The 54,549-nt window shown below is 65.4% G+C and carries 60 protein-coding genes and 1 tRNA gene (1 of these 61 only partly in view); 32 read left to right on the plus strand and 29 right to left on the minus strand.

Translation table 11 applies throughout. The annotated features are described in order from the left end of the window. Window positions 1-185: 185 nt before the first annotated feature. From QX128_RS13345 to QX128_RS13380, 8 genes are all read right to left on the minus strand, one after another. Complete coding sequence (locus QX128_RS13345) at window positions 186-1,076, minus strand: crotonase/enoyl-CoA hydratase family protein (RefSeq protein ID WP_316237662.1); 891 nt, start codon at window positions 1,074-1,076, stop codon at window positions 186-188. A gap of 437 nt (window positions 1,077-1,513) precedes the next feature. Continuing rightward, a complete protein-coding gene (locus QX128_RS13350; RefSeq protein WP_316237663.1) occupies window positions 1,514-2,950 on the minus strand; it encodes an amidase in 1,437 nt (478 codons plus the stop codon). 65 nt (window positions 2,951-3,015) lie between these two features. Then, a complete protein-coding gene (locus tag QX128_RS13355) occupies window positions 3,016-4,179 on the minus strand; it encodes a M20 aminoacylase family protein (RefSeq protein ID WP_316237664.1) in 1,164 nt (387 codons plus the stop codon). 22 nt (window positions 4,180-4,201) lie between these two features. Further along, window positions 4,202-5,701 carry a M81 family metallopeptidase gene (locus QX128_RS13360; protein ID WP_316237665.1) on the minus strand — a complete coding sequence of 500 codons (1,500 nt, stop codon included), beginning with the start codon at window positions 5,699-5,701 and terminating at the stop codon, window positions 4,202-4,204. Between the two features lie 248 nt (window positions 5,702-5,949). After that, window positions 5,950-7,596: an ABC transporter ATP-binding protein gene (locus QX128_RS13365; RefSeq protein ID WP_315801089.1), complete on the minus strand. Its 1,647-nt coding sequence runs from the start codon at window positions 7,594-7,596 to the stop codon at window positions 5,950-5,952. Between the two features lie 133 nt (window positions 7,597-7,729). Continuing rightward, a complete protein-coding gene (locus QX128_RS13370; protein ID WP_315801088.1) occupies window positions 7,730-8,620 on the minus strand; it encodes an ABC transporter permease in 891 nt (296 codons plus the stop codon). Window positions 8,621-8,632: 12 nt separating this feature from the next. Continuing rightward, window positions 8,633-9,574 (minus strand): ABC transporter permease, encoded by a 942-nt coding sequence (locus QX128_RS13375; protein WP_315801087.1) that lies wholly within the window; start codon window positions 9,572-9,574, stop codon window positions 8,633-8,635. 391 nt (window positions 9,575-9,965) lie between these two features. Then, a complete protein-coding gene (locus QX128_RS13380) occupies window positions 9,966-11,096 on the minus strand; it encodes a M20/M25/M40 family metallo-hydrolase (protein ID WP_316215986.1) in 1,131 nt (376 codons plus the stop codon). A 269-nt stretch (window positions 11,097-11,365) separates the two neighbouring features. Between QX128_RS13380 and QX128_RS13385 the strand changes: the two genes are divergently transcribed. Continuing rightward, window positions 11,366-12,979, plus strand: a complete 1,614-nt coding sequence (locus QX128_RS13385; protein ID WP_315801085.1) for an ABC transporter substrate-binding protein — start codon at window positions 11,366-11,368, stop codon at window positions 12,977-12,979. A 98-nt stretch (window positions 12,980-13,077) separates the two neighbouring features. Here the strand turns inward: QX128_RS13385 and QX128_RS13390 are convergent, their stop codons facing one another. Further along, window positions 13,078-13,218: a hypothetical protein gene (locus QX128_RS13390; RefSeq protein ID WP_315801084.1), complete on the minus strand. Its 141-nt coding sequence runs from the start codon at window positions 13,216-13,218 to the stop codon at window positions 13,078-13,080. 263 nt (window positions 13,219-13,481) lie between these two features. Here QX128_RS13390 and QX128_RS13395 point away from each other — a divergent pair, with 263 nt between their 5' ends. Beyond that, window positions 13,482-15,092: an ABC transporter substrate-binding protein gene (locus tag QX128_RS13395; protein WP_316176968.1), complete on the plus strand. Its 1,611-nt coding sequence runs from the start codon at window positions 13,482-13,484 to the stop codon at window positions 15,090-15,092. A gap of 127 nt (window positions 15,093-15,219) precedes the next feature. Here the strand turns inward: QX128_RS13395 and QX128_RS13400 are convergent, their stop codons facing one another. Then, the gene (locus tag QX128_RS13400; RefSeq protein WP_316237666.1) at window positions 15,220-16,623 is read right to left on the minus strand and encodes a methyl-accepting chemotaxis protein; all 1,404 of its coding nucleotides are present in this window, start codon (window positions 16,621-16,623) and stop codon (window positions 15,220-15,222) included. Window positions 16,624-16,845: 222 nt separating this feature from the next. Between QX128_RS13400 and QX128_RS13405 the strand changes: the two genes are divergently transcribed. The 4 genes from QX128_RS13405 (at window position 16,846) to QX128_RS13420 (ending at window position 19,300) form a co-directional block, all read left to right on the plus strand. Then, window positions 16,846-17,175 (plus strand): metalloregulator ArsR/SmtB family transcription factor, encoded by a 330-nt coding sequence (locus QX128_RS13405; RefSeq protein ID WP_315801081.1) that lies wholly within the window; start codon window positions 16,846-16,848, stop codon window positions 17,173-17,175. After that, complete coding sequence (locus QX128_RS13410) at window positions 17,168-17,653, plus strand: SRPBCC family protein (protein WP_315801080.1); 486 nt, start codon at window positions 17,168-17,170, stop codon at window positions 17,651-17,653. Before QX128_RS13405 ends, QX128_RS13410 begins: the two co-directional genes overlap by 8 nt. A 30-nt stretch (window positions 17,654-17,683) precedes the next feature. Next, on the plus strand, window positions 17,684-18,343 hold the full coding sequence (locus QX128_RS13415; RefSeq protein ID WP_315801079.1) for a glutathione S-transferase family protein: 660 nt from the start codon (window positions 17,684-17,686) through the stop codon (window positions 18,341-18,343). Window positions 18,344-18,574: 231 nt separating this feature from the next. Next, on the plus strand, window positions 18,575-19,300 hold the full coding sequence (locus tag QX128_RS13420; protein WP_315801078.1) for a Crp/Fnr family transcriptional regulator: 726 nt from the start codon (window positions 18,575-18,577) through the stop codon (window positions 19,298-19,300). Window positions 19,301-19,336: 36 nt separating this feature from the next. Here the strand turns inward: QX128_RS13420 and QX128_RS13425 are convergent. Beyond that, window positions 19,337-19,423 (minus strand) — tRNA-Leu (locus tag QX128_RS13425). Window positions 19,424-19,835: 412 nt separating this feature from the next. Here QX128_RS13425 and QX128_RS13430 point away from each other — a divergent pair. Beyond that, on the plus strand, window positions 19,836-20,291 hold the full coding sequence (locus tag QX128_RS13430; protein ID WP_315801077.1) for a hypothetical protein: 456 nt from the start codon (window positions 19,836-19,838) through the stop codon (window positions 20,289-20,291). A gap of 15 nt (window positions 20,292-20,306) precedes the next feature. Here the strand turns inward: QX128_RS13430 and QX128_RS13435 are convergent, their stop codons facing one another. Beyond that, complete coding sequence (locus QX128_RS13435) at window positions 20,307-21,506, minus strand: FAD-dependent monooxygenase (RefSeq protein WP_316237667.1); 1,200 nt, start codon at window positions 21,504-21,506, stop codon at window positions 20,307-20,309. A gap of 10 nt (window positions 21,507-21,516) precedes the next feature. After that, window positions 21,517-21,759: a zinc-finger domain-containing protein gene (locus QX128_RS13440; RefSeq protein WP_315714692.1), complete on the minus strand. Its 243-nt coding sequence runs from the start codon at window positions 21,757-21,759 to the stop codon at window positions 21,517-21,519. Window positions 21,760-22,051: 292 nt separating this feature from the next. Between QX128_RS13440 and QX128_RS13445 the strand changes: the two genes are divergently transcribed. Continuing rightward, window positions 22,052-23,203, plus strand: coding sequence for a hypothetical protein (locus tag QX128_RS13445; protein WP_410053149.1), 1,152 nt, complete (start codon window positions 22,052-22,054; stop codon window positions 23,201-23,203). Between the two features lie 147 nt (window positions 23,204-23,350). After that, window positions 23,351-24,100, plus strand: coding sequence for an alpha/beta hydrolase (locus QX128_RS13450; protein WP_315801075.1), 750 nt, complete (start codon window positions 23,351-23,353; stop codon window positions 24,098-24,100). Between the two features lie 109 nt (window positions 24,101-24,209). On the opposite strand, the gene QX128_RS13455 is transcribed toward QX128_RS13450, so the two are convergent. Next, a complete protein-coding gene (locus tag QX128_RS13455) occupies window positions 24,210-25,538 on the minus strand; it encodes a hypothetical protein (RefSeq protein ID WP_410053150.1) in 1,329 nt (442 codons plus the stop codon). 493 nt (window positions 25,539-26,031) lie between these two features. Here QX128_RS13455 and cysE point away from each other — a divergent pair, with 493 nt between their 5' ends. After that, window positions 26,032-26,862 (plus strand): serine O-acetyltransferase, encoded by an 831-nt coding sequence (gene cysE, locus QX128_RS13460; protein ID WP_316237668.1) that lies wholly within the window; start codon window positions 26,032-26,034, stop codon window positions 26,860-26,862. Window positions 26,863-27,139: 277 nt separating this feature from the next. Beyond that, window positions 27,140-27,352 carry a DUF3126 family protein gene (locus QX128_RS13465; protein ID WP_006611186.1) on the plus strand — a complete coding sequence of 71 codons (213 nt, stop codon included), beginning with the start codon at window positions 27,140-27,142 and terminating at the stop codon, window positions 27,350-27,352. 391 nt (window positions 27,353-27,743) lie between these two features. Here QX128_RS13465 and QX128_RS13470 read toward each other — a convergent pair whose 3' ends face one another. Continuing rightward, window positions 27,744-28,442, minus strand: coding sequence for a hypothetical protein (locus QX128_RS13470; protein ID WP_316237669.1), 699 nt, complete (start codon window positions 28,440-28,442; stop codon window positions 27,744-27,746). Window positions 28,443-28,638: 196 nt separating this feature from the next. Between QX128_RS13470 and QX128_RS13475 the strand changes: the two genes are divergently transcribed. Continuing rightward, window positions 28,639-28,968, plus strand: coding sequence for a DUF6949 family protein (locus QX128_RS13475; RefSeq protein ID WP_009027540.1), 330 nt, complete (start codon window positions 28,639-28,641; stop codon window positions 28,966-28,968). A gap of 83 nt (window positions 28,969-29,051) precedes the next feature. Then, window positions 29,052-29,582, plus strand: a complete 531-nt coding sequence (locus tag QX128_RS13480) for a gamma carbonic anhydrase family protein (RefSeq protein WP_315801072.1) — start codon at window positions 29,052-29,054, stop codon at window positions 29,580-29,582. A 33-nt stretch (window positions 29,583-29,615) separates the two neighbouring features. On the opposite strand, the gene QX128_RS13485 is transcribed toward QX128_RS13480, so the two are convergent. After that, window positions 29,616-29,783 carry a hypothetical protein gene (locus tag QX128_RS13485; RefSeq protein WP_315801071.1) on the minus strand — a complete coding sequence of 56 codons (168 nt, stop codon included), beginning with the start codon at window positions 29,781-29,783 and terminating at the stop codon, window positions 29,616-29,618. After that, entirely contained in the window at window positions 29,780-30,085 is a 306-nt protein-coding gene (locus tag QX128_RS13490) for a hypothetical protein (protein ID WP_315801070.1), read from the minus strand. Before QX128_RS13490 ends, QX128_RS13485 begins: the two co-directional genes overlap by 4 nt. A 75-nt stretch (window positions 30,086-30,160) precedes the next feature. Here QX128_RS13490 and QX128_RS13495 point away from each other — a divergent pair, with 75 nt between their 5' ends. From QX128_RS13495 to QX128_RS13505, 3 genes are all read left to right on the plus strand, one after another. Next, the gene (locus QX128_RS13495; protein ID WP_316237670.1) at window positions 30,161-30,598 is read left to right on the plus strand and encodes a hypothetical protein; all 438 of its coding nucleotides are present in this window, start codon (window positions 30,161-30,163) and stop codon (window positions 30,596-30,598) included. A gap of 158 nt (window positions 30,599-30,756) precedes the next feature. Then, window positions 30,757-31,056, plus strand: coding sequence for a hypothetical protein (locus tag QX128_RS13500; RefSeq protein ID WP_315801068.1), 300 nt, complete (start codon window positions 30,757-30,759; stop codon window positions 31,054-31,056). 130 nt (window positions 31,057-31,186) lie between these two features. Continuing rightward, window positions 31,187-31,339 carry a hypothetical protein gene (locus tag QX128_RS13505; RefSeq protein ID WP_315801393.1) on the plus strand — a complete coding sequence of 51 codons (153 nt, stop codon included), beginning with the start codon at window positions 31,187-31,189 and terminating at the stop codon, window positions 31,337-31,339. A 103-nt stretch (window positions 31,340-31,442) separates the two neighbouring features. Here the strand turns inward: QX128_RS13505 and QX128_RS13510 are convergent, their stop codons facing one another. The 4 genes from QX128_RS13510 to QX128_RS13525 all read right to left on the minus strand — a co-directional run bounded on the left by QX128_RS13510 (window position 31,443) and on the right by QX128_RS13525 (window position 34,060). Beyond that, the gene (locus QX128_RS13510; RefSeq protein WP_410053152.1) at window positions 31,443-32,255 is read right to left on the minus strand and encodes a dienelactone hydrolase family protein; all 813 of its coding nucleotides are present in this window, start codon (window positions 32,253-32,255) and stop codon (window positions 31,443-31,445) included. Between the two features lie 396 nt (window positions 32,256-32,651). Then, the gene (locus tag QX128_RS13515) at window positions 32,652-33,167 is read right to left on the minus strand and encodes a hypothetical protein (RefSeq protein WP_316176991.1); all 516 of its coding nucleotides are present in this window, start codon (window positions 33,165-33,167) and stop codon (window positions 32,652-32,654) included. A 242-nt stretch (window positions 33,168-33,409) separates the two neighbouring features. Further along, a complete protein-coding gene (locus QX128_RS13520) occupies window positions 33,410-33,832 on the minus strand; it encodes a hypothetical protein (protein WP_315801065.1) in 423 nt (140 codons plus the stop codon). A gap of 9 nt (window positions 33,833-33,841) precedes the next feature. After that, window positions 33,842-34,060 carry a hypothetical protein gene (locus QX128_RS13525; protein WP_316237672.1) on the minus strand — a complete coding sequence of 73 codons (219 nt, stop codon included), beginning with the start codon at window positions 34,058-34,060 and terminating at the stop codon, window positions 33,842-33,844. 53 nt (window positions 34,061-34,113) lie between these two features. On the opposite strand from QX128_RS13525, the gene QX128_RS13530 reads away from it, so the two are divergent. After that, the gene (locus QX128_RS13530) at window positions 34,114-35,112 is read left to right on the plus strand and encodes a hypothetical protein (RefSeq protein WP_315801064.1); all 999 of its coding nucleotides are present in this window, start codon (window positions 34,114-34,116) and stop codon (window positions 35,110-35,112) included. Window positions 35,113-35,603: 491 nt separating this feature from the next. On the opposite strand, the gene QX128_RS13535 is transcribed toward QX128_RS13530, so the two are convergent. The 3 genes from QX128_RS13535 to QX128_RS13545 form a co-directional block, all read right to left on the minus strand. Next, window positions 35,604-36,230, minus strand: coding sequence for a transglutaminase-like cysteine peptidase (locus QX128_RS13535; protein WP_316176994.1), 627 nt, complete (start codon window positions 36,228-36,230; stop codon window positions 35,604-35,606). A gap of 332 nt (window positions 36,231-36,562) precedes the next feature. Continuing rightward, entirely contained in the window at window positions 36,563-37,177 is a 615-nt protein-coding gene (locus tag QX128_RS13540; RefSeq protein ID WP_315801062.1) for a PilZ domain-containing protein, read from the minus strand. 241 nt (window positions 37,178-37,418) lie between these two features. Beyond that, a complete protein-coding gene (locus tag QX128_RS13545) occupies window positions 37,419-37,976 on the minus strand; it encodes a PAS domain-containing protein (protein ID WP_316237673.1) in 558 nt (185 codons plus the stop codon). 326 nt (window positions 37,977-38,302) lie between these two features. Between QX128_RS13545 and QX128_RS13550 the strand changes: the two genes are divergently transcribed. From QX128_RS13550 to QX128_RS13600, 11 genes are all read left to right on the plus strand, one after another. Then, window positions 38,303-39,520: an integrase family protein gene (locus tag QX128_RS13550; RefSeq protein ID WP_316237674.1), complete on the plus strand. Its 1,218-nt coding sequence runs from the start codon at window positions 38,303-38,305 to the stop codon at window positions 39,518-39,520. A gap of 324 nt (window positions 39,521-39,844) precedes the next feature. Next, the gene (locus QX128_RS13555; RefSeq protein ID WP_316237675.1) at window positions 39,845-40,096 is read left to right on the plus strand and encodes a helix-turn-helix transcriptional regulator; all 252 of its coding nucleotides are present in this window, start codon (window positions 39,845-39,847) and stop codon (window positions 40,094-40,096) included. Window position 40,097: 1 nt separating this feature from the next. Next, window positions 40,098-40,547 carry a hypothetical protein gene (locus QX128_RS13560; protein ID WP_316237676.1) on the plus strand — a complete coding sequence of 150 codons (450 nt, stop codon included), beginning with the start codon at window positions 40,098-40,100 and terminating at the stop codon, window positions 40,545-40,547. Next, the gene (locus QX128_RS13565) at window positions 40,544-42,793 is read left to right on the plus strand and encodes a phage/plasmid primase, P4 family (RefSeq protein WP_316237677.1); all 2,250 of its coding nucleotides are present in this window, start codon (window positions 40,544-40,546) and stop codon (window positions 42,791-42,793) included. The genes QX128_RS13560 and QX128_RS13565 overlap by 4 nt, the downstream gene beginning before the upstream one ends. A gap of 496 nt (window positions 42,794-43,289) precedes the next feature. After that, window positions 43,290-43,442: a hypothetical protein gene (locus QX128_RS13570; protein ID WP_316237678.1), complete on the plus strand. Its 153-nt coding sequence runs from the start codon at window positions 43,290-43,292 to the stop codon at window positions 43,440-43,442. A 187-nt stretch (window positions 43,443-43,629) separates the two neighbouring features. Then, window positions 43,630-44,124: a hypothetical protein gene (locus QX128_RS13575; RefSeq protein ID WP_316237679.1), complete on the plus strand. Its 495-nt coding sequence runs from the start codon at window positions 43,630-43,632 to the stop codon at window positions 44,122-44,124. Then, complete coding sequence (locus tag QX128_RS13580) at window positions 44,111-44,377, plus strand: hypothetical protein (RefSeq protein WP_316237680.1); 267 nt, start codon at window positions 44,111-44,113, stop codon at window positions 44,375-44,377. Before QX128_RS13575 ends, QX128_RS13580 begins: the two co-directional genes overlap by 14 nt. 61 nt (window positions 44,378-44,438) lie before the next feature. Then, on the plus strand, window positions 44,439-44,813 hold the full coding sequence (locus QX128_RS13585) for an excisionase family DNA-binding protein (RefSeq protein WP_316237681.1): 375 nt from the start codon (window positions 44,439-44,441) through the stop codon (window positions 44,811-44,813). Between the two features lie 7 nt (window positions 44,814-44,820). Continuing rightward, window positions 44,821-45,249, plus strand: coding sequence for a hypothetical protein (locus QX128_RS13590; protein ID WP_316237682.1), 429 nt, complete (start codon window positions 44,821-44,823; stop codon window positions 45,247-45,249). After that, a complete protein-coding gene (locus QX128_RS13595; protein WP_316237683.1) occupies window positions 45,249-45,536 on the plus strand; it encodes a hypothetical protein in 288 nt (95 codons plus the stop codon). Before QX128_RS13590 ends, QX128_RS13595 begins: the two co-directional genes overlap by 1 nt. 10 nt (window positions 45,537-45,546) lie before the next feature. Further along, window positions 45,547-46,077, plus strand: coding sequence for a hypothetical protein (locus QX128_RS13600; protein ID WP_316237684.1), 531 nt, complete (start codon window positions 45,547-45,549; stop codon window positions 46,075-46,077). A gap of 553 nt (window positions 46,078-46,630) precedes the next feature. Here QX128_RS13600 and QX128_RS13605 read toward each other — a convergent pair. From QX128_RS13605 to QX128_RS13620, 4 genes are all read right to left on the minus strand, one after another. After that, window positions 46,631-47,179, minus strand: coding sequence for a hypothetical protein (locus tag QX128_RS13605; RefSeq protein ID WP_316237685.1), 549 nt, complete (start codon window positions 47,177-47,179; stop codon window positions 46,631-46,633). Window positions 47,180-47,765: 586 nt separating this feature from the next. After that, window positions 47,766-48,797 (minus strand): methylamine utilization protein MauJ, encoded by a 1,032-nt coding sequence (mauJ, locus tag QX128_RS13610; RefSeq protein WP_316237686.1) that lies wholly within the window; start codon window positions 48,795-48,797, stop codon window positions 47,766-47,768. Window positions 48,798-48,994: 197 nt separating this feature from the next. Next, window positions 48,995-49,408 carry a GIY-YIG nuclease family protein gene (locus QX128_RS13615; RefSeq protein WP_316237687.1) on the minus strand — a complete coding sequence of 138 codons (414 nt, stop codon included), beginning with the start codon at window positions 49,406-49,408 and terminating at the stop codon, window positions 48,995-48,997. 125 nt (window positions 49,409-49,533) lie between these two features. Next, complete coding sequence (locus QX128_RS13620; protein ID WP_316237688.1) at window positions 49,534-49,716, minus strand: hypothetical protein; 183 nt, start codon at window positions 49,714-49,716, stop codon at window positions 49,534-49,536. An 822-nt stretch (window positions 49,717-50,538) separates the two neighbouring features. Here QX128_RS13620 and QX128_RS13625 point away from each other — a divergent pair. Continuing rightward, complete coding sequence (locus tag QX128_RS13625; RefSeq protein ID WP_316176998.1) at window positions 50,539-51,336, plus strand: rhomboid family intramembrane serine protease; 798 nt, start codon at window positions 50,539-50,541, stop codon at window positions 51,334-51,336. 304 nt (window positions 51,337-51,640) lie between these two features. Further along, a complete protein-coding gene (locus QX128_RS13630) occupies window positions 51,641-52,069 on the plus strand; it encodes a CBS domain-containing protein (RefSeq protein WP_315801059.1) in 429 nt (142 codons plus the stop codon). Here the strand turns inward: QX128_RS13630 and QX128_RS13635 are convergent. After that, window positions 52,056-53,075 carry a patatin-like phospholipase family protein gene (locus QX128_RS13635; RefSeq protein WP_316215996.1) on the minus strand — a complete coding sequence of 340 codons (1,020 nt, stop codon included), beginning with the start codon at window positions 53,073-53,075 and terminating at the stop codon, window positions 52,056-52,058. The genes QX128_RS13630 and QX128_RS13635 overlap by 14 nt on opposite strands. Before the next feature lie 273 nt (window positions 53,076-53,348). Between QX128_RS13635 and QX128_RS13640 the strand changes: the two genes are divergently transcribed. Both QX128_RS13640 and QX128_RS13645 read left to right on the plus strand, forming a co-directional pair. Next, window positions 53,349-54,425, plus strand: coding sequence for a hypothetical protein (locus QX128_RS13640; RefSeq protein ID WP_316215997.1), 1,077 nt, complete (start codon window positions 53,349-53,351; stop codon window positions 54,423-54,425). A 73-nt stretch (window positions 54,426-54,498) separates the two neighbouring features. Beyond that, window positions 54,499-54,549: the beginning of an RNA polymerase sigma factor region1.1 domain-containing protein gene (locus tag QX128_RS13645; RefSeq protein ID WP_315801056.1), read on the plus strand. Its footprint extends 120 nt past the window's final position; the window shows 51 of its 171 coding nt (coding positions 1-51); its start codon is at window positions 54,499-54,501; its stop codon lies off the right edge, out of view.

Consider the following 54,549-nt stretch of genomic DNA (forward strand, 5'->3'; position numbering starts at 1 on the left):
GCTTGACGAATCGAGCCAATTTTGAGGTGTCAACCATGTCTCCGAACACCTGTCAGCCATGTCCCCGGGCTGAACAGAAGCGAAGCAATCCAGGGCTAAGACGGGACTCTGGATTGTTTCGTCGTGGAGCCTGTCATCGGGCCGCGCTTTGCGCGGACCCGTTTGCTCCTCGCAATGACGGACGACTACTTGTACTCCCGCTCGTCCCACCACGGAAAATAGTTCGGCATATCGGCCGTCACCGTGTTCTTGAACTGCGCCGGGCGCTTCTCCAGGAACGACACCACGCCTTCCTTGACGTCGTCGGAGCGGCCGCGCGCGTAGATGCCGCGGCTGTCGACCTTGTGCGCCTCCATCGGATCGTCGGCGCCCATCATGCGCCACATCATCTGGCGGATCAGCGCGATCGACACCGGCGCGGTCTTCTCCGCGATCTCGCGCGCAAGCGCTCGGGCGGTCGGCAGCAGATCATCCGGCGGCACGACCTTGCTGACGAGGCGGCCGGCGAGCGCCTCCTGCGCCGGAAACACGCGGCCGGTGTAGCACCATTCCAGCGCCTGCGAGATGCCGACGATGCGTGGCAGGAACCAGCTCGACGCCGCCTCTGGCACGATGCCGCGCTGGGAGAACACGAAGCCGAACCGTGCAGCGTCCGAGGCAATGCGGATGTCCATCGCAAGCTGCATGGTGACGCCGATGCCGACGGCGGGACCGTTCACTGCGGCAATCACCGGCTTCAGCGACTTGAAGATCCGCAACGTCACCTGGCCGCCGCCGTCGCGCACCTGCGGATCGGAATAGTCGACGCGACCGTCGGCATGGCGCTTCACCGGACCGCGCTTGGCATCGCGGTCGAAGGTGTCGGCACCAGACGAAAGGTCTGCACCGGCGCAGAACGCGCGGCCCGACCCGGTGACGATGATCGCCCGGACGCCGTCGTCCTTGTCGGCGCGATCGAAGGCGTCGATCAGCTCCTCCATCATGGTGCCGGTGAAGGCGTTGAGCTTCTCCGGCCGGTTGAGCGTGATGGTGAGGATCTTGTCGACGACGTCATAGAGAATGGTCTGGTAGGCCATGGGGTTTCCTGGTCCGCTGTTGTTATTAGTTAGGCGAGCCAAAAATCCCGCCGTCATTCCGGGGCACGCCCGAAGGGCGTGAGCCCGGAATCCATAACCACGATCGTGAGTATGGATTCCGAGTGCGTGCTTCGCACGCCCCGGAATGACGACACAAACTATGACCCGCGACGTGACCACAATAGTTCAGCGTTGCGCGGCGGCAAAGACCCGATAAATCATTCCGCAGCATGGAAAGGCGTAAGGCAACTTGCCCATCCCTGCACCCAAGACTCGCTGATAACGCAGCGTCATCTTGTTTCAATGGGCGACGTCGCAGTGATAATCCGCTCCCTCCCCGTCATTGCGAGCGCAGCGAAGCAATCCAGAGTCCCGCTGCGGAAAGTTCCTGGATTGCTTCGCTGCGCTCGCAATGACGCGTGGGGATACCTCGTCGTCTAATGGGCGGATGGTTGTGAAGCCGGAGCCTTCGGCCATGGCCGCTGCTCGCCGCGTAATCCCTCGAACGTCTTGGCCATCCCGAGCACGCCGACATCGTCGAAGCGGCGGCCGACGATCTGCAGGCCGATCGGGAAGCCGTCGGAGTCGTAGCCGGCATTGACGGAGATCGCCGGGTTCTCCGACATGTTCCACGGTACGGTGTAGGTGATGTGCTCGAACGGTGCCTGCGGATCGTTGACCGGCGAGGCGAACTCGGCGGGGAATTTCACGCCGGGCGAGACCGGCGAGATGATGTAGTCGTAGTCGCAGAACAGTCTTGCTGCGGCGGCGCGTAGCGCCATCGTGACGTTGAAGCCTCTGACGACTTCGACGCCGGAGAGCGCGGCGCCGCGCTCGGCCCATTGCAGGATGTAGGGCAGGGTCTTGGCGCGCACCTCGGGCGCCAGCCGCGCCAGATCGTCCCACAGCCGCGCACGCCAGAAATTGTCGAGACCGTCGAGCATCTCGCGCGTCAGGAAGCCCTTGACCTCGCTGATTACGGCGCCGGCGTCCTCGAACGCTCTGGCGGCCGCCAGCGTCGTCGCGCGCACCGGCTCCTCGAGCGGCTGGCCGACGCCGCCGAGATCGAGCATCAGGCCGATGCGCAGCTTGCGTACCGGCTTCTCCGCGACCTTCCAGTGCAGGTCCGATGGCGGCAGGCTGGTGCCGTCGCGGCGATCGGGCTTGGACAGCACGCTCATCATCAGCGCGGCATCGTCGACGATCCGCGTCATCGGGCCGGCGACGCGGCCGACATAGGGCGGATCGATCGGCACGCGGCCGAAGCTCGGCTTGAGGCCGACAAGGCCGCACCACGACGCCGGCAGCCGGATCGAGCCGCCGATGTCGGTGCCGACATGCAGCGGACCGTAGCCCGCCGCAGCGGCAGCACCCGCACCGGCGCTGGACCCGCCGGGATTCATGCGGAGGTCCCACGGATTACGCGTCAGCGGATGGAAGCTCGACAGCCCCGACGACAGCATGCCGTAGTCGGGCATCGTCGTCTTGGCGAAGATGATCGCGCCGGCCTCGCGCATCCGGGCCACCGGCGGCGCATCGGCGGCGAGCGGCGTGCGCGTGACGCTGGCGGCGCCGAGCGGCATCGGCTGGCCCTTGGTCGCGAGATTGTCCTTCACCGTCGCCGGCACGCCGTCGAGGGAGCCTGCCGGCTCGTCCTTGGCCCAGCGCTCGGTCGATGCCTTGGCCGCGGCTCGCGCGGCGTCGGCGTCGAGCAGATAGAGCGCCTTGATGTGCGGCTCCCACGCCGCGACCTGCGCCAGGACCTCATCCATCACCTCGGACGGCGAGAACTGGCGCGCGCGATAGCCGGCGATCAGGTCGACGGCGGAGAGGTCGTGAAGCGAGGTGATGTCATCGGAGACGGGCTTGTGCATGCTGGTACCTCCACGCCGAAGTTCATCTCGATCTCACGCCCGCTCATTGACGTATGTCAGGCGCGCTAGGCTGCCTTGAGGCGCGTTTCGATGATGCGCGCGAACATGCTGGCGCCGATCGGCAGGATCTTGTCGTCGAGCACGTAGCCGGGATTGTGCACCGGCACCGAGCCGTCATGGCCGACCCAGAAATAGGCGCCCGGGATGGTCTGCAGCATGTCGGCGAAATCCTCGCTGCCCATCTTCGGCGTCGAGCGGGTCAGCACCTTGGACGGCTCGACCACCGTGCGCGCGACCTCCTCGACGATCTTGGACTGCTCCTCCTGGTTCACAAGGACGCTGAACGTGTCACGGATGTCGACATCGATCTCGCAATTGAACGCCGCCGCCATGCCGGCGCAGATCGCGCGCATGCGCTCGCGCACCAGCGCGCGCACGGGGTCGGAGAACGCACGCACGGTGCCGCACAGCCAGGCATCGCCGGGAATGACGTTGTAGGCCGAGCCGGCATGGATCTGGGTGATCGAGACCACGGCGGCCTGCAGCGGCTCGACGTTGCGGCTGACGATGGTCTGGATCGCCTGGGCCACGCTGGTGGCAATCACCACCGCGTCCTTGGAGCGCTCGGGCATCGCGCCGTGGGCGCCGTAGCCGGAGATCCGGATGTCGAAGAAGTCGGCGCCGGCCATGGCAGGGCCGGGCAGGATCGCGATCTCGCCGTGCTCCAGGTCCGGCGCATTGTGCAGGCCGTAGAGTTCGTCGCAGGGAAACTTCTGGAACAGGCCGTCCTTGATCATCGCGCGTGCGCCGCCGAGTCCTTCCTCCGCCGGCTGGAAGATGAAGTGCACGGTGCCGTCGAAGTTGCGGGTCTCGGCGAGATAGCGCGCCGTGCCGAGCAGCATCGTGGTGTGGCCGTCATGGCCGCAGCCGTGGAAGCGGCCGGGGATGGTCGAGCGCCACGGCAGGTTGGTGTTCTCCTCCATCGGCAGCGCATCCATGTCGGCGCGCAGGCCGATCTTCCTGCCGCTGTCGTTCTTGCCCTTGAGGACGCCGATCACCCCGGTGCCGCCGAGGCCGCGATGCACCTCGATGCCCCATTGCGCGAGCTTCTCGGCGACGATGCCGGAGGTGCGCGTCTCCTCGAAGCCGATCTCGGGATGCGCGTGCAGGTCGCGGCGGATGGCGGTGAGCTCGTCGGCGTAACCTTGGATGCGATCGATGGTCGGCATGGGTGCGTTTCCGTTGAGAGGTTTATGCTTTGAACGCCGGGCCGTTCGGCTTGAGGCGGATGCCCGGACGCAAGCTGGTCCAGGGCAGGGTGGAGGGATCGGCGGGCATCGCGCCGGGCGCGGCGCAGATCAGGAGATGTTCGGCGATCGGTTCGAAATCGGCGCGGAAATGCACCGAGCTCTTGTTGACGAGAATGGCCTGTTCGGTCGGCTCGATGCCGACGAAGCGATACATTTCCTGGTCGGCGAGCTGGGACTTGTGCGAGGCCACCACGACCCTGACGTCGCCGATGCGCAGTGCCGCGGACGGTCCCATCTCCATCTTGCGGCCGCCATAGAACGGGCCGGGCGCGACGAAGCGGCCGTCGGAGATCTTCTCGACGATGAAGCTCTCCTCGAACGGCGCATCGCCGGGAATGCCGCTCTTGCCGCCGAGCGACAGCGTCACGGTGGCGCCCTCGCCGGCGGCATGGGCGGCCAGCGCCGCCTGCGGATCGTAGATCATGCCGATCGCGGCACGGCTGGCGCGGTTGCGCACCAGCGCGCGCAGCATGCCGGTGGTGTCGGAGTCGCCGCCGGCGCCGGGATTGTCCTGGGTGTCGGCGATCACGATCGGGCGTGTCGCCGTCTTCGCCAGCGTCATGGCATGGCGCACGCCGTCGTCGGGCGCATAGATGCGGCCGTCGAAATCATTCTCGTGGCCCGCGACGATCGCCGCGATCGCATCCGCCGCGGCATCCGCGTCGGCCTGCGTACGGCCGTAGGCGAACACGCTCGGGCCGCAATGGGCGAAATCGGCGGCGGGAAAGCCGGGCGCGAACGACAGCGTCGGCACCGCCTCGCTCTGCAGCGCCGCGAGCTTCTCGTAGATGCCCTTGGTCGGCTGGTCGTTGGTGCACTGCCAGCTGATCGGGATCAGGAACGGCAACTGCCGGAATGCCTTGGCAAGCGGCTCTTTCGACCGCAGCAGCAGCGCGAGATGCTCCGCCGACGCGCGTCCGGTGTCGGCCATGTCGGTGTGTGGATATTTGCGATAGGCGATCAGCGCATCCGCATGCGCCATCATCTCGGGCGTGACGTTGGCGTGCAGGTCGAGGCTCGCGACCAGCGGCACGTGCGGGCCGATCACCTTGCGGATACGGGCGAGGATCTCGCCTTCGCCGTCGTCGAGATGCTCGGTCACCATCGCGCCGTGCAGATCGAGATAGACGCCGTCGAGCGGCCCGGCAGCCCTGATGCGATCGACCATCGTGGTCGTGATGCGCTCGAACGCATCCCGGGTGACATGTGCGGAGGGGCTCGCCGCACAGGCGATGGTGGGAACGATCTCCCAGCCGTTCGCTTCCGCGACCGCGATGAAGCCGGCCTGGCCGGCATTGATGCCGCGCATCGTCGTGAGCACGGAGGTCGCATCAACGATCGAGCCGCGGCCGCCGCCATGCATGAACGCGTCGTAGTCCGCTTTCGTCGGAGCGAATGTATTGGTCTCGTGCAGGAAGCCGCCGATCGCGACGCGCGTCATTACTTCGCCTCAGGCCGTTGAACGTATGATGACGTTAGACCCGGGTTCGCGGCCCACGCAAGCGATGGAGCGATGCCGTTTTGCATGCCGCTAACGCGTAGCCCGGATGAGCGGACGCCTGCGCCCGAAGGGCGAAGGCGGGAGCGACATCCGGGTTCATCGCCGCAGTTCGTGAGATCCCGCATGTCGCTGGCACCGCCGCGCGTTCCGCGCGCCGGCTTTCGCTCATGCGGGCTACGGCAGCGCTGCTACGCCACCGCTTCCGCCACCGGCCGGAAGTTGGCAAAGTCCCAGTTCCGTCCGGGGGCCGCTTCGAGCAGGGACCTGGTATAGGCCTCCTTCGGATGCGTCAGGATCTCGCCGGCCGGGCCCTGTTCGACGATGCGGCCCTTCTGCATCACGACGACGTCGTCGCAGATCTGCGCGGCAACGCGCAGATCATGCGTGATGAACAGGATCGCGATCCCGAGCCGGCGCTGGATCTCGTCGAGCAGCTCCAGCACCTGCGCCTGCACCGACACGTCCAGTGCAGAGACGGCTTCGTCCGCCACCAGCACGTCCGGATCGAGCGCGAGTGCGCGGGCGATCGCGATGCGCTGGCGCTGGCCGCCGGAGAACTGGTGCGGATAGCGCGAAATCGCGTCCGCGGGCAGCCCGACCAGCTCGAGAAGCTCGCGCGCCCGCGCCATCGCCTTGTCGTGCGACGTGCCGTAGTTGACGGGCCCCTCGGCGATGCTCTCGCCGACGGTGAGGCGCGGGTTGAGTGAGCGGTAGGGATCCTGGAACACGATCTGGATGCGCTTGCGGTGCGGCTGCAGCAGCCGCCGGGTCAGGATCGAGATCTCGTGGCCGGCAAGGCGGACGCCGCCGGAGGTCGGATCGATCAGCCGGACGATGCAGCGGGCCACCGTCGACTTGCCGGAGCCGCTTTCGCCGACGATGCCGAGCGTGCGGCCCTTGCGCAGGGTGAGCGTGACGTTCTGCGCAGCGACGACCTCGCGCGCTTTGCCGAGGAACGAGCGCTCGCGATAGACCTTGCCGAGCTCGTTGGTCTCCAGCACCACCGGCTCGGTGCTCTCAGGGCGGGGCGGGCGCGGGATCAGGCTGGGCACGGAGGCCAGCAGGTTGCGCGTGTAGTCCATCTCGGGCGCGCGCAGGATCTTGTCGAGCGCGCCGGTCTCGACCAGGCGCCCCTGGCGCATCACCGCGACGCGGTCGGCGATCTCGGCGACCACGCCCATGTCGTGGGTGATGAACAGCACCGCCGTGCCGTGATCGCGCTGCAGCTCGCGGATCAGCGACAGGATCTGCTTCTGCGTGGTGACGTCGAGCGCGGTGGTCGGCTCGTCGGCGATCAGCAGCTTCGGCTCGAGCACCAGCGCCATCGCGATCATGATGCGCTGGCGCTGGCCGCCGGACAGGCGATGGGGATAGGAGCCGAAGATTCGCTCGACGTCGGGCAGGTGGACCTGCTCCATCATGTCGAGGATGCGCTTGCGCCGCGCCCGTGCATCGAGCGACGTATGTGCGCGCAGCACCTCGTCGATCTGGCGGCCGACCGGCACGACCGGATTGAGCGCGGTCATCGGCTCCTGAAAGATCATCGCCATCCGGGTGGCACGCAGCTCACGCAGCCGGCGATCGGTCGCGGTGAGCAGCTCTTCGCCGACCAGCTTGACGCTGCCGCCGACGGCATGCAGCGCGTTCTTCGGCAGAAGGCCCATCGTGGTCAGCGAGGTCACGGACTTGCCCGAGCCGCTCTCGCCGACGACGCAGAGCGTCTCGCCTTTCTCGACCTTGATCGAGACGCCGTCGATGATGCGCGGGCCGTTCGGGTTCTTCGTCTTGCCGACGGTGACGACGAGATTGTCGATGTCGAGGATGGTGTCGGTCATTAGGTCAGGTCTCCGCCGTCATTGCGAGGAGCGAAGCGACGAAGCAATCCAGAGTCGCGGGCGTGGCCCTGGATTGCTTCGCTTCGCTCGCAATGACGAAAAGTGAGATGATCATCTGGGCTAAGCGGTGCCGTCACTTGCCGGCCTCGCGCTGCTTCATGCGCGGGTCGAGCGCGTCGCGGGCGGCGTCGCCGATCAGGTTGATCGACAGGATGGCGATCGACAGCAGCAGGCCGGGCCAGAAGATCAGCGACGGCTTGATCTGGAAGTAGGAGCGGCCCTCGGCCATGATGTTGCCCCAGGTCGGCGTCTCCGGGCTGATGCCGGCGCCGAGGAACGACAGGATCGCCTCGGTGAGAATCGCGGCGGCGCAGATGTAGGTGCCCTGGACGATCAGCGGCGCGATCGTGTTCGGCATCAGGTGCCGCCACATGATCTTGGGCATCGACGTGCCCAATGAAATCGCGGCCTCGACATAGGGCTCCTCGCGCGCGGTCAGCACGACGGAGCGGACGAGGCGAGCGACGCGCGGGATCTCGACGATGGTGATCGCGATCATCACGGTGCCGACGCTGGCGCCGGACAGCGACACCACGGCGATGGCGAGCAGGATGCTTGGGATCGCCATCAGGCCGTCCATCACCCGCATCATGATGGCGTCGACCCAGCGGAAGAAGCCGGAGACGAGGCCGATCACCAGGCCGATCGCGATCGAGATGATCGCCGCGCCGACGCCGACCAGAAGCGAGATGCGGCCGCCATAGATCGTGCGCGACAACAGGTCGCGGCCGTAGGCGTCGGTGCCGAGCAGATATTGCGCGCTCGACGGCTTGAGCCGCTGCGCCGGCGCGAGCAGCACCGGGTCGTGCGGCGCCAGCAGCGGCGCCAGGATCGAGATGATCACGATCAGCGACAGGCACACCGTGGCCACGGCGATGATCGGGGTCGAGGTCAGAAAGCCGAACCGGGGCCCGAGTCGCGTGGTGACCGGGATCGACGGCTCAGGAGTGGTGACGATTGCCATCGGAACAGGGCCTCAGTAGCGGATGCGGGGATCGAGCAGGGTGTAGGCGAGGTCGATCAGCAGATTGACCGCGAGATAGATGAAGGAGGTCAGAAGGATCATGCCCTGGATGACCGGATAGTCGCGCGCCAGCACGGCGTCGACGGTGAGGCGGCCGATGCCCGGCAGGTTGAACACGCTCTCGGTGACCACGACGCCGGAGATCAGCAGCGCGAAGCCGGAGCCGATCACGGTGATGACGGGCACCGCCGCATTGCGTAGCGCGTGCCGCAGCAGCACCGCGATCTCGCTGACGCCCTTGGCGCGGGCGGTGCGCACGAAGTCCTCGCCGAGCACATCGAGCATCGCGGCGCGCGTCATGCGCGCGATCAGTGCGACATAGATGAAGGACAAGGCGCAGGTCGGCAGGATGATGCGCTCGAAGAACGGGCCGAAGCCAGCGCTGAGACTCTTGAAGCCCTGAACGGGGACCCAGCGCAGGTTGATCGCGAACACCTGGATCAGGATGTAGCCGATGACGAACACCGGCACCGAGAAGCCGATCACCGAGAGCGCCATCACGAAACGATCGATCCAGGTGCCGTGCTTCCAGGCCGCGATGACGCCGAGCGGGACGGCGACGAGGATCGACAGGATGATGGTCGAGATCGCGACCGAGATCGACGGCTCGATGCGCTGGCCGATCATCTGCAGCACCGGCACCTTCGAGATCAGCGAGACGCCGAGATCGCCATGCAGCAGCTGATTGATCCAGGTGAAGAACTGGATGTAGAGCGGCTCGTGCAAGCCGAGCGTGATGCGGATGCGCTCGAGCTGCTCCGGAGTCGCGTTGTCGCCGGCGAGAATCGCGGCGGGATCGCCCGGCGTCAGCCGCAGCAGGAGAAAGACGAACAGCGCCACCACGCCCATCACGGGGATGGACGCGAGGATGCGGCGAAGCAGATAACCGATCATCTTGAGAGAACCGCCTTCATGGTGCTGGGGCGACGCGCGCAACGTCGTGAGAGAGTGTGCATGTCACCGATGTCCATCGCTTTCAAGGTCTCCGATGTGCGCTCGCCCGCTCCTGCGCGCAGGATGACACGGTGTTCGTGATCCGCGCGAACCATCGCATTTGCGAACAATGTCGCAGCACTTTTGCGGCGAACCTTCTCGGAAACTTTGCAAGCCGCATGCCATCATGCGCGCGCTGCGGAGTGATTGTCCACTCGCCCCGTGCAGGTCCCGGAAAATGAAACCGTGCTGCTGCGCAGCGTAGCCCGGGCGAGCGCAGCGACCGCGCCGACGAGCGGGACCCGCATGTCGCTGACGCTCATGCGGGCTGCGCGCCGTCGCGTGCCGCGATCTAGTCGAGCGTCGCGAGCAGTCCCGCCATCAGGCGGCCGCGCTCGGCGAGGCTGTCGATCTCGATGTGCTCGTTCAGAGTGTGCATGTCGGTGCCGCGCACCCCTAGGCCGTCGAGGGTTGGAATGCCGAGCGCGCCGGTGAAATTGCCATCCGAGCCGCCGCCTGCCGAGCCGTGCGGCAGCGACAGGCCGAGCTGCTCGGCGATTCCGCGCGCCTTGTCGTACAGCGCCATGGTTCCGGAATCCGGCTCCCACACCGGCCGCGTCACGCCGCGCGTCACCTTGAAGGTCACGTCGTCGGTGGTGCCGGACAGGGCGAGCATGCGCTCCACGCCGCGATCGAGATCGGCCTGCCGTTTCGCCATGCTGAGCGCTTCGCCGGTGGCGGTGGTGGCGACGCAATTGACCCACTGGCCGCCATGCACGATGCCCACCGAGAAGGTGCAGTCCTCGGTCGTCATGCCGTCGATGGCGAGGATCTGTCGCGCCATTTCCCGGATCGCGGAACGGCCCGCGCCGAGCCGTGCGCCGGCATGGCTCGGACGTCCGATCGCCTCGAGATTGAAGCGGGCGATGGCATAGCGGCCGGTCACCACGCCATTGTCCTGACGGCCCGGCTCGGGCACCAGCACGTATTTGTTGCGCTGCGCCTCGGCTTCGATGATGTCGCGGGTCGAGGGCGTGCCGACCTCCTCGTCAGGCGTGAACAGGACGGTGATCGGCAGCGGCGTCGCGATGGACGCCTTGCTCAACTGGCGGATCGCTTCCAGCGAGAGATAGTTGCCGCCTTTCATGTCGCAGATGCCGGGCCCGTAGCATCTGTTGCCCTCGCGGCGCCACGGCAGCTTGGCCAGCGTGCCGACGGGGTGAACGGTATCCATGTGGCCGGCGATCAGGATGCCCGGCTCACCCTGCCGCGGGTGCGGGAAGCGGGCGCGCACGCAGCCGGCGAAGCCCTGGCGTCCGGCGATGCGCTCGATCGTCGCACCCATGATCGCCATGTCGCGCGCGGCAAGATCCAGCATGCGCTCCACCGCGGCGGCGTCCCAGGTCGGACTTTCGCATTCGACCCAGCCGCGCAAGCCCTGCAGCATGATGTCGGTATCGAAGGGAAGATGGGCTGGATTCATTTGTGCTCTCTCAAGGCTTTGTCGCGATCTCATGACACGAGACGGAGTTGCGCACGCCTTGTAAAGCGAAAGCTATGCGGACGTTAACGGCATTCTCAGCCCAGGGCCGCATGCGCTGAATGCGGATTGACGCGAAAGGCGACCTCTGCAACTGTCGAAAGCTCGCGACTTACAGCATGTTAGTTCGCACAAGGATTGATCTGCACGCACAACGAATGGTCTGGATCTGATCAGTTTCAGGTCAAACCATCCACTCAGGAGACCTCGTAATGTTCCACAGCCCGCGCTGGAAACGTCTGACGCTCGCGACGAGCCTCGCCGTTTCCATGCTTTCGCTCTCGACGGCGCTGAGCACCCAGGCCATCGCAGCCGGCAAGAAGACGATCACGGCGGTGATGCATTCGGATCTGCGCGTCATCGATCCCGGATTCACGACGGCCTACATCACCCGTGACCATGGCTACATGGTCTACGACACGCTGCTGGCGACCGATTCGAATTTCAAGGTCCAGCCGCAGATGGCGGATTGGAAGATCTCCGACGACAAGCTGACCTACACCTTCACCCTGCGCGACGGCCTGAAATGGCATGACGGCACGCCGGTGACCGCCGAGGACTGCGTCGCCTCGCTGAAGCGCTGGGGCCGCAACGACGGCATGGGCCAGAAGCTGATGGACTTCACGGCGAGCCTCGAGGCTGCGGATGCCAAGACCATCGTGCTCAAGTTGAAGGAGCCCTATGGACTCGTCCTGGAGTCGATCGCCAAGCCGTCCTCGCTGGTGCCGTTCATGATGCCGAAGCGTCTCGCCGAGACGCCGGCGGGCCAGCAGATTCCCGAGCAGATCGGCTCGGGCCCGTTCAAATTCGTCAAGGCGGAATTCCAGCCGGGCGTGAAGGCGGTGTACGAGAAGAACACCGACTACGTGCCGCGCAAGGAGCCGGCGAGCTGGACGTCCGGCGGCAAGGTGGTGAAGGTCGACCGCGTCGAGTGGATCACGATGCCGGATGCGCAGACCGCGGTGAACGCGCTGCAGTCAGGCGACATCGACTTCATGGAGAACCTTCCCTACGACATGCTGCCGGTGCTGGAGGCGAACTCCGAGCTCAAGATCGACGTGCTGAACAAGTTCGGCTTCCAGACGCTCGGCCGCATGAACTTCCTCAACCCGCCGTTCGACAACGTGAAGGTGCGCCGCGCGGCCTTCCTCGCGCTGAACCAGAAGGACGTGCTCGACGCGCTGGTCGGCAATGAGAAGTATCAGAAGATCTGCGGCGCCGTGTTCGTGTGCGGCACGCCGCTCGAGACCGACGTCGGCGCCGAGACGCTGATCAAGGGCAACGGCATGGCGGAAGCCAAGAAGGCGCTTGCCGAGTCCGGCTATGACGGCACGCCGATCGCGATCATGGCGCCGGGCGACGTCACCACCCTGAAGGCGCAGCCCGTGGTGGCGGCGCAACTGTTGCGCGAGGCCGGTTTCAAGGTCGACCTGCAGGCCACCGACTGGCAGACCGTGGTGACGCGGCGCGCCAGCCAGAAACCTGTGAAGGAGGGCGGCTGGAACATGTTCTTCACCAACTGGGTCGGCGCCGACGTCGCCAATCCCGTGGTGAACGTCTCGGTCGGCGGCCGTGGCACAAAGGGCGGCTGGTTCGGCTGGGCCGAGGATGCCGAGATCGAGAAGCTGCGCGACGCCTATGCGCGATCGTCCTCGCTCGACGAGCAGAAGAAGATCGCCACCGAGATCCAGAAGCTGAACTACGAGAAGGTGATCTACATCCCGCTCGGCCAGTATCTGGTACCGAGCGGCTGGCGCAAGTCGCTGAGCGGCGTGCTCGACGGCCCGGCGACGCCGCTGTTCTGGAACGTCGACAAGAGCGAGTAGGCGGCGAACGCACTCGTGATGCAAACAAAGACGCGGCGAAGTGGAAACTTCGCCGCGTCTCTTTTTTGTTCCCGCATTCGCCCGTGCGTGAGCGCCCTTCAGCAGTGCGGATCGCGCACCGCTTCGAGACCCTCGACCATCAAGGGCGGGCTGATCTGATCCTGGGACGGGTTCTTCTCGGTGCGGATCGGCATGGCCGGACGTCGGCTGTCCCGCGGTTTGGTGACTTCATTCGGCATCATCAGGCTCCTTGCTGCTGCGCATAACAGACCGGGAGCCGCCGAGTTCCAGATGGCGGGACGTGATCGACGCAATTGCGATATGTGCATCCGCGTGATGCGGCGACCCATGCGCCCATGGCGATTGACCTGCGAGGGAACTGCTGCAAGTCTCCTCGCCGAGACTGTTTGCTGAAGCGTTTGCAGACGCGACGCAGGACGCCTCGTCAGGCCTTGATCGGTGTCAGGGCCCCCGGATGGAAGCTCACGCCAAGAGAGATCGCATGTCACATACTCCGCGCCGGACCGCATCCGCGCTCGTTTCATGGTTCGTCGCTTCGGTCATGGCCGTGTCGATGGCGGGCGTCACGACCGAGGCCTTCGCCGGCAAGAAGACGATCACGGCGGTGATGCATTCGGACCTGCGCGTGATCGATCCCGTGTTCACGCCGGCCTACATCACACGCGACCACGGCTACATGGTGTACGACACCCTGCTCGGGACGGACGCCAAGTTTCAGGTCCAGCCGCAGATGGCGGACTGGAAGGTCTCCGACGACAAGCTGACCTACACCTTCACCCTGCGCGACGGCCTGAAGTGGCACGACGGCACTGATGTCACCGCCGAGGACTGCGTCGCCTCGCTGAGGCGCTGGAGCCGCAACGACAGCATGGGCCAGAAGCTGATGGAGGCGACCGCCTCGCTCGAGGCCACCGACGCCAAGACCATCACCTTGAAGCTGAAGCAGCCGTACGGCCTGGTGCTGGAGTCGATCGGCAAGCCGTCGTCCTACGTACCGTTCATGATGCCGAAGCGTCTCGCCGAGACGCCCGCGAACCAGCAGATCTCGGAGCAGATCGGCTCCGGACCGTTCAAGTTCGTCAAGGCGGAATTCCAGCCGGGCGTGAAGGCGGTCTATGAGAAGAACACCGACTACGTGCCGCGCAAGGAGCCGCCGAGCTGGACGGCCGGCGGCAAGGTGGTGAAGGTCGATCGCGTCGAGTGGGTCTCGATGCCCGATGCGCAGACGGCCGTCAACGCGCTGCAGGCCGGTGACATCGACTTCATGGAATTCCCGCCGCTCGACCTCGAGCCGGTGCTCGCCGGCAATCCCGATCTGTCGATGAACGTGCTGAACAAGTTCGGCTACCAGACCCTGGGACGCATGAACTTCCTGTTTCCGCCGTTCGACAACGTGAAGATCCGCCGTGCGGCCTTCCTGGCGCTGAACCAGAAGGACGTGCTCGACGCGCTGGTCGGCAACGCCAAGTACTACACGATCTGCGGCGCCGTGTTCGGCTGCGGCACGCCGCTCGAATCCGACGTCGGCTCGGAGACGCTGGTGAAGGGCAACGGCATGGAGCAGGCCAAGAAGCTGCTGGCCGAGGCCGGCTATGACGGCACGCCCGTCGTGATCCTCGCGCCGGGCGATGCGATCACCCTGAAGGCGCAGCCGGTGGTCGCTGCGCAGCTGCTGCGCGCCGCCGGGTTCAAGGTCGATCTGCAGACGACGGACTGGCAGACCGTGGTGACGCGGCGTGCCAGCCAGAAGTCGCCGAAGGAGGGCGGCTGGAACATGTTCTTCACCAACTCGGTGATCGCCGACTCCGGCAATCCGATCGGCAGCACCTTCGTCGGCGCGCGCGGCCAGAAGAGCCCGTTCGGCTGGCCCGACGATCCCAAGATGGAGGAGCTGCGCGACGCCTTCGCCAAGGCCACCAAGCCGGAGGACCAGAAGCGGATCGCCGCCCAGATTCAGCAGGAGGTCTACGATCAGGTGATCTACGTGCCGCTCGGCCAATGGTTCATGCCGAGCGCCTGGCGCAAGTCGATCACCGGCGTGCTGGAAGGGCAGGCCGTGCCGGTGTTCTGGAACGTCGAGAAGAGCGAGTAGCGGAGGTCGTGTAGCCCGCATGAGCGCAGCGACATGCGGGTTCGCCACCGCCGTGCGTGAGATGCGTAGCCCGGATGTCGCTGCGCTCATCCGGGCTACGCATCTCACGCGGAACGACGATCTTCAATCACGCCTTGATCTGGTCCAGCGCCGCCAGCACCTCGCTGGATGCGACCTCGACCCGGCCGATCTCATTGAGCGCTTCCTCGATGTGCCCTGAGCTGAACAGCCGCGCCGCTTCCTTGCCGTGGCGGTGCACCGCCTCGTGCGGGCGCTCGAGGTTGCGGAATGCCGGATCCCCAGCCAAACGCCGACCGCCTTCGCCATAGTACCATTTGCCGAGCCGGCACGTGTGATGATCGGAGAGCTCGTCGGCGCGCAGTTGCAGCCGGCCGACCGACATGTCGACCAGCCGCTTTTTCCAGATCACGTGGTCGGCCTTGGCCAGTCTCACCACCTGGTGGTCCAGCGAAAGCTTGGCGATCTCGCCCAGCATCTTGCCGACCTTCGCGTCCGTCTTGCCCATGGTGTCCGCGAGCGACATCACCTCGTTGGCATTGGCGGTCGCGAGATCGGCGATGACGGTGATGCCCTGTGCGACCTCGTCGGTCGCGGCGGACTGCTCGGCGAGAATGCCGGAGATTTCGTCCATCTTGGTGCTGACCACCGCGGTCCGGGTGCCGGCCTGATCGATCGCCTGCGCCAGATCGTCCATCTCGGACATGCCGACCTCGACCGCCTTGGCGCCGCCGGCCATGGCCTCGACGATGCCGCTCATCTCGCCCTGCAGCCGCTCGATGCGGCCCTTGATGTCCTCCGTCGCCTTGGTCGTCTGCTGCGACAGGTTCTTGACCTCGGCCGCAACGACGGCGAAGCCGCGTCCGAACTCGCCGGCGCGCGCCGCCTCGATGGTGGCATTGAGAGCCAGCAGATTGGTCTGGTTGGCGATCGCGTCGATGGTGCCGACGATGGATCCGATCTCGGCGGAGGCGGCGCTGAGATCGGCGATCTTTGCCGAGGTGTCGCGCACGGAGCTGGCGATGCCGTTCATCGTCTGCAACGTCCGCCGCACCGCGGTCACGCTGTCCTCGACGGCCTGGCGGGTCGCGGCGGCCTCGGCTGCAGCCTGGGTCGACGTCGCCCGGATGGTGTGCACGGAGGCCTGCATCTCCACCGAGGCCGAAGCGAGGCTCTGGCAGCGCTCGGATTGATTGTTGGAGGCGCCGATCAGGCGCGCCGCGCTGATCGAGGCTTCGTTGCTGTTGATGCAGAGGTCGACGATGGAATCCAGATCCTGGGAGGCGCGGGTGGCCAGCGCGATGCCCAGGCGATGGATGGCCTCGATCAGTTGCGGCTTGAGCCTGGCACGTAGCGCGGCAGCGTCGACATCAGCGACATCGCGGTTGAGCCTGCCGTCCGCCCAGTCGCCCAGGCACTGCGCCAGCGTGTCCTGGAAGGCGTCGTGTGCGTCCGTGTCGGGGGCGGGCGGGGCATCCGACGGTTCGTTCTTTCGGCTGCGGAATCCCAGCATCGTGCCTCTCATTGATGGCGAGCCCCGGCTGGCCTCGGAACGTCGCACGCAGGTGATCGACTCGGAACGCCGGCAGCCGTTGGTTCCACCGTGGTTCGGTTGTGGTTAACGGCGGGTTTCTCCCTGCGACCGGCGGTGGCGAGATCTGCTGGATCAGACTCTCGTGTTCCGCGTCGAGCCGGCATCCTTGACAGTTTGGTAAGTATTGGCTTACAGTAAGTCATGACTTACGAAGTGGCGCTGAACGTTTTGGCGGACCCGACGCGGCGGGAGGTGTTCGAGCGGCTGCGCGGCGGGCCGCGCCCGGTCCACGCGATTGCGGCGGGAATGCCGGTGTCGCGGCCGGCCGTCTCGCAGCATCTGAAGGTGCTGAAGGATGCCGGCCTGGTCGAGGAACGCAGCGAGGGGGTGCGGCGCATCTACGCTTTGCGCCGTGAGGGGTTGGCCGAGCTGCGCGACTGGCTCGACAGCTTCTGGGACGACGCGCTGCTCGCCTTCAAGATCGAGGCGGAGCGCACGCATCGGCAGACGAAAGGGAGGATCGATGAGTGAGGGTGCCGTGATTGCGCCGGTCCGGAAGCTTGTCCATGTCCGGGCGCCGATCGATCATGCCTTCGACGTGTTCACGCGCGGCCTGACGCGCTGGTGGCCGCATACGCATGGGGTCGGCCGCAAGCCGATCGAGAAGGTGCTGCTGGAGCCGAAGCTCGGCGGCCACTGGCTCGAGATCGCCGAGGACGGCACGGCGACCACGGTCGCGACGATCACGCTGTGGGAGCCGCCGCATCGCTTCATCATGCTGTGGCAGGTCGATGCGCAGTGGAAGCCGGATGCCGCGATGCGCTCGGAGGTCGACGTGCAGTTCGTGGCCGAGGGCCCGGACGCGACCCGGGTCGAACTGCTGCACCACAAGTTCGAAACCATGGGCAGCGAGGCCGGCGCGTCGATGCGGCGGGATGTCGACGGCGGCTGGCCGGGGCTGCTGCAGCGTTTCCTGGCCGAGGCCGAGCGGCCGCCGGCGTCATCATGAGAAGTTCATCATAAGCGTGGGGAGATCGTGATGTCCGAGTTCGTCGTCCATTCCGTGCCGGGAAGCCCGTTCGGGCGCAGCGTGTTGATTGCGCTGGAGGAGAAAGGCGTTCCGTATCGGCTCGCGGCGATGGCGCCGGGTGACTCCAAGGGGGCGGCGCATCTGGCGCGTCATCCCTTCGGGCGCGTGCCGGCGCTCGCGCATGACGGCTTCGCGTTGTACGAGACCCAGGCGATCCTGCGCTATCTCGACCGCGTGCTGCCCGAGCCGGCCCTGACGCCCGCGGATGTCCGGCAGGCCGCGCGCATGGACCAGGTGATGAACATCAGCGACTGGTACCTGTTCCAGGGCGTGTGCAACGTCATCCTCTTCCAGCGCATCATCGGCCCGCAATTCTTCGGCACGACCACCGACGAGGCTGCGATCGCGCGCGCGATGCCGCAGGCGAGAGCCGTCATCGCGGAGTTGTCGCGGCTGCTCGGCGAGCAGCCATTCATGGTCGGCGATCATCTGTCGCTGGCCGATCTGCAGGCCGCGCCGCAGGCGAGCTTCCTGTCGCTGACGCCGGAATGGGCGGAGCTGACCGCCGGCCATCCCAATCTCGTCGCGTGGATCGAGCGGCTGGAGGCGCGGCCGAGCTTCAAGTCCACCACCATGGCGGAGCTGACGGCGCGAGCGCAGGCGGCGTAGGCCAAGCGGCGTCGATCATGCTTCGGGTGTCGCGCTGCGACGGCCGTCGGGACGGATGGGCGACTTTCAGCCGCATGATTAATCCAGGTTATATCGCTGCGGACCGGTTCCATTTTAGCTGCGACGCAGGTCGAAGGCTTCGGCATCCGCCGCCCCCGATCGACCGCCACAGCGTCCCGATGACCGGATGACGAATCCGGGTCGGCGGGACGGAAGCGCGCGCACCCCTTGATGCTGCGATCAGAACCCGATCTCGCCGGCTGCTGCGTCTCCTGCACCCACGTCGATTCCGGATTCTGTGCCGCGCTGTTCAGGGCCTGCCGGGCGCAGTCGGCGCTGCCGCGGCTCAATCAGCAGTTCTTCAGCGTCCGGGCCGGCCAGCAGATCAAATGCCAGAGCGAGGCGCGCGACGACGTGCTCGTGCTCTGCAGCGGCTGGGCATTCCGTTACATCCAGTTGTCGGATGGCGGCCGCCAGATCCTGCGCTTCCTGCTGCCGGGCGACATCTTCTCGCCGGCGGCGATCTTCGCCAAAGGCATGAGCTTTTCGGCCAAGGCCTTGACCCAGGTCCAGGTCAGCCGGCTCGATGGCGAGGAGGTCCGCAAGCAGTGCCGTGCCGACGAGCTGGTCATGATGGAGGTGTTCCGCTCGCTCGGCGACAACGGTCGAGCCTCCTACGAGCTCATCACCGTGCTCGGCCAGCGTCCGGCCGAGCGCCGGATCGCGCATCTGCTGCTCAGCCTGATGCGGCGGGTCGCGGTGGACGGCGTGGTCCAGCACCACCGCTATCCGTTTCCCTTGAAGCAGCAGCACATCGCCGACGCCGTCGGCGTGACCTCGGTCCATGTCAGCCGCGTGCTCGCGCTGTTTCGCGATCGCAAGATCCTGACGATTGCGGAGGGCAGGCTGGAGGTCACCGATCTCGCCGAGCTGGAGCGGCTGGCGGCGCTGAACTGAGCCGGGCAGGGCAGTCGAGCGAGGCGTGCACAGGGCTGGTGCGGACGGTGGGACTCGAACCCACACGACGTTGCCATCGAGGGATTTTAAGTCCCTTGCGTCTACCGATTCCGCCACGTCCGCGCTTTGATCTTGGAGACCTGACGCATCATCCGGCAACGCCGGACGAGTTGCACTTTGACTCCAAAGCTCATCCTCTGCTTAAGCCAGCGCGAGCGCCTTGGTAAAGCCTCAATCCGGCCGTCACCAGCTGCTTTGAGATTGCCTTCGCGCTGAAGCGCTTTGTCAGGTCTGGGATCATCTGGTGCAAGACATGGACGAAGCGGCCGTTGTAAGGCACGGACCCATCACGAGAAAACGATTCGGATCCGCGTGCCTTGCGGACCAGTCGTTGAGCGAGGTGAGCGTGACGAATCCGAAGACCATCGCAGAGGCGAATGCTGCCGCCGTTCGGGCCGATGTCCGCGACCGATCGGCCCAAGATCGAGCCCAAGATCGACCCCATGGCTCGCGGCCGCTGCACGATCGGGGCTGCATGACCAGCGATCGGCTTCGCGTCGCGCTGGCCGCGGGACTGCTCGGGGTGGGATCGCTGCTGTCGGGCTGCGCCGGCATGAGCGACAGTGTGTCGACCGCCTTCGCGGATCCGGCCAAGTACGAGCTCTATGACTGCAAGCAGCTCGAGGCCGAGCGCAAGGCGCTCGCCGGGCGCGCGGCCGAGCTGCAGGGCCTGATGGCCAAGGCGGAGACCGGAGCCGGCGGCGCGGTGGTGGCCGAGGTCGCCTATCGCAACGACTATATCGCGATCCGAGGCCAGACCCAGTTCGCCGAAGAGGCCTGGCGCCGCAACAAGTGCCAGGAAACTCCGGCGCCGCAGCCGGCGGCCGCCAAGCCTGGGAGGCCGGTCAAGCCGGCGGCGCGCCCCGCGCGGCCGATGGCCTCCGGTGCGGGCACGCCGTCGACCCTGCCGCGGGATGGCTCGGTCTACTGAGACGGCGCTCTCCGCCTACGGCCGCCAGTCGTAGATCCAGCTCTGCCGCGCCGACAGGCGCTGCGGGCCGAGCGCCTTGATGCTGAGATCGCGGGCCAGCGCCAGCGGTCCGGTCATGTGATAGAGCCGGCCCTGGTTGCGCGCGGTGCGCTGCACCTGGCCGACGCGCGGGCGGCGCAGCTTGGCGTAGCGTTTCAGCGCAGCCGGGATCGCGCCGGGACCGTCCGGGCGCGCCTCGCTCAGGCTCTTGGCCAGCACCACCGCATCCTCGATCGCCATTCCCGCGCCTTGCGCCGCAAACGGCAGCATGGCGTGCGCGGCGTCGCCGAGCAGCGCGACGCTGCCCTCGGTCCATTCGATGCCTTCGGGGACGCCGAACAACGCCCATTTGCGCCAGCCGTCGACCGCATTGAGCAGCAGCCGCGCCGTCGCCGGCCAGCGCGGCGGCGCGAACGCCGCCTTCAGCTCGCCCGGATCGCCCTCCGTGCTCCAGCCCGGCCGGTTCCAGGTGCCCGGCACCACCGCCACGACGTTGACCTGCCGGCCAGCCGAGATCGGATAGGCGACGAGATGGGCCGCGGGACCCATCCAGAGCTGCACCCGCGCGGCGGTCAGTTCGCGCGGCAATTGCCGGGCGTCGAGCGTGCCGCGCCAGGCGATCAGGCCGGAGAACTCGGCGCGGACCTGCGGAAACAGATGGTGCCGGACCGTCGACCACACGCCGTCGGCGCCGATCAGCGCCAGCGCCACGTCCTGGCGGCGCTCATTGCCGCGGCGATGCACCACGGTGAGGCCCTTGGCGTGGGCGGCGACGTCCTCGAACTGGCAGCCGAGCCGCAGCTCGACGTCCGGATGCGCCATCACCTCCGCGGCCAGCGCCGCCTGCAGGTCGGCGCGGTGGATCACCCAATAGGGCGCGCCCGCTGCCTGGCTCGCGGCCTCGCCGAGCGGCAGGCGGGCGATCTCGCCGCCGGCCCGCGCGCTCATGATGCTGACGGCGTCCGGCACCACCGCGCGCGCGGTCAGCCGCGGCCCGAGGCCGAGGTCGAGCAGGATCCGGCTGGCATTGGGCGACAGCTGCAGGCCGGCGCCGACCTCCTCGAGCCGTTCGGCCTTCTCCAGCACGACGACGCGGAAGCCCTTGGTGGCGAGCGCGAGCGCGGCCGTCAGGCCGCCGATCCCGGCTCCCGCCACATAGACGGTACGCGATGCCACGACACGCCGATCAGGCGACGTCCTTCAGCACGCATTCCGGGGGCCGCGCCTCGCCGGCGGCGAGGTCCGGCGCATAGCGGTACAGCGTCGAGCAATACGGGCAGATGATCTCCTTGTCGTTGCCGAGATCGAGGAACACGTGCGGATGATCGAACGGCGGATTGGCGCCCACGCACATGAACTCATGCGAGCCGATCTCGATGACGGGGACACCGGCATCGTTGTTGAAATGCGGGACGATGTTATCGGCCATCGGTATTACCTCGCGTGGCAACGGGAGCGTATGCGGTCAGCACGACGGAACAGGACGGGACTGAGGTCGCACGGCCGCACGCGTCGAAAACGGCGCGACCATACTGAGCCTTGATGCCAATTCCTAGTGCTGGGAACCCGCGTTTGATGCAACGCACGCCGTTATGTTGTGGCCTGTGGATTCGACACAAACTCAGGGCCGCCGAGAAGCCCTTCTTTCGTCGAGGCCGTTGTGTCAGGCACGGAAATTACTATGTCTCTTCGCATCGTTCCCGCGAAAACGTGAAGGCGGCGTGATCTCGAAGCGAATCAAGCTGGGACTCAGTCTGGCGCTGGCCGGGCTTGCCGTCAGCGCCGCGGTCGGCGCTGCGGTGTGGCCGCACGCCTATGGGGCCGGAGCCATCATGGCGGCGCAGGATGATCCGGCGCGGCTGTCGGAGCTTCAGGTCGCCTCGGTGCTGCAGACCGATCCGGCGCGCATCAACAGCGGCATCAAGGATGCGCTCGAAGCCGGCGATCCCGATCTCGCCGAGAGCTTCGTTGCGCTCGCGCGGGATCATCAGGTGACACTCGATGACGCGCTGGTGCAGCGCGTGAGCGATGCGGCGGCCGCCGAGAAGGCACCGGCCAGCGTCGCCAAGCGGTTCGCGACCGGGCTCGTCACCGGCCAGGCCGACGATGTCGCCAGCCTGTCCGGCACCGTGGCGGGCGATCTCTTCGTGTTCGGCGACATCCGCGACGCGGTGCGCGAGGGCAAGCATCTGGTGATGGGCGAGGAGACCGACCGCCTGGTGCTGGGCCTTGCCACGGCCGGCCTTGCCGTCACTGCCGCGACCTATGCCTCGGCAGGCACTGCCGCGCCGGTGCGGGCCGGGCTGACGCTGGTGAAGGATGCGCGAAAGGTCGGCCGGCTCGGCGAGGGGCTCGCCGCCTGGGCCGGACGCTCGGCGCGGGATGTGGTCGATGCGCCGCTGTTGCAGCAGGCGGTGGCCTCGGGCTCGGTGCTTCGTCCTGGCCAGACCGCGACCGCGATCCGCGCGGCGTTCCGCGCCGAGAAGGCCGGCGCGCTGGTGCGGCTCGCCAAGGATGTCGGCCGCATCACTGAGAAGGCCGGCACGCGCGGCGCACTGGATTCGCTCAAGCTCGCCGAAGGGCCGAAGGACATCGCCCGCGCGGCGCGGCTCGCCGAGGCCAAGGGCGGCCAGACGCGCGCGATCCTGAAGCTGCTCGGCCGCGGCGCGCTGCTGCTGACCGCGGGGGCATTCAATCTCGCGCTCTGGCTGTTTGGCGCGCTGATGACGCTGCTCAGCTTCGTCGCATCGCTGAAGGCGATGACCGAGCGGGCCACCCAGGCCTGGCTCGACCGGAGCCGGCGGCGCCGCCTGCGCCGGATGCAGGCCGCGTCCGCCGCTCCCGAACTGGCCGCAACCGCGTCCTGCGGCTAGAGCATGATCCGGAAAAGTGGAAGCCGGTTTTCCGAAAAGATCATGCTCAAACAAAGGGATAAGATCATGATGCGATTCCGTGGAATCGCATCATGATCTAGACTTCGTCCGACCAGCTTCACTCCAGCGTTCCGGGATTCGCGACCGATGCCGAGCTTTCACAACGGCGCCGTTGAAATTGCCTTCATCGATGAGGGGGAGGGCGATCCGATCGTGCTCGTCCATGGCTTTGCGTCGAGCAAGAACGTCAACTGGGTCTACCCGGCCTGGACCTCCGAGCTGCGCAAGGACGGCCGCCGAGTGATCGCGCTCGACAATCGCGGCCATGGCGATTCGGGCAAGCTGTACGACCCCGCGCTGTATTCGATCGCGGCGATGGCGAGCGACGTCACGGCGCTGATGGATCATCTCGGCCTCGCCAGCGCCGACGTGATGGGCTACTCGCTCGGCGGCCGCATCGCCGCACATATCGCGCTGACCGCGCCCGAGCGGCTGCGTTCGGCGATCTTCGGTGGCATCGGCATGGCGATGATCGAAGGCGGCGGTCCCGGCGAGAACGTCGCCGTCGCGCTCGAGGCGCCGTCGATCGACGACGTGACCGATCCCGTGGGCCGCACCTTCCGCGCCTTCGCCGACCAGACCCGCTCCGACCGCCTGGCGCTGGCCGCCTGCATGCGCGGCTCGCGCGGCCTGATCTCGCGCGAGGACGCCGGCCGCATCGCGGTGCCGGTGCTGGTGGCGGTCGGCACCACCGACGAGGTGTCGGGCTCGGGTCCGGCGCTCGGCGCGCTCATCCCCGGTGCCGAAGTGCTCGACATCCCCAATCGCGATCACATGCGCGCTGTCGGCGACAAGGTCTACAAGGCCGGGGTCGTCGACTTCCTGTCACGGCGCTGAAGCCGTAGCCCGGGCGAGCGCAGCGACCCCGGGTTTTCCGAGCGGCGCGTGTGAACCCGCATGTCGCTCCCGCCTTCGCCCTCTGGGCTTCGGCTGCCGCTCAAGCGGGCTACGGGAGGCGTTCCGCCGAGCCGTCCACGCGCTCGCCGCTGAACCACCTTGCCGCGGCGATCAGCGCGGTGAAGGTGGCGATCCACACCATCCGCGCGCCGTAGCGGTCATGCGGGCCGGAGATGACACCGCAGATCAGGGCATTGCCCAGCAGCGCCAGGGTCACGGTGCTGGCGAGCAAAGCCACATCGTCGCGCCGCCGGCGCCAGATCGCGTGCGCCGCGATCGCCGCCGCCGCCAGCATCGAGGCCAGCGCGACCGGCACGTGCAGCCAGTTGACGTCGGCGAAATTGATGTCCCAATGCTGCTGGTGTGCGGCGCGCATCTTCTTGAGCTGCGAGGGGACGTAGCGCTCGATGATGCCATAGGTATGCGGCAGCCAGCCATTGGTGCCTTCGCCGGTCGCCACATGCATCAACTGCTCGGCGGTGGCGACCGCGGCGGCCCTGGCCTGCCACAGCGGGTAGGCCGCGAGCGACCGCTTCACGATGAAGCCCATCTCGTCGTTCATGCCCTCGAAGCGGCCGAGCTTGTTGAACATGCTGTTGCCCCAGAGGAAGTCGTCGGCGGTGGGCGGCAGCTCGTTGCGATAGGGGCAGAGCTTCAGCTTCTCGCGGGCGCAATGGTCCTTCAGATATTGCGCCACGATGCCGTCCTGGAGCATGCGGCCGAAGGCGACCCCGGTGCCGCCCGGCGTCCACGCGAACTGGCCGGACAGGGCAAAGTTGGCTGCGAGCAGCATCGCCGCACCCGCGACGATCGTCATGCTGGCCTGGACCAGGCCGGAGAGCGCGATCTGCCGGCGCAGCCAGGGATAGCCGATCCAGCCGGCGCAGCACAGGCCGAACAGCACGCCGAGCGTGGCGCTGTGGGTGGCGGAGGCGAAGGCCACGAAGCCGAACAGCGCGCATCTTTCCAGCATGGAGATCCGGCGTGCGTGCGCGACCATGATGTAGAGCGCCAGCACCGACAGGCCGGCGAAGATGTCGGTCAGCAGCATGCTGGCGAGCCAGGGCAGGGCGGTGGTCAGGATCAGCAGCAGGCCGATCCAGAGCAGGCGCAGCGGCTGGGCCAGCCCCAGCACGCGCAAGGTGAGCTGCAGGATCCAGAGCGTCGCCAGCGCCTGCAGGCCGAGATTGAGCCAGAAGCTCGAGCCTTCGCCAAAATGCAGATAGAGCCCGAACACGGTCGAGCGGCTCGGCACCAGATAGCCTTCGTACCAGCGCGCGAGATAGCCCCCGGTGTCCCACTGCAGCAGCGGGTAGCCGTTCCATAGCGCCGGCGCGACGAGGAAGAGCGGGATGACGATGACGGGGAGCCAGGCCAATCCGGCCTCGGTTGCGCGTTCGTCCAGGATCTGAGTGTTACTGATACCCGTGTCCCCCGATCAGGAGCACCGTGGCCGAAATATGGTCAGGGCGATATTCACTAGTAGACGCAGAGCGATGGATGGTAAAGCCGCTCCCGTGATCGAACGGGGGAATGGCCGGCCTTCTGTCCCCGGGTGGTTCCTTTTTGCCGCAGCCGCCGGTATCCGTCCCTTCCGCCCTCCCGCAGAGTGCCCCAGGTGCCGGAACCGATTGCTACCCCCGAGGCCCACCTTGATTTCGGGTTCCTGCTGCCCACTTTGAACCGACGCGGTGCCGAATGGCATGGCGGCGCAACCGGGACGTCATCGGCGGGACGTAAAATGTCTCAATCCCGTGTTTTCTGGGAGGCAGGCTGGCTGGAATGGATCGCCGGCCTCGCGCCTCCTGCAGAGGACATCGTTCCATGCGCCGTGCTATAAGTCCCGCCCACTGAAACTGCGAGAAGCAGCCATGGCTATGCATCAGACCAATCCGCAGCAGGGCAGCAAGCTGGCGACGCTTGATCCGATCTGGGATCGGATCCGCCACGAGGCAGAAGAGATCGTGCGCCGCGAGCCCGAGCTCGCGACCTTCATCTATTCAACCGTCCTGCACCACGGCCGGCTCGAGGATTCGGTCGTGCACCGCGTCGCCGACCGTCTCGATCATTCCGCGCTGTCGGGCGACCTGATCCGCCAGACCTTCAACGACGCGCTGCGCGCCGAGCCGGACCTCGGCCATGCGTTCCGCGCCGATCTCGTCGCCGTCTACGATCGCGATCCCGCCACCTCGCGCTTCATCGATCCGCTGCTCTACTTCAAGGGCTTCCACGCCCTGCAGACGCACCGGCTGGCGCATTGGCTGTATCGCAACAGCCGCAAGGATTTCGCGTTCTATCTGCAGAGCCGCTCCTCGGCCGTGTTCCAGACCGACATCAATCCGGCGGCGCGCATCGGCCGCGGCATCTTCCTCGATCACGCCACCGGCTTCGTCTGCGGCGAGACGGCCATCATCGAGGACAACGTCTCGATTCTGCATGGCGTGACGCTCGGTGGCACCGGCAAGGAGAACGAGGATCGGCACCCCAAGATTCGTCATGGCGTGCTGATCGGCGCCGGCGCCAAGGTGCTCGGCAACATCGAGGTCGGTCATTGCGCGCGCATTGCTGCCGGCTCGGTCGTCGTGAAGCCGGTGCCGAACAACGTCACCGTCGCAGGCGTGCCGGCGAAGATCGTCGGCGAGGCCGGTTGTGCGGAGCCGTCGCGCACCATGGATCAGATGATCAACGCGATCGGGATCTGAGCCGCGACCGCCTCCGTCGACAGCGAAGTCAAGACCTTCTCATCCAGGGAAATTCGTGCCAACACATCGGCGTCTGTGGATTTGACGATCCGCCGTTTGTCTTGAGTTTGTCTTGGCGGAATGAATGTGAGATCCACGGCGTCCCTTTCAGTGCGTTCGACATCGCCGCTCGTCTTGCCTCGATCCTTGGGCCGGCATGTCGAAATCATAAGGACACGGACGTTCGCGCTGTAGCGTCCGCATCATCTGCAAACCTCGCTGTCGATTGGAGATCACCGTGGACGTTCAGGAAGTCAGGAAGCTCGACGCGTATCTGAAGCGCGTGTTCGGCAATCCCAAGATCCGTGTGGTGCCGCGGCCGAAGAAGGAAGACTCCGCCGAAGTCTATATCGGCGAAGAGTTCATCGGCGTTCTGTTCGTCGACGACGAGGACGACGACCGCTCGTTCCAGTTCCAGATGGCGATCCTGGAAGACGATCTGGTGGAGTAGATCCTTTCGCCACGCTTGAGAATGCACGATCAGGCGCGGTGCCAGTGAATGCGCCCTCTCCCCTTGTGGGAGAGGGCGACGCCGGCCTATCAACGGGCCGCTTGGGTGAGGGGTCTCTCTCCGCCAGCGGCGCTCGTCGCGAGATACCCCTCACCCAAGTGCGTTTGCCGCTCGGTCCTCCATGCCCTTTCCCACAAGGAGAGGGCGCATTCACGAGAACCTCGCCAAGGTGTCGACGCTCATCGGCCGCCCCTCGAGTGCCGTGGGGATGAGCTTATGAGTAAGTAGAAGGGCGCGCATCGCGTAGCCCGCATGAGCGTAAGCGACATGCGGGTTCACACGTTGTGCCGGAGAGCCCGGATGTCGCTGCGCTCATCCGGGCTACGACCAACTACTTCACCGCATGCATCTGCGCCGTCAGCCGCTCCATGGCCGCGGCGACGTCCTGCCATTGTGACAGCCAGCCGCGCGGAAACCTGAAGGTCAGATCTGCGCCTTCGACACGGCGTTCGCTGAGGCACATGCCCGGCGTGGCGGCATCACGCGTGCAGCGGGCGACCAGCACAGGCTGCTCGGCCGTGAACAGATCCTCCATGTCGTACGCTGTGCCCGCGCGGAAGCTTCGCATGCTCAATCCGTCCTGCACCGACACGGCGGCCGGATTGAGATAGCGCGGATAGATCGTCTTCAGTCGCGTCTCCGGCGACATCGCGTCGTGATGTGCCGATATCGAGACGAAGATGCGATCGATCGGGTGCGGCGCCTGATCGATCTGGTCGGCGCTGACGTGATGCAGCGCCTCAGGCGGGGTGAGCGAGGGATATTCGAAGCCGAGATCGACGCGCTCCTGCGGCCCCGTATGGCGCTGGATCTTCACCCGGATGGCGGCCGCCGGCACGTTGAACACGGTGCCGCCGATGCTGACCGGCAGGCGTTCGGGCCCCTTGAAGGTGCTGGCGCGCCAGGTGGGCCAGAGCAGGTAGGCGACGAGGGCGACTGCGGCCGCCGTCAGCACGCAGCCCAGGATGATCGGCACGGCGTGGCCATGTCCGTTCGAAGGGCGGGCACTGCGGACCGAAAACATCGTCATGGCGGGCAGGGGATCTCAAGGTCCGAATCAGCGCCGACTATGCCACGGCGATGCGGCATTCTGCAGAAACTTACCTGCAGGGAGCCGCGCACCGGCCGCGGCCGCCATTAACCCTTCCTTAAGGATAATGTGGCGGGTGCGGTCGCTTTTTGCCAAACCAGCATCGGGCAGTTTTGCAAGTGTGTGAGTGCGTACGATGTCGGCAGAGGCGTTCAATTCCCTGTTCTCGCTCCTCATCGGTTTCGCCTTGGCCGGCGCCTTGGCGAGCGGCTACCAGGCCTATGCCGAACGTCCGCCGGGCTTCGAGCTGCTGCAGGAGGGCGTCACGCCCCGGCGGTTCGCCGCGGTGCCATTCCTGGTGTTCGCCGCGCCTTTCATCATCATGCGCAACACGCTGCGCGGTGCCCGCATCGAGCGCCGTCGCTTCGAGTTCGTGATGCTGGCGACCGTGATCGCCGGCTTCTGGAGCATGATGTGCGGCACCTTCGTGGTGATGACGCTGCGCGCCGCGGGCGTGCTGGCCTAGTTCCCGTGCCGGGCGCCGCCGGGGCGCTTGCTTGAAATCGCTCCGGGGGCTGTGCCAAGGTCGCCTGCGAACGGGAGACCTCGATGGCCATCTACGAACTCGACGGGCAGGCGCCCGAGCTGCCGGCGGACGGCAACTACTACATTGCCGACAATGCCACCGTGATCGGTCGGGTGAAGCTCGCCAAGGAGGTCACGGTCTGGTTCGGCGCGGTGATCCGCGGCGACAATGACTGGATCGAGATCGGCGAGAGCTCCAACATCCAGGACAATGCCACCTGTCACGTCGATCCCGGCTTTCCGCTGCGCGTCGGCCGCAACGTCACCGTTGGCCACAACGTCATTCTGCACGGCTGCACGGTCGAGGATGACGCCCTGATCGGCATGGGCTCGATCATCATGAACGGCGCGCACATCCGCCGCGGCAGCGTCGTCGGCGCCGGCGCCATCATCACCGAGGGCAAGGATTTTCCGGAATACGCGCTGATCATCGGTGCGCCCGCGCGTGTCGTTCGCACGCTGGAGCCGGCGCAGGTCGAGCGCATGGGCATCGCGGCCAAGGCCTATGTCGCCAAGGGACCGCGCTACACCAAGGGTCTGAAGAAGATCGGCTGAGACATCACGGCCGATGGAGCTGTCGGAGATTCCTCACGTCCCTTCGGACTCGCCTGCCTCCGCTGCGCTGGCGACACGTTCGTGGCCGCTCGCCCACAGCGCATGCTGTTCGCTGCCGTCCTGATAGGGATTGGCCTCGGCCGGAATGTTCTCGCGCGCGGCGCGCTCGCCCTGTTCAAACGGATCGGGGTCGGTGCTCATGCTGATGTCCTGCTCCTCTGTTTCGGTTTGGGCTTCGACTGGTTTCTGGACTTGTCGTCCGGCTCGTTCTTCCGTTTGCGCGCAGGCTTGCCTGCGCCATCGCCATCCTCCGCAGCGCTCTTGCGCAGCGCGTCCTTCAGATCCGCCGGTACGCCGTGCTTTTCCAACAGGTCCATGAACGCCTCGTCGGCGAGGTCCTGCAGACTCAGCATCTGATCGCGGCCCAACTGCTTGAGCTTGTCGAACGTGTCCTCGTCAAAGGCGATCAGCTTGCGCACGGCTCCTTGCTCTCCTCGCCCCATCAATCCTCTCCGATCAACATTCGTTCCGGAACGCGGTCCGTCCGGTCGGGTTGAAGTGTAAAGGGAGACGGTCCCATGGCCAGGTTTTCATTGAGCACTTTGATCGTGATTGCAGGCCTCGGCACGGCCACTGCGGTGTTCGCGCAAGGCGGTGGCGGCGGTGCGGGCGGCGCTGGCGGTGGAGCGAGCGGCGGCGGCGCGCCGAGCGCGGGAGCCGCCGGCGCCGGCACGACCGGTACCGCCGGAAGCGGCAGCAATCCCTCACAGTCATCGCAACCGGGCGCGGCAGGTACCAACGGGACTAACAGCCTGGGCACGGCGCAATCGTCCGGCTCCGGCGCGAGCGGGGCGGGGGCGAGCAATTCCGCTGTCACGATCGGCATGAGTCATGGAGGAGACGGAGGGACCGCTGCAACAGGCCCGAACCGTACCGGTGATGCGACCGATGTGCAGATTCAGCAGGAGAACAACGCGGTCGACCGGAAGGTGAAGAGCATCTGTCGCGGTTGCTGAATGTTGCCCGCCGCTCCAGACGTCACGCAACGACATCGAGATCGCGCAGATGTGAGCGGGTTTGCCCGCGCGCTGTTCCAAATCCGGCTTAGAGACTTCCGGCTGGGAGCACCGAGTACACTGACGCTCTCATGCCGGTTGAATTTGGAGACGGATCGATGCGCAAGAGATTGATGGGATTGTTGGCGGGTGCCGTGATTGCGGCGGCAATGATGCCGGGCATGGCGTCGGCGCACGGGCCGGGCGGTTTCCATCATGGCTTCGGCCATCATGGCTTTGGCCCGGGTTTCGGACTCGGGTTCGGCTTCGGTTTTGGCTATCCCGGCTACTACGGATACGGAGGCTATCCCTACTACTACCCGTACACCTACGAGGATCTCGGCGGCTGCTACGTCGCGCGCAAGCGTGTGCGGACAGCGCACGGCTGGCGCTATCGCAACGTCGAGGTGTGTGAATGAAGCTTGGGCGAGGCGGCCGGCCGATCCGGTCACTTCGCCTTAACGACATCTCGTGACCATTTGTTGCCGCTCCGATCGGCGGAGCGGCAACGGAGAAGTAGCTGGCGCAACGCTTGCATGGGATCCAGGCATGATGAACACACTCACATCCCCTGAACTCACGTTTGTCTTCATGGGCGTCGTCGTCAGCCTGGGCGCCGCGCTGGTCTGGATGGCCTGGGAGCTCGAGCAGGGCGGCAGGCAGCTGGCGAAGATTCGTCGCGACGATCGTCGGCCGCGCTAACAGCCGCCGGTCCGGCGCCCGAGCGCAAGCGACAGCCGGCCAGCGACTTGCGGGAAGTCTCGCGGGGCAGTCTTCCGTGTTCGCTCGCCCCGGGCCGCGGCTGTCAGCTCAGCACGCCATATTTCTTGAACCACGCCTGCATCTGCGCCCAGCCGTCCTCCGCGGCGTCCTTGCGATAGCTGGGGCGATAGTCGGCGTGGAAGCCATGCGGCGCGCCGGGATAGATCTTGAACTCGGCGGTCTTCTTGTTGGCGGCGAGCGCGGCCTTCATGGCCTCGACGCTGGCGACGGGAATGCCGGTGTCGGCTTCGCCGTAGAGGCCGAGCACGGGCGCCTTCATCTCCGGCGCAAGCTGCGTCGGGCTCTTCGGCCAGGCGGGATTGGGCGGGTCGATCAGCGGGCCGTAGAACGCAACGCCCGCCTTCAGCGCCGAACTATGCGCCGCATATTCCCACACGCTGCGGCCGCCGCGGCAGAAGCCGACGATGCCGAGACGCGAGGTGTCGCCGCCCTGCGACTTGGCCCAGGCCACGGTGGCGTCGAGGTCCGACAGCAGCTCCGCGTCGGGCTTGGCATTTACGATCGGCAGCAGGTCCTTGATCTCGGTGATCTTGGTGAGGTCGGTCCCGCTGCGGAAGTAGTAGTCCGGCGCCACGGCGAGCGCGCCGAGCTTGGCGAGACGACGCGTCACGTCCTTGATGTACTGATGCAGGCCGAAGATCTCCATCGCGACCAGCACGACGGGTGGATTGCTGGCGCTGGCGGGGCGCGCGAAATAGGCCGGCATGTCGCGGTCGCCGACCTTGATCTTCGCATCTCCGGCATTCAGGCCATTGGTGTCGGTGGTAATGACCTCGGCCCGCACCGGGCCGGCAGCCAGCGTGTAGCCGGCCGTCACGGCAGCGGACGCTGTCATGAAGCCGCGGCGTGAGAAGGGGGCGACTGTGGTCAGCCCGATGACATCGGACGTCAGTGCTGGATCGGCGGACATGGGGGCTCCTCTGCGTCTTCAGGGCGCATTGAGCCGAGAATTGGCTGGGAAAAGCAAGTCACCAGCCGGAGAGCCGCGGTCGTCGGATCCGTTCCGGGCGGTCGAACGCGCCGCCACAAAGAACAAGGCCGTCGGCGCAGTATGGCGCCAACGACCTTGCCAGCCCCGGATATTGAAATTGGCCCTGTGCCATCCTGAAATTGGCTCGCCATCCGGTGCAGGCAGGATGGCGTGACTCCCGGTTTCAATCTGTGAAGCACTTCACAGGGTCCCGGGAAAATTCGGCGGGAATTCTACGAGCAGGCGTCAGAACCGGGCGTCTCAGGATCGGTTGCGACGATGCCGATGGCCGCTGCGGCTGGCATGGGCGCGGGCGCGGATGCTGCGGTTGCGTGGAGCAGGCGCGGCCTGCTCCGAGCTCTGCGTGCTGGCGAAGGACTGGCGCAGGCCATCGATGGAGTCCTTCAGGGTCGAGACCTGGTCCGACAGCCGCTTGGTGTCGGCCTGCTGGGCCGCGAGCAGGCGGCGCATGCTCTGCAGTTGCTCCTGCATCATCTGCAACTGATCGATCGATTCCTGCTGGGTGGCCTCCAGGCCCTTGGTCTTCTCCACCAATTGCTCGGATGCCTGCACCGTGCGCGCCTGCAACTGCCGCGTCACCGCGCCGCGCTCGGCTTCCGGCGCGCCGCCATAGGCACGCCACAACATGATGCCGCCGATGCCCGCGACCAGCACCACGAGCGTCGCGGCGGCGAGCGCGATCGGCTGGGCGCCCTTGACGGGGCTCGGGCTGAGCTTCTCGGGGTAGCGTCTGGTGTCGCGCGTCACCGGATTCATCACGAAACCACCCAAATTGAAAAAGCTTCGGATGCTCCTCCCGAAAACTGGGAGAGGCGAAAAACTCGAGCAGAGAACGCTGTCCGCCGAGCCCGCAAATCGTGCATCTGGCGAACGAACCAAGTCGTCAACGTTTGATTAGGAAATCCGACAAAAGCGAGGCCTGCAAGCCCGAAATCGCGCGGTCGCAGCGGTTCCAGGTCGCGGTCGCGACCAGCCGAAAACTGCGGACGGACAAATGCTTACTGCGTTGCGCTGCAGTTCCGGCAGATCGTGAGCTTCTGCTTGAGGCGGGCCTCGTCGGCGAGGTCGGCCGCCTGTTCCTCCTCCCAGCTCATCCGGCCGCGATAACCGGAGCTCGATTGCGCGGACATCACGTCGACCCGCGAGTCGCCACGGCGCTTGGCGCCTTTGCGCGGCGTGCCGATGTCCGGCTCCGTCACCATCTCGGTGTCGGCGTCGGAGGTGGCGACACGGCCGTCCCAGTCGGCCGCAGCGCTCGTCGGCTGCGCGGTAATCACGGCGGGCGTAGCGGCCATCGCCGGCGCGGCTGCAGGTGTGCCGGCCGAGGCCAGCGGTCCCGAGCAGCCGGTGCCGGACATGCAGCAGTTCGCCAGGGTCAGGGCCGCGGCCAGCAAGGTCGCGCTTCGCAGGATCATCATCATGCCGACAACCTAAACCCGACGGTCGAGGGAAAACAAGGTTGGCCGGCCGTTGCCGCGCCCCGCCTGCGACATATCGTCAAAGCAAGGCCAAAAAAAGTTGCGCATCGAGACGGCCTTGCGCGCGGCGATGCCGCGCCTCTCACCGTCCGCGACCGGCGGCAGGACGCCGAACTTCAAACTCAGAATTCGATCTGAAGTCGATTTTGTTGCGCGCGATGGCGAACGCATGTGGTATTTTATAACCGTTGTTCTGGTCGGCCCGGGGGGCGCGTGCGTGCGTGATGAGGCACAAGCTTTGGTTGTTAATCTATATCGCCATGGTCATCTTATCGGGCTGCCTGGCAGCTCCGATCGCATATAGCGGCAGGGGTATCTCGATCGCCGGATGCAAGCCGGCGCCGGAGCGTGATCAGTTCATCAGCTCGTGCAGTGCGCGCCGGTTTGGAGACTTCGAGCATGCTGCGTTTTGGTTCGGGATCGAGCGCAGGGCGCTTGCCAACCTGAAGGCAGCCGATGTGGTCTTCACGGGATCGAGCCGCACGATGTTTGCTTTCAGCACGGCCGAAGTGCGGTCGTATTTTGCCGCACGCGGTTTACGGCAGTTCAATCTCGGATTCAGCTATGAGGACCAGCAGGCGTTCTTCTCTGCGCTTGCAGTGAAGCACCATCTGCGTCCACGTGTGCTGGTGATTGGCGTCGACCCCTATTTCAACGACCGTGTGAGCGAGCCCGCTCTGGCCGCGATGCATGATCGATGGGAGCTCGGGCGGGCTCTGGTCAAGAAGGGGGAGATGTGGGCCCAGCCAGCCCTATGCAAATTTCGGTTTATCGACTGCGAAATTGCGCCGACGGCCTTCAGATCGTCAGTGGATGGCTATTTTCTCTGGCGGGATTCGCTTATGGCGGATCGCCAGCGCCCGCGGGTTCGTCGGGATCGGTTGCGGGACTTTCAGGTCAATGTGCCGCTCGCGGCGATCGAGGCGAACACCTTCTTGAAGCGAATTGGCATGCCTGCCGACTGTGTCGTCCTGGTCCCGATGCCGACGACCGAAATCTGGCCAAAGCCGGATCCGACCAGCCAACTCGCCGAGACGATCGGAGCCATGTATATCGACGCGGACACCGGCGACGATCTCACCTTCGTCGACGAGGTGCATCTGTCATTTGACAGCGCGAAGCGGTTCTCGTCGGAATTTGTTCGCGCGTTCGACCGGCTGCCGCAGACCTGCTTGAACAATGGTCCATTGCCGGCCGAAGCCTCCGCGCTTCCTGGCAAGTGATGGAGCCGGGACGGTCGGGATCGCCGCTGGCCTCTAAACCGGGGGCGCCTACATCTCGGCCTGCTCTCAGGACGGCATCGCGGAGAGATACGCGGGGACAGTCGATCGTGCCCGACGCGGGAGATCCGGGCGGCAGCCTTTGCCGAGGACTGATCGATTGGTCGTGCTCATTGAGATGGCCCGTCGGCCTGGATTGTCGTCCCAATAGACGTAGACGGACTCGCGCCGTCCCCGAACGCACCTGGCACCAGATTTCGGAAGCCCGCCGACGCGGCAGGAGGGTGAACGGGAGATTTCCCCGTCTCGTGCCGTACTCGCACGCGTTCATGAACTATCGTCGGCCGGGCGACGCCGCCAAAAAAGTTGCGGCCAGCCCTTGGGGGAGAGCTGGCCGCGCGCGAACCGGTCTGGGACGGGGAGGGGTGGGGATGTGACCGGGTCGCGTAACTCGAATTCCTGTCTCGCCTCTCTGATCAGCGCTCGCGGACGCCTTAGCGTTCTCTGGCGCTGGCGGTGGCCACTGCCGGGCGACCGTCGCCGAGCGAGACCCAGACGTTGGGGTCGCTCTGCGACTGCCGCTTGACGAAGCGGTAGCCGGTTTCGGTCCAGGCGACGACGCTCTCGTTCTGATTGTCGAGCACGTACTCGCCCTTGTCGGTCTTCACGGTGAGGACGGCATGTCCTTCACCCTTCTTGTCGCGCACCACCGTGATCAGCAGCGCCTCGCGGGGCCAGCCGGCATCGATCAGCAGCTTGCGCTTCAACAGCACGTAATCCTCGCAGTCGCCGTAGCCGTCCGTCGGCAGCGACCATTTCTCGACCACGCCCCAATGGTCCATGTCGGTGATCGGCTTGACGTTCTCGTTGACCCAGCGATTGACCTTTAGCAGATCGCGCCAGGCGGTCTGGGACAGCACGATGTCGCGGGGCTGCGACGCGCCGCCGCGGCATTCCTCGGGGGTCTCGGTGCAGAACTCGACCCAGCCGATCGGCGCCCGTGCGGTGTCGCCCAGGCTCGCATAGAGCACCCGGTCATCACCGGCATGCGCCACCCCGCCCATCGCCATCAGGAAGGCTGCGACCGCCCACCCTGTTGCCTGTCCCGTCCGCTTGACCATTTTGGCCCCCGTTTTCGTTGGGACCATCTGTCTCACAAAGATTTTTCGCTGCCGCTAAATCGCCACGATGGATTTGACGCAAATCCAAGTAAAACGAAGGGCTTATTCGACTTTCACTTGAATCGAATCTAGCTAAAATTTGAATCATTCGCGGTTGAATCGAATGCGCTGCATTAAGCCGGGAACCGCTGCCGTTGCAGGGTCCCGTGCGCTTTTCCCGCCAACCATTAACTGCGCTGGACTGCCTGTGCGATGGCCGAACGCCACACGGCGCCCGTGGTGGCGGACGCCGTGTGCTCCGTGAAGTTGCGGGATTTCAGAGGCTTGCGGCTTTACCGCGCGGTAACGCTGTCTTCGAGCGTTTCGGCGAGCTGGGCGTGCATGAACTCGATCGCGAAGCCGCCTTCGAGATTTCGCACCACGCGCGCCTGGACGCGGCCGAGCATGACCTGCGATTTCAGCGGCGGCCTGGTCTCCGCCGCAATCGCCGCGCCCGACAGCGACATGTCGATGATGCGGCAGGTCATCTTGGTGCCGTCCTCGAGCGTCAGCACCGCGATCGGGTTGCGCGGAATGATACGGTCGTGGCGGCGATCCTCCGGCAGGTTGAGGATGTCGCGGTTGGCTAGCCAGGTCAGCTGCGCGGCGAGCTTGTCGCGCTTGCGCGCGGTGGCGCCGATCGTCATCGCGAAGCCGTTGTCGATGATGCGGGTGATCTTGCCCTCGACGCGGCCGATATGGTCGAGATAGGCGATCACGCGGTCGCCGACATTGCCGATGCCGGGTGCGAGCAGCGCCAGCCCGCCCGGCGACATGTTGATCACCTGGCAGGGAAACTCGCGCCGGTCGGGCAGCATGTAGCGGCCGAGCAGGTGGACCTTGACCCGCTGGAAACGGCGGCGCTCCTCGGCGGCCGGAAGAGAGAGTTTTTTGTTCGGCAACGCCATGTTTCGCCACTCAAAGCCGGCTCTTAGCGTGCCGGATGATCCAGTGTTGAAACTAAGTCCTACACGGTTAATTCAGCGTTATCGCAGCACCGCAGGCGTTCATCTTGTTCGCGCAAGACGAGCATTGCCGCTGATGACGGCTCTCTCCGTCATTCCGGGCCTTGTCCGGATGATGCGCTCGCAATGACGGGGAGAGAGCTGGGGCCCCGACGAGGCTTACGGGACACGCATCTGCAGGAAGTCAGCGCAGTCCCTCATACACCATCAGGCCGCGGGCGAGCGCGAGCTTGCGCAGCGCGCGCGGCACGATCGGCTCGACCGGCAGATGGATGTAGCGCCAGGAGACCATCTCCAGCGGGCCGAGCGCGCCCCTTGGCGTCTCGAACGGGGCGAGCAGGCCGGTCAGGCTGATCGGTTCATGCGCGCGGGTCGCGAACGGCAGCAGCAGCAGTTCGAAATGCGCGGTCGTGCGATCCGGCGCCTGCGCCGTCACGCCGGCGATCGCCGGCAGCGTCTCTTCGCAGACCACCGCCGTGATCTCCTCGATCTCGCGGCGGCTGGCCGGCGCGAACTGCGCCGAAAAGCTCCTGTCCTTGACGTCGCCGCCGAGCAGGGCGCACAGCCGCGTGCCTGCCATGCGGAACGGAAAGCCGCTGTCGGCATCGCAGGACAGGACGAAGATGTCGCCGAGCAGCTCGCGCACGGCCGACGGCTCGAAGTCGCAGCGCTCCGGCGCCTTGGCATGGCCGCGCCTGTCGTTCCAATAGGCGAAGAGCTCGCGATTGGACGGATGTTTCATCTCGGTAACCCCTCGCGCCCTCGACGTCACGGGGGACATTGCTGTCCCGCTTTCGTCCAGGCGCCTCCCTGGTTGATTTTCGCAGGAGGGGTGGTGCAGCGTCCATGCCGATGGTGCGATCGTGCCGGCTTTACCCCGGCCTTCCGCGCGTTAAGGTTAAATTAACTAAGGCGGGTCTGCAGGCCCTTGGCCCTGCTCGGCTATTTGTGCTAACCACTGGTTAACATATTGATTTATCGAGGCTTTTCCGTTTATGGCCGTTAATGGCCGTTGCCCCCAATTGCCTCGGTCCCGTTAGCCAGTCGTTAGCCAGAAGGAGACCGACCGTGCCCGCCACCCCAAACAAGGTCGAGTTGACCGACCTTATGCTGCGCCAGCTCGCCAAGACCGCCCGCGATCAGAAGCGCCCCCGCTACGCGATATGGGACGCGCGGCAGGAGCACCTGGCCGTGCGCGTCGCTCCGACGGGGCGGCTTGTCTGGAACTTCGTCTATCGACATCACGGTGAACCGCGCTGGCACAAGTTCGGGTCATTTCCGAACATCGGCGTCGCCGACGCTCGAAAGCGCTGCCGCAAGCTGGTCGTTCAGGTGGACGAGGGGGGCGATCCGCAGGCCGACCGAATGGCGCAGCGAAAGCAGGGCACGGTCGAGGAGCTGATACCCGACTACGTCGAGGACCGAAAGAACGGGCCGCACGGCAAGGCGTGGAAGCAGACCGAGCGGCTGCTGCTGAACCACGTGCAGCCGCACTGGGGGAAGCTGCGACCGGGCGAGATCAGGGACGCGGACATGCAGTCGCTGCTTCGACATCACGCGGGCAAGCCCGCCATGCAGAACGCCGTTCGCAACGCCGCCTCCGCGTTCCTCAGCTGGACCAAGGGTGGCTCCAAGCTCAACAAGCTGAAGCCTCGCGAGCGCAATCTCGGCGAGGGCGAACTCGGGGCTTGGTGGAGCGAGTTCGAGCGGGCTGGCGTGCCCGGCAGGCCCCTCCAGGTGTTGCTGCTGACGGGACAGCGCCCGATCGAGGTCGCGCGCATGCGCACCGAGCACGTCGATCAGGACGGATGGTGGGAGCAGCCGGGGCACCCCGAGCAGGAGACCAACTGGCCGGGCGTCAAGAACAAGCGAGACCATCGCGTCTTCGTCTCGGAGACGGCGCGGACCATCATCAAGGGCATGGGGCACGAGGGCTTCGCATTCAGGGGGCCGAGCGGCGTCGGTCCGGTGCGCTCGCTCGACAAGACGATGCGCGAGATATCGAAGCGTCTCGCTGCGACCGGCATCGAACCGGCGAGGCCGCACGACCTGCGGCGGTCATTCGCCACCATCACCGCGTCTCTGGGCTTCAGTACCGAACTAATAAATCGAATCCAGAACCACATGCCGACCGACGTCGGATCGGTCCACTACAACAAGTACGACTTCGCGCGGGAGAAGGCGCAGGCCATGGAGGCGGTGGCGGCGCGCGTGCTGGCGGTCGTCGTGGAGGGCCGCGCGTCCAACGTGGTCAGGCCGACGCGGTTTAGTAAGCCGCGACAGTAGGTTAGTATGTCATTAGTTCGCTGATGGTTTACAGGTAGTTGCAAATGGGCGTTGCCTGTTGTACGCTTGCGTCGTACTGCACGGCTATCGAACCAACCGCGAGCCAATGCGGTCCCGTCCCGAGGGATTGGGATTCCTGCTCAGCAGGGAACGCGATGCGAAAGCGTTCGGCGACGTGCAGAGGTTGAACTCAGTTCTGGCGCGAGCGCGCCGCAGCCGAAGTTGGCACTACGCTGCAAGGAGCTGGCGATCGTCCTCAGGGGCGGTGGGCCAGCTTTTTCTTTTTGCGCTTGCCCAACGCTCCCCTGTCTTGGGAGCTACCACGTGCGAAAAAGCCATTGCATTCCAGTCGTCGAGGGCCATGTGCCTGCGGCCGGCCAGCGCTTTCTGAGTCGAAAGGATCTCTGCGACAAGGTCGGCGTCACTTTTCCCTATCTGTGGCGCCTGATACGCGAAGGGAAATTCCCTGCAGGTCGCGAAGTCGGCTCGCGCACTTTCTGGCTTGAGTCGGAGGTCGACGCCTGGATGTCCGCGCGTCCGGTGCGCGCGTATCGGAAGCCTGAGGAGGTCGCGTAACATGACCTCCTGCCACGTGCAACCGGCCGACGTGGCGACGTCGGCCGGCCGAGACCATGCTGCAATTTCCGAAGTAGTTGCTGGCGCAACTAACGTCAGCTTACAGCACGACCGAACGCGTGACAATCGTCTGGGCCGCGCCCCCCGGCTGACGATCAGGCGCAACCGTGGCGGTCAGCACCGCCTCTGGGTCAAGGTCGAGGGCGTGCCGCTTCAGTACGCTGCCGAGGTTCACGAGCTGCACACGCCTCTCGACCTGATCTTGCGGATGTTCTTCGACGCGTACGAAGACCCAGCATTTCTCGTAGAGCACATGCCCCCGTTCGAGAGGATGCTGCTCCGGCCCGACTACGACTTCGAAGCGTGGACGCAGGACGTCGACGCGGCGCTCGCGGCTATAGGGCTGGAGGCGGTCGACGCACCGACGCAAGCGGGCGGAGGTGTCGCATGAGCGCGATCACCAACATCGACGTGGCCCGTCAAGCTCGGCGCATGATGGAGATCTTTCCGGCCAGCTCTCGCGGCCACGCGAGCTGGGACCCTAAGGGTCCCATGTTCCGCAAGGAGAGCGGCAAACTGAAACCAAACTACGCGTGGGTAGAAACTCCGATCACGGTCGAGAACTGGCGGCAGCACTTGGCCGGGGAGAGGGCTCTCGTCGTACCTTTCGCCTGCGACGACGGAACTACCAAGGTCTCGCTTCTCGACATAGACGACTATTCTGGCATCGACTTCATTCGCTTGCTCGAAAGCATCAGGAACCTGGGCTTGCCGCTATACGTTCGCAAGTCGAAGAGCGGCGGCGCTCACGTCATAGCCTTCCACGACGAGCCGATAACGGTGCCGGAATCAGCGCAGGTCTGCACGGCGATCGCGCGGGTTCTGGGGTTCGAGTTGCGCGACGTCGAAATCTTTCCTCCAGTGCAGAAAGATCCTGCCAGCGAACCGAAGCAGGTCAACGTCCCCTTTCTGGGCGGCGACGACTCCAGCTGCCTACTCGTCCCCGGGTCGAAGGTCGCCGGGGCGATGACCCTCGATCAGTTCCTAAAGTCGGTGAAACATCTGACGGCCGCGCAGCGAGACGAGCTGATCGGCAAGGCCGGGCAAGAGCAGAAGTCTGCATCTCTCGAGGACTGCCAGCGGTTCGCATCCGACCATCTGCAGCGGTACGTCGAGGAGCTGCCGAGCATGCGGCCGGGCGGACGCAGCAACGCGCTGTACAGGTGCGCGGCGAAGATGGGCAACATGATCAACAGCGGCTGGATCGCGAGGGACGAGGTATACGGCGCACTCCTCGGCGCCGTGGAGCAGTGGGGCGAGAGAGAACGGTTCGAAGATACGCTGCGGCGTGCCCTCAAGAAGGGAGAAGCGAGGCCGCACCATCCAATGAACTCCAGCGACCCCATAACGGAGGACGGGGCGGCCCTGGACTTCGCGGAGCTTCACGAAGAAGACCTTCGCTTCGATCACGACGCGGGCGGGTGGTTCGAGTGGTCTGGATCGCACTGGCGGAGGGACCGAACGCAGTTCGCGTTCGCTGAAGCACGCGACTTGGTTCGAGATCTCTCCAGGGGCCAACCGCAGAAAGTGATCAATATCACGAGCAAGGCCAACTTCGCGGGCAACGTCGAGAGGCTCGCGAGAGCCGATCGTCGTCTGGCTGTCACGCAAGAAGCTTGGGATAGAGACACGTTCCTGCTCGGAACGCCCGGCGGCACCGTCGACCTGAGAACCGGCGAACTGCGCGAGGCTCGACCGGAAGACAACATCACAAAGCTGGCGGCCGTAGCGCCTTCGAGGACGGCTGACTGCCCCGGTTGGCTGCGCTTCCTCTCGGAGGCGACGGGCGCCGACGAAGAGCTTCAGCGCTTCCTGCAGGTTCTCTGCGGGTACAGCATGACGGGCGAAACTCGGGAGCACCTCCTGGTCTTCATCCACGGTCCGGGCGGCAACGGGAAGTCGGTCTACCTCAGCACGATAGGAGGCCTGCTCGGCGACTACGCTGTCGAGGCCGCGATGGACACCTTCACGGAGTCGAAGTTCGATCGACATCCCACCGACCTAGCCATGCTGCGCGGGGCGAGACTGGTGACGAGTGCCGAGACCTCCGAGGGGCGCGCGTGGGCGGAGACTCGCATCAAGCAGATGACCGGCGGCGACAAGATAACGGCCCGGTTCATGCGCAGGGACTTCTTCACCTACGTGCCGCAGTTCCAGTTGCAGATCGTGGGCAACCACAAGCCACAGCTGAGCAGCGTCACCGAGGCTATGCGCCGCCGTCTGGTCATGGTGCCCTTCCACAACAAGCCCAAGCGCAAGGACACGAGACTCTCCGAGAAGCTGCGGCAGGAGTATCAGGGCATCATGCGGTGGATGATCGACGGGTGTCTGGCTTGGCAGAAGGACGGCATACGACTGCCCGCCGTGGTCAAGGCCGACACCAACGACTACTTCGCCGATCAGGACCAGTTCGGCCACTGGATAGAGGAGTGCCTTGAGCGCACACTGCTGTCGGTCAGTGAGAACAGCCAGCGCCTCTTTCATGCCTGGGCAAAGTTCGCCGAGGAGTCCGGGGCGTCGCGCCTGGGCGACATCGCTTGGTTCAACAAGGAGATGAAGGCCAGGGGCTTCGCCGGTCGAAAGAGCAACGGCAAGCTCGTGTACGACGGCGTTCGATTGATGGAGCCCCGCATATGACCAACCGGGGCAGCAGTGCTGGTCAGTGCCGAGCCCAAGTTTGTGTTCCGCGCGCGCGCGCAGGCGCGCGCATGTGCGCGCGCACGCGCGCACGTGGGCTACATGATGGCAGGCGGCACTGGGTAGCACTGGCCTGCCTGCAGAGGGCGCTAAGCCGTTGCCATTGCACGATTACACGCCAAGCGGCCCCCCGACAGCAGGCAAGCAAGGTCGGCGCGGCCAGCACGACCAGAAGCAACCACACCACGAAGACGAAGCAGCGTGATCTATCCCACCACCAGAGGAGCGTGACCCACATGACCAAGACCGCAGCCAACGCAGCGATGCAGTTGGTGCCAGCCGACCCGCGATGGAAGGTGGCGACCTACGTCTTCGGGCTGACCCCCGACGATGGCGACCAGGTCACCTATCAGACCGTCCTTTGCTGGGCAGTCCCTCCAGTGCTCGAGCGCCCCGCGTTCGAGTACCCCGTGCCCATTACGATCGTCGGTAGCGCGTGCACGAGGAGAACTATGCAGCGATCGTCGATCCCAATACGGGCGAGTTCGACACCCCCGGGGTGCACTCGTATGCAAACGAGGCCGAGTTCGTGGATGCGATGCGCGAGCGCGTAGCGGCCGAGCGCAAGATCAGGAGCAAGACGACATGAACAGAAGCTCGCTTTCTATTTGCCTCACGATACAATCAGAAATTGTACTGTATTATACATGCGATTTTGGCGGGTCCTTACGGTCCATCTACCTTAGGGCGAGGATCGCGCCATCGCTCGCGTTGAGTGTTTTTGGGCCAGCAGAATCCGCAGTTTACCTTGACGGCCAGCATCGACAGGAGGTCGCATGCCGACAGCGATAGAGAAGCAAGAGGTCACGCTCGCCGAGGCCATGCGCCTCACGGGCTACACGAAGCAGAACCTCCAGAAGTTGATCGAGGCCGGTCACGTCAAGCGCAGCGACCGGGCGAAGTTCAAGCTCGTCGACCTGTTCAGCGGCGTGATGACTCACCTTCGCTCCCAGCGCAAGACCACCGAACAGACCGTCGCGTCCCAGCGACTGATCGAGGCTCGCGCGGCCGAGATCGAGCTTCGCACGGCGGTCAGGGCGGGAAAGCTCATGGAGACCGAGGAGCACCTCGCGGTCATGCAGATGGTGTTCGGCGCGCTCAAGGTGGCCATCGAGGCACTGCCGTCGCAGATCGCGCGCGATCGCGACCAGCGGCGCCTAGCGGAGGACGCCGTGTCGGGGGCGCTCAGGCAGTGCGCCTCTAACCTGGAGCGCCTCGCGCTCGACGAGGAGCAGGCAGCCGAGGAGGACGACGATCATGACAAAGCGTGACGAACTGACGCTGGGCGAGAAGATCATGGGCCTGCGGATGGTGAACGGCGAGATGATGCTGACCGTGGAGGACTCGATCGCTCAGATCGACATGCTCGTGGAGGAGCTGCGCGAGACGATCGACCGACGCAATCTGCCGCCGCGCGTGCTGCAGGCCGTGCGCGACGAGCTTGAGGATCAGGTGCTGAGAGCGAAGGAGGCGATACTCGATCGCGCGAAACGCAGGCGGGGCGCGCAGGAGGGCCGCGAATGATCGTCATGGAGAACTTCGACGCGGGCGACGCCATCCCCCCGGCTGGGCGGGGAGTCGCACCATGAAGGCAAAAGCTTGTGACGATTTGACCTCGATACTCGCCCGCCTCGATGCGATCAACAGGCAGCATCGTGACCGCCTCGCCAAGCTGGAGGAGACTAATAGAATTCAGGAGGCGATCAACAGGGAGCAGCGCGAGCGCATCGCAGAGCTGGAGGGGATCATCGCGTCGCGCCTCGGCGTGCTACCAGCTATGGTGGCGGTGAACACGATTACACCGAAACAGGCCGCTTACGAGCTAGGCGTAACCGAACAGCGCGTCTACCAGCTGATCAAGAGCGGCAAGCTGCCGTCCGTCAGGGTCGGGGGGCGCCAGCGCGTCGACGCTCAGGCTTTAAAAACAAGGGCTACTTGTAAGCGAAGCCTTGAGGCATAAGCTTGTCATGACCACACAGCGCATCAAACTACTGGAGAAGTCAGCCCGCGCGGCGCTGGACAGCGCGCTCGCGGCCCGCAAGAGACTCGCTGCCGCCGTCGAGGCGTCGGGAGAGGTTCACGTGCCGATGTTCCTCACCGGCGAGGAGCACCGCAGAATCATTCGCGCGATGCGCGCGGATCACAAGCAGGAGCGCGCCGAGCTAGTGCAGGCGCTGGCAAGCGTCGCCGCGATCATGGCGAACCCGAACTCAGCACACTCGGAGTTTCATGGGGTGTCGAAGTTGATGTGGGCGGCGATGCAAGAGCAGGTCGCCGAGGAAGCTCGCGCTCGTCGCGAGGCCTTCTACGTCGTCCAGCGCGCGACAGAAGAGGAGCAGGTTGCGGCGGCCGACCAGATCGTCAGTGCCGGCCGCAAGCGGAGAGGGGAAGAGTGATGACTGTCAGCAGCACGAGTTTCGACCGCCTTCTCCGGCTGGCGGCCGCGCCGCCAGTGAAGTCGGCGAAAGGCCGGGCCGATTCGGCCTCTGCGCCGGGCCGACTCGATCCGCCGCCCTCGGCCCGGCGCGCGGAAGCCGCACTGCCGGCCACCGCCACTGCCGAGGCGATCATCGCCGCTGGTCGCAAGCGCCGGGGCGAACTCTCGACCAGCGTCAAGCCGACGGGCCGCGCCCTTCAGATCATAAATGCGGGTCGAGCCGCGCGCGGCGAGCAGCCGCTCTAAGGAGACCAGCATGGTTCGCATCTACCACGCGCCCCCGACGTCCACGCTGGTCGTGCCGTCCGACGCCGAGCTTCGCAAGCTGATCGACGTGGTCTATCGCGCTCGGCCCGACCTCGACCTGCGAGCGGACCGCGACTTCAAGCACCTCGACCACGACCGGGAGTTTCGTCTCGCCTTCGTGACCGTTGGCGCCATGGGCAGACTTGACGGGGTCGACCACGGAAAGGCGATCGGATATTGGGCGGACTACGCTCGCAATCTCCTCTACGAGGCGGGCAACCACGCCGAGATTCCCAACAACATTCTGCTCGCGGCCGCGCTCGCTCACGGCGACGTAAATCACGCGCGCAACGCGCTGGGCCTGACGTGGGTCGAGACGGGCAGGCGTGCCGTCGACGCGTGGCGCGGCGTACTGAAGACCGGGAAGATTCTCCCGCCCTCGCCTGAGCAGTCGACGAGCTATCGCGCGGCCCCAATCACGATCGACCTCAATCAAGGGCCGGATCACGTGGGGCTCGTCGGCTCCTCGCGGACGTCGTGATCAGATTGGGCGCGGGCCGACCTGGCGCGGCTCGTTCCTTGGGCGGCGGTTCGCCTTAGCTCCGACGGCCGCCGCCCACCCGTTTGCGCGGTGCGTTGCGTTCTTCGTCGTCCGCAATGCCGCGCTGGAGCCGGGACCTCACGTCGTCTGCCCGGCGCGCTCGGCCCGGTGTGCCTCTCCTCAGGCCGGGCCGGGCATCCATTCGTCGCCCGCGGCCCGCTACCGGGCGGCGTGATCTTCGGGCGGTGCGGCGCTTCGCCTCGCGGTGCCGCGCCGCCGCGATATCCTATAGGAGCGAAACGCAGCCGGTTAAGACAGGTTAGCTGCGAGCCTTTTCAATTTTCGAACGGCATCATCGAGTTCGCTTGCGGCCTTTGTTAGATCGTTAGCCTTGATCGCGCGCTCGCAATCGTCCAGTTCATGTCTGATAATTTGTCGAATCTGGTCTGCGGCTTCCTCTGGAGTCATCGCGATGCTCCTGTCCCGATCTGCGCTGACCTTTCGGCTGCATCAGCACGCCATTTGCTGAATCCGTTCCTGAATCCGCGCGCTGTCATGGGATCAAATCGTCTATAAAGTCGGCGAGGACTGTCTCAACCAGATCCCTGCTAACATCCGTCGCTTGCATCGGCGGTCTTACCCGGCTTTGGCCGTTCGTCGGTATCCTGATGACCGGTGAATCGAAGACTACGAACCCGCTCTCGTTCAAAGAGATGACGATGGCATGCGGCGATCTGCCAGACGAAGGTTGACCGACTTGAACTTGATAGCCATCACGTATGGCCGGATTTCGTCCCCCCGCAGTAATGCTAATTGCTGGCAAGCTCACATTGAGCGCACCAGGACCGCTACCGAAAACGTGTCTTGCACTCGGGGTTGCTACAAGCGCGATGCCAGAGTCAGTGAGCGTCGAATTGGCGGTACTAACTGCAGCCATGATGCAGGGTGCGAGGCGGTCATTCCAATCCGAAATGGCCGTATTCAACAGTTGCGCGCGCCCGGCGCGATCGCTTGCTTCTTTGGCGCGTTGCATCTCGGCTGTCTCAGCGCGAGACTTTGCCCGGTCATTGGCTGCCGCCAATCGCTCTTCGAAGGTGCTCATAATGTCATCCTTGGAAAGGGTCGCCGCCTGGATATCGATCGAGGGCCCCGTGAGTCTCATTGATCATTGTAGTGCGTGAAGTCGCCTTCGACATCGCAGCGGCACGTGATCAATTCCCTTTTTGATCTTGCTTTTGACGTCGATCGTTCAGAAGATTCCGTGGAGTTGATGTCGCAAGTAATACGGCCATGTTCTCCAGTCCTTGCTCAGGTGCATGGCAGTCGGATTGCCAAGGCCACTTAACAGTTTACCCAAACAGAAACAGACGCTGTGAGCGTAACCTCGGCCACCAAAGTTCGGCCAAGACGCGATCGTTTGGTGAAGCGCTAGCCGGCGCGCTCCTTGTCGGCACGTGCATGCCCGTATCGATTTGGCAGCTGGGGGGCTCGATTCAAGATGTGAATAGCGGAATCTTTGTAGTTGACGATCGTTCGTTGGGTGTTTTCGTCTTCTGCCGATTCGTGCTCGGCATCCTGCGATGCAGCGTCGAGCGCCCGGCGGTTTGGCAAAGGTCATGCATCATGCGTTATCGCAGTTGCGATGCGTGCTGAGCGTACACTCGTCTCCACCACGGATACGGCGTTATTCAGCCGGGCGTACTCGGCGGCTCTTCAGGCCCTGAAGAAGGTGGGTACCTGACCATCGAAAATTCGATTTTCGGAAAGTGCCCCGGATCAGGATTGTCGAAGTCTGGCCAGAAACCGAGCTGCATGTGTGCGACGCCTGACATATTCATGTGGACATAGCGGCTCGTGCTCAGGAAACGTGGAGTGTTGCCGATTAAGACTGGTGCGAACTGATTGATGATCGCTACCCAAGCGAGATGACCCAAGGCGTCCACTAGCTCAGGAAAATCGATTTGCAGGTTGGTCTCTATGGTTGCCACGTCTTCGCCATGCATGAGCGAATTGCGAGCGCGGCTGGCGCGCTGATAGAGAGTAGCTGGATCGCCGTTTACGTATTTCTTGAAGAGCTGCTCGATTGCTTGTTTCGGGTAGGGACGGTGGAGCGGGGTTGCGTCGCATGCAGAACAATGGAGAGGTCCTCCGCAGTTCGGGCACCTGTCGGGTACCGGGCTGGCTTCCTTTACAACTTGAGCGACCAGCTCAATTGCGAACCAGAAGAACGCAAACTGATCATCTGGAGCTTTCGCTGCGATTCCGTTGCTGAACCATTTCATCGCTCGCTTTACCCTGGGGCTTGGTTCGATTGTTTGAAGCAGCGATACCGTTTCTAGTAGCGATCGGTCGAAGGCTTCGTAGGGGGCATCGTCATTTGCGTAGGCCGGGCTATAGATCAGGCACTCACGCATTTGCAGGCTTGGCTCCCAGTTGAATATCTGGAAAAGCCTGCGAAGCCTCACCTTGAGATTCGAGGATAGAGCGAGGTGGTCTAAGAACTCCTTGGCCAGCGGTTCGCCAACCTCTTTCGCCTCGAGCAAAGAGGGTGCGTCAAAGATGAATTGCATCGATAAGAATGTTGAGTCATTCCGCTGTTCTGGAACGTTTCGGATAAATGCAGTAAAGCGTCCGGTGGGGTGACTGTAACGAAGGAAGGGCGTCTCTGGCTCAAGGATGATGTCGGCTTCAACTTCCCAATTTGCGAGAAACTTCGTCATGGCTCTCTCTCTGCCAAGTGGGGGCGCGCTGAGAAAGTCTTCTAGCATCGGTAGGAAGATCTAGCGCGTCGCTACTCAAGCTTTCCCCCGTTATGCTCTGTTTTCTCCATCAATAGCTTGCTTGTGAGTTGCTCCTCAGCGCGAAAGGAAAAGCCTGGACACGTAGGCGGGGTGCGCAATTCCGCCGAAGGCTATTCCTAGGTATCCGTCACTGCGGGCCGGGCACCGAGACGGTTCTGAAGAGGGCTAAGCTCCTGGATGAGATACTCCTCCAGCGAGGATGCTTCGTAGGCGAAATGAACCTTCAGCGTCTGCAGGAAGGTGGGCGGCTTGATCCAATCTGTGTGACGGATCGCGAATGAGGGTCTCGTTTGGAAATACTTGATGATCCGACCGGCGAGCCCACTAGACGCCTTGCCAACGTAGAGGAGGGAACCGTCCTCCGCGTAGAAGAAGTAGCATCCCGGGTCCAGGTGAAAGGGGATCGTGTTAACCCAGTTCTCTGAGGTGAGCGGGTAGAGGGCGCTGAACTCGAAGGGTGGGTCAATCGCGTAGCGCCTGCAGTAGGCTTCGACGGCTTGGCGAGCTGAGGCTGTGTTCGGCTCGGTCATGGCATCTGCGCTCCCGGTCTGCTGATGGGCCGCCGCAGTCTAGGCCAAACTCGCTCTCGCCCCACAAACAAAAAGCCCCGGCCGCGCGGGCCGGGGCTTACAGGGGCGATTCGAGAAGCCGGGTGTCAGCTGGCTTCGATGATGTCAGCTACGTGCGCCGCAATCGCATCGTCGCTGCGGTTCGGGTCCTCCTCCAGCAGGCCGATCGCGACGTCTGCGGCGTCCCAATCGCCGTCGCGGACTCTGCCGCGCACCATCTGCTCTATGGCTGCGGCGCGGTGTCGAAGGGTAGGTGCGTCTGGTCTCACTGCTGCTCTCCTCGCTTGCTTGGGTGCGAGGAATCCTAGTTCCGGCCGAATCGTCCGAGCAATCGCGGCGCGCGAGTAGTGTTCAGCTAGCTCGCTGGAGTGGTCGGCCGAGCGCCACTGGCCCGCCGACCTGCCGCCCGCGCCCTGGCGCGGCACCCGCCTCGCGGCGGGCGGACGCCAGCCCCGCCAGCCCGGCCCGCGTTGCGCCGATCTGGGCGAGCCGCTGGGAGTCGATTGGGGCGGGCCGGTGGTGGGGTAGCGGCCGTGGCCGCTGGCGCACGGGCGGCTCGCCGCGCGAGTCCTGACCGGGGGCGGCGGCTGGGCGGCTGCCGCAGTGTGGGGGCCGTTCCCGACGCAGTCAGGGCGGTGCGTTTGCCCGCCGTTAGCCAGCGGGCTAAAGAACAAAGCGGTTTGCGAGTCCTGCCAAGCACTTAGGGCTGGTGCCGCCGTTAAGGTTAAATTAACGATGAGCTTGGCGGCGTCCCGGCGATCGTTAACAATGCGTTCATCAGATCGCGGCCGGACGGTGCAAGGTCCGCCGCGATACGGTGAGGTACACGCAGGCGGCGTCAAACAAGTCTGGTCGTCGCGACGGGGCGGGGTGGGGACAACAACCCCGGGCGCTCCGGACGCGGCAAAGGCCGGCAAGTCTCGGAGGGAGGGTCTTCTCAGGACCCTCCCTCGTTCTTTTTGCGGATCCGCCGCCCTTTCGCCTCCGCTGCCTCCGCCCCGCACATCAACTCTGCCGCCGTGCGCTTGCGCAGGCCGGCCAAAGCCGCCTATCTGACGGATCTGTTCCTCTCGTCGAAGGCGTGCGTTCCGTTGGATTCCTCCTCGTCAGACCTCACGCAGGATCCGCCGCTCCAGCAGGCGCGGGAGCCGATCCTCAATCTGCCGGGCGCACTGACCGCCTACATCCTGCTGATCGCGGTGATCCATCTGCGCGTGCTGCTGCCGGACGAGTGGAACGCAGGGATCATCGACCTGTTCGCCTTTGTCCCGAAACGATACGACCAGACCCTGATGGACGGGGCGTTTCCCGGCGGCACGCCGGCAAAGATCTGGACCTTTTTCAGCTACTCGCTGCTGCACGCCAATCTGGCGCATATCGGCTTCAACGTGCTGTGGCTGCTGCCGTTCGGCAGCGCGCTCGCGCGCCGCTTCGGAGCGCTCAGGTTCTATCTGTTCCTGGCGGTGACGGCGGCGGCCGGTGCGCTGGCTCATCTGCTCACCCATGAGCACGCGCTGGCGCCGATGATCGGCGCCTCGGCCTCCGTGTCCGGCACCATGGCGGCGGCGATGCGCTTTGCCTTCGTGAGCGGCAGCTTCCTGTCGTTCACCCGCGGCGATGCCGATGCAGCGGCCAGGGTGCCGGCGCTGTCGCTGTCGCGTGCGCTGCGCAATCCGCGGGTCCTCGGCTTCCTGGCGGTGTGGTTCGGCGTCAACATCGTGTTCGGCATCGGCGGCATCACGCCCGGCGCCGAGGGCGCCGACGTCGCCTGGCAGGCGCATATCGGCGGCTTCATCGCCGGACTGATCCTGTTTGCGCTGTTCGATCCCATCCCGCATGCGCGTGGCGATGCTGCACCTGCGTTGCCGTCCGACGCGGCCGACCATTAGTTGCCGCGATCCTGCGCTTGCGAGCGCGGGTGATTTCATTCATCATTTGCGTCCACCACAACCGGGACACGATTCCGGGCGAACGAAAGCAGGCCCTTTTGTGCCATGCGGCAGGCCTGCGAAGGGCGTTGCAACCACAACGCGATCCGCTGCGTTGGATCAGACGCGGTCGGGCCGGATGCGTTGGATCGGTTGCGCTGCCAGACTGTTGATTGAAGACTCGCTTGACTGACGATCGCTGGAAGCATCGGCCGCAACGACGCCTCGTTCAAGAAGGCGCACCGGCCTTTCAAGGAGACGAGCAATGACAGTACGTGCGATCCTCGACATCAAGGGCCACCAGGTCGAGAGCGTCGAGTCCCAGACCACACTCGCCGAGGCTGCCAAGCGGCTCGCCGAGCGCAAGATCGGCGCGGTGCTGGTGATGTCGGGCAGCCGGATGGAGGGCATCCTCTCGGAACGCGACATCGTCCGCGCGCTCGGCGAGCGCGGCGCCGCGGCGCTGACCGAGCCGGTGTCGAACGTGATGACGCGGCGGGTGGTGAGCTGCAAGCCGGCGGATACGGTCGCCTCGATCATGGAGATGATGACCAACGGCAAGTTCCGCCATCTGCCGGTGATCGAGGGGGGCGGCGTGGTCGGCCTGATCTCGATCGGCGACGTCGTGAAGTGGCGCGTCCAGGAATACGAGACCGAGCAGGAAGCGCTCCGCCAGTATATCAAGACGGCGTAGTCGCTCCGCCGCCGGTCGGCGTGACTGCGCCGATCGCCTCCTGGATTGAATCCAGCGCACGTTCGGCCGCCCTTGTGCCGAACGCGATGAGGTCGGCCGCGCGGTGGAAGTCGAACCAGCCGATCTGGCCGACGCGCGGCGAGATCAGCAGATCCGGCGGATCGCCGGCGAGGCGCGCACGGGTGATGCGGTCCTGCATGATGTTGAAGGCGTCGACCATCACCGACGAGATGCCCGGCCGGCCGCCTTCGCCGAAGAACTGCCGTTTCACCGCGCGCTCCGGCGAGAACAGCCTGCGGAAGCGCCGCTTCGGCGGTGTGCTTTCCATCACCGTCTCCGGCACCTGGACCGGCTGGCCATGCGCGTAGATCGTCGTCGAATGCGTGAACACGTCGCTGGACAGGTTGGCGGCGATCACGATCTCGGCGCCGAGCGCCCGCGCCGCCGACACCGGCACCGGATTGACCATCGCGCCGTCGACCAGCCAGCGGTCGCCGATCAGGACCGGCGCGAAGATGCCGGGCAGGGCATAGGAGGCGCGCATCGCATCGACCAGGCTGCCATGGGTCAGCCAGATCTCGTGCCCTGTGCGAATCTCGGTTGCCACCGTCGCGACCTTCATCGGCAGCTCCTCGATGGTGACGCGGCCGAGCGATGCTTCGAGCTGGGCGGCGAGCTTCTCGCCGCCGATCAGGCCGGAGCCATTGAGGCGGATGTCGAGATAGCCGAGGATGTTGCGCATCTGCAGGCTGCGCGCCCATTCCTCCAGGGTATCGAGCTGGCCGGCCGCATAGGCGCCGCCGACCACGGCCCCGATCGAGGTGCCGACCACGACGTCGGGCACGATGCCGTGGGCCATCAGGGTCCGGATGACGCCGATATGGGCAAAGCCGCGCGCCGCGCCGCCACCGAGCGCCAGCCCGATCACCGGCTTGCGGATCGTCCCGAGACCGACATCGGAACCTTCGGTTCCGCTCGTACGGCGTCCTTTCAGAATATCCAGCACCGAGATCTCCACGCCTACGCATACTGTGTGCAACGAGTCGGCAACGGACTCATGACGCATGACAGCCTAGCACCAGCCTACCAGAAGCATCCTTTATGCCGGGTCGACGGGAGTGCCGGATGCCGCTGATTTGAACGCTCCGCCGGGCAGACTGCGCGCCGCGGGCGCTCAGGCGCCGGAGAATGCGACCAGGTCGCGCGCCGTTCGCGCGGTTCCTCAGGGAAGGTTGAGTAGAGGCTTGAATTTGCCGCGTTTTCGGTCAAAAGCAGGACGATGACGACAGGTCGCGGGTTCACCAGATTCCGGCGCAGCGGGCGGCTATGGCTTGTGCTCGCCTTGTCGTGCCCGCTGACCGGTTTCGTGATGTCGCCGGCCGCGGCGCAACTGTTCGGCGACCGGCCGCCGCCGGTTCCGCCGGCCTCGGTGCCCGATCCCGGCGCGGCGGTCAGCCTGGCGCCCCCCTCGGGCCCCGCCGCCGGGCCCATTCCGCCGCCAGCCCCGCAGGCGCTGCCGGGACCTCCGGTCGCCGCGATCCCACCCGGCGCGCCGGCCGCGATCCCGCCGGTGGCCGCTCCGCCGGCCGCGACTCCCAACCAGGGCGTGCTGTCGCTGTCGGCGCGGTTCGGCAAGGACCTGCCGAACATCAATGGCGGTCTGGTCTGGCGCGTGTTCGCCGACCGGCCGGACGAATCCGGCGCCTTCAAGATGCTGCGCGAGGATCGCGGCCCGACGCCGAACATCGTGCTGCCGCCCGGCACCTATGTCGTGCATGTCGCGCTCGGCCTCGTCAGCGCGGTCAGGTCGGTGAACCTGAAGACCGAGACCGATCGCGAATCCTTCGTGCTGCCGGCCGGGGGCCTGCGCCTCGAGGGCAGGGTCGGCACCAGCAAGATCCCGCAGAACCAGATCTCGTTCGCCATCTACAAGGGCAGCCAGTTCGATGGCCGCGAGCGGGCGCCGCTGGTGCCGAACGTCGCCGCCGGCGACATGCTGATGCTGCCGGAGGGCACCTATTACATCGTCTCCAACTATGGCGACGCGAACTCGGTGGTGCGCTCCGACATCCGCGTCCAGGCCGGCAAGCTCACCGACGTCACGGTGACGCACCGTGCCGCGGTCATCACGTTGAAGCTCGTCTCCGACAAGGGCGGCGAGGCGCTCGCCAACACCGCCTGGTCGGTCATCAACCCCGGCGGCGACGTGATCAAGGAATCGATCGGCGCCTTCCCCAAGGTCGTGCTGTCCGAAGGCGACTACCGCGCCATCGCCAAGAACGAGGGCAAGGTGTTCGAGCGCTCCTTCAGCGTCGTCAACGGCGTCGACGGCGAGGTCGAGGTGCTGGCGCGGTAGGCCGCGCGAAAGCCTGCAGGGGCAAACCGACTCTCCCCGCTATTGATGAGAACCCATCTCCGGGGAGAGCCGCATGCAGATATCCGACATCATCCGCCATGCCATCGCGATCGGTGAGCGTAAG

It is taken from the genome of Bradyrhizobium sp. SZCCHNR1015 (assembly GCF_032489875.1).
Taxonomy (GTDB): Bacteria; Pseudomonadota; Alphaproteobacteria; order Rhizobiales; family Xanthobacteraceae; genus Bradyrhizobium.

Excerpts from the sequence above, each read along its gene's own strand:
- QX128_RS13485 (WP_315801071.1), bottom strand. The coding sequence starts at position 29,783 with ATGAGCACCGACCCCGATCCGTTTGAACAGGGCGAGCGCGCCGCGCGC.
- QX128_RS13400 (WP_316237666.1), bottom strand. The coding sequence starts at position 16,623 with ATGCTGGGATTCCGCAGCCGAAAGAACGAACCGTCGGATGCCCCGCCC.
- QX128_RS13540 (WP_315801062.1), bottom strand. The coding sequence starts at position 37,177 with ATGGCGTTGCCGAACAAAAAACTCTCTCTTCCGGCCGCCGAGGAGCGC.
- QX128_RS13405 (WP_315801081.1), top strand. The coding sequence starts at position 16,846 with ATGACTTACGAAGTGGCGCTGAACGTTTTGGCGGACCCGACGCGGCGG.
- QX128_RS13535 (WP_316176994.1), bottom strand. The coding sequence starts at position 36,230 with ATGGTCAAGCGGACGGGACAGGCAACAGGGTGGGCGGTCGCAGCCTTC.
- QX128_RS13350 (WP_316237663.1), bottom strand. The coding sequence starts at position 2,950 with ATGCACAAGCCCGTCTCCGATGACATCACCTCGCTTCACGACCTCTCC.
- QX128_RS13580 (WP_316237680.1), top strand. The coding sequence starts at position 44,111 with ATGACAAAGCGTGACGAACTGACGCTGGGCGAGAAGATCATGGGCCTG.
- QX128_RS13430 (WP_315801077.1), top strand. The coding sequence starts at position 19,836 with ATGACCAGCGATCGGCTTCGCGTCGCGCTGGCCGCGGGACTGCTCGGG.
- QX128_RS13345 (WP_316237662.1), bottom strand. The coding sequence starts at position 1,076 with ATGGCCTACCAGACCATTCTCTATGACGTCGTCGACAAGATCCTCACC.
- QX128_RS13440 (WP_315714692.1), bottom strand. The coding sequence starts at position 21,759 with ATGGCCGATAACATCGTCCCGCATTTCAACAACGATGCCGGTGTCCCC.
- QX128_RS13510 (WP_410053152.1), bottom strand. The coding sequence starts at position 32,255 with ATGACAGCGTCCGCTGCCGTGACGGCCGGCTACACGCTGGCTGCCGGC.
- QX128_RS13595 (WP_316237683.1), top strand. The coding sequence starts at position 45,249 with ATGACTGTCAGCAGCACGAGTTTCGACCGCCTTCTCCGGCTGGCGGCC.
- QX128_RS13360 (WP_316237665.1), bottom strand. The coding sequence starts at position 5,701 with ATGACGCGCGTCGCGATCGGCGGCTTCCTGCACGAGACCAATACATTC.
- QX128_RS13585 (WP_316237681.1), top strand. The coding sequence starts at position 44,439 with ATGAAGGCAAAAGCTTGTGACGATTTGACCTCGATACTCGCCCGCCTC.
- QX128_RS13370 (WP_315801088.1), bottom strand. The coding sequence starts at position 8,620 with ATGGCAATCGTCACCACTCCTGAGCCGTCGATCCCGGTCACCACGCGA.
- QX128_RS13575 (WP_316237679.1), top strand. The coding sequence starts at position 43,630 with ATGCCGACAGCGATAGAGAAGCAAGAGGTCACGCTCGCCGAGGCCATG.
- QX128_RS13380 (WP_316215986.1), bottom strand. The coding sequence starts at position 11,096 with ATGAATCCAGCCCATCTTCCCTTCGATACCGACATCATGCTGCAGGGC.
- mauJ (WP_316237686.1), bottom strand. The coding sequence starts at position 48,797 with ATGACGAAGTTTCTCGCAAATTGGGAAGTTGAAGCCGACATCATCCTT.
- QX128_RS13410 (WP_315801080.1), top strand. The coding sequence starts at position 17,168 with ATGAGTGAGGGTGCCGTGATTGCGCCGGTCCGGAAGCTTGTCCATGTC.
- QX128_RS13560 (WP_316237676.1), top strand. The coding sequence starts at position 40,098 with ATGACCTCCTGCCACGTGCAACCGGCCGACGTGGCGACGTCGGCCGGC.
- QX128_RS13500 (WP_315801068.1), top strand. The coding sequence starts at position 30,757 with ATGCGCAAGAGATTGATGGGATTGTTGGCGGGTGCCGTGATTGCGGCG.
- QX128_RS13520 (WP_315801065.1), bottom strand. The coding sequence starts at position 33,832 with ATGATGATGATCCTGCGAAGCGCGACCTTGCTGGCCGCGGCCCTGACC.
- QX128_RS13525 (WP_316237672.1), bottom strand. The coding sequence starts at position 34,060 with ATGCGTTCGCCATCGCGCGCAACAAAATCGACTTCAGATCGAATTCTG.
- QX128_RS13490 (WP_315801070.1), bottom strand. The coding sequence starts at position 30,085 with ATGGGGCGAGGAGAGCAAGGAGCCGTGCGCAAGCTGATCGCCTTTGAC.
- QX128_RS13395 (WP_316176968.1), top strand. The coding sequence starts at position 13,482 with ATGTCACATACTCCGCGCCGGACCGCATCCGCGCTCGTTTCATGGTTC.
- QX128_RS13615 (WP_316237687.1), bottom strand. The coding sequence starts at position 49,408 with ATGACCGAGCCGAACACAGCCTCAGCTCGCCAAGCCGTCGAAGCCTAC.
- QX128_RS13365 (WP_315801089.1), bottom strand. The coding sequence starts at position 7,596 with ATGACCGACACCATCCTCGACATCGACAATCTCGTCGTCACCGTCGGC.
- QX128_RS13375 (WP_315801087.1), bottom strand. The coding sequence starts at position 9,574 with ATGATCGGTTATCTGCTTCGCCGCATCCTCGCGTCCATCCCCGTGATG.
- QX128_RS13385 (WP_315801085.1), top strand. The coding sequence starts at position 11,366 with ATGTTCCACAGCCCGCGCTGGAAACGTCTGACGCTCGCGACGAGCCTC.
- QX128_RS13480 (WP_315801072.1), top strand. The coding sequence starts at position 29,052 with ATGGCCATCTACGAACTCGACGGGCAGGCGCCCGAGCTGCCGGCGGAC.
- QX128_RS13390 (WP_315801084.1), bottom strand. The coding sequence starts at position 13,218 with ATGCCGAATGAAGTCACCAAACCGCGGGACAGCCGACGTCCGGCCATG.
- QX128_RS13355 (WP_316237664.1), bottom strand. The coding sequence starts at position 4,179 with ATGCCGACCATCGATCGCATCCAAGGTTACGCCGACGAGCTCACCGCC.
- QX128_RS13505 (WP_315801393.1), top strand. The coding sequence starts at position 31,187 with ATGATGAACACACTCACATCCCCTGAACTCACGTTTGTCTTCATGGGC.
- QX128_RS13600 (WP_316237684.1), top strand. The coding sequence starts at position 45,547 with ATGGTTCGCATCTACCACGCGCCCCCGACGTCCACGCTGGTCGTGCCG.
- QX128_RS13605 (WP_316237685.1), bottom strand. The coding sequence starts at position 47,179 with ATGAGCACCTTCGAAGAGCGATTGGCGGCAGCCAATGACCGGGCAAAG.
- cysE (WP_316237668.1), top strand. The coding sequence starts at position 26,032 with ATGGCTATGCATCAGACCAATCCGCAGCAGGGCAGCAAGCTGGCGACG.
- QX128_RS13515 (WP_316176991.1), bottom strand. The coding sequence starts at position 33,167 with ATGAATCCGGTGACGCGCGACACCAGACGCTACCCCGAGAAGCTCAGC.
- QX128_RS13640 (WP_316215997.1), top strand. The coding sequence starts at position 53,349 with ATGACGACAGGTCGCGGGTTCACCAGATTCCGGCGCAGCGGGCGGCTA.
- QX128_RS13415 (WP_315801079.1), top strand. The coding sequence starts at position 17,684 with ATGTCCGAGTTCGTCGTCCATTCCGTGCCGGGAAGCCCGTTCGGGCGC.
- QX128_RS13470 (WP_316237669.1), bottom strand. The coding sequence starts at position 28,442 with ATGACGATGTTTTCGGTCCGCAGTGCCCGCCCTTCGAACGGACATGGC.
- QX128_RS13590 (WP_316237682.1), top strand. The coding sequence starts at position 44,821 with ATGACCACACAGCGCATCAAACTACTGGAGAAGTCAGCCCGCGCGGCG.
- QX128_RS13545 (WP_316237673.1), bottom strand. The coding sequence starts at position 37,976 with ATGAAACATCCGTCCAATCGCGAGCTCTTCGCCTATTGGAACGACAGG.
- QX128_RS13565 (WP_316237677.1), top strand. The coding sequence starts at position 40,544 with ATGAGCGCGATCACCAACATCGACGTGGCCCGTCAAGCTCGGCGCATG.
- QX128_RS13475 (WP_009027540.1), top strand. The coding sequence starts at position 28,639 with ATGTCGGCAGAGGCGTTCAATTCCCTGTTCTCGCTCCTCATCGGTTTC.
- QX128_RS13530 (WP_315801064.1), top strand. The coding sequence starts at position 34,114 with ATGAGGCACAAGCTTTGGTTGTTAATCTATATCGCCATGGTCATCTTA.
- QX128_RS13495 (WP_316237670.1), top strand. The coding sequence starts at position 30,161 with ATGGCCAGGTTTTCATTGAGCACTTTGATCGTGATTGCAGGCCTCGGC.
- QX128_RS13420 (WP_315801078.1), top strand. The coding sequence starts at position 18,575 with ATGCTGCGATCAGAACCCGATCTCGCCGGCTGCTGCGTCTCCTGCACC.
- QX128_RS13630 (WP_315801059.1), top strand. The coding sequence starts at position 51,641 with ATGACAGTACGTGCGATCCTCGACATCAAGGGCCACCAGGTCGAGAGC.
- QX128_RS13450 (WP_315801075.1), top strand. The coding sequence starts at position 23,351 with ATGCCGAGCTTTCACAACGGCGCCGTTGAAATTGCCTTCATCGATGAG.